This is a genomic window from Streptomyces sp. V3I8 (assembly GCF_030817535.1).
Taxonomy (GTDB): domain Bacteria; phylum Actinomycetota; class Actinomycetes; order Streptomycetales; family Streptomycetaceae; genus Streptomyces.
This window is the reverse complement of sequence record NZ_JAUSZL010000002.1, coordinates 4,167,460-4,222,755: the sequence shown is the minus strand read 5'-3', so window position 1 is coordinate 4,222,755 and position 55,296 is coordinate 4,167,460. Positions and strand designations below refer to the sequence as shown.

The window sequence follows — 55,296 nt, the reverse complement described above, 5'->3', positions numbered from 1 at the left end:
CCAACACCGGCGGCATGGGCGCGTACTCGCCCCTCCCGTGGGCCGATCCGAAGCTGGTCGAGGAGGTCGTGCAGACCGTCCTGCAGCCGACCGTCGACGAGCTGCGCCGCCGCGGCACCCCGTTCTCCGGGCTGCTCTACGCCGGTCTCGCGATCACCTCGCGCGGAGTCCGGGTCATCGAGTTCAACGCCCGGTTCGGCGACCCCGAGACCCAGGTCGTCCTCGCCCGGCTGAAGACCCCGCTCGCCGGTGTCCTCCTCGCGGCGGCGAACGGCACCCTCGCCGACCTCGAACCGCTGCGCTGGAGCGACGACGCGGCCGTGACCGTGGTCATCGCCTCGCACAACTACCCCGGCACCCCCCGCACCGGCGACCCCGTCGAAGGGCTCGACGAGGTGGCGGCCCAGGACGCCCCGCACACGTACGTCCTGCACGCCGGTACGAAGCGGGACGGCGACGCGGTCCTCAGCGCGGGCGGCCGGGTGCTCTCCGTCACCGCGAGCGGCACGGACCTCACCGAGGCCCGCGCCCGCGCCTACGCGGCGGTCGGCCGGATCCGCCTCGACGGCTCCCAGCACCGTACGGACATCGCGGCGAAGGTGGCGGAGGCCGCCGCCGAGTAACCGGAGTAACCCTGGGTTACGGGCTGTCACCTGCGCCGCCACCCTACGCACGGCACCTTCGGGCCCCGGATCCGGCACAGGATCCGGGGCCCGTTCGTCAGCTACCTCTAGCCAAAGCCATTCCATCGAGTGACCGTTCCGCCATCCGGCTGACGACGGCCGGGGCCCCAACTATGGTGCGGCGCAAGCGTTCCGGCACTTGGCCCACCGGCATTGCGATGTCTGTCGTGGGTGCCACAGTGGGGGAGTGAGCAACGCCATGGACGTCCGCCGGCGGTGGCTGGGTAGGCACACGCCGGACGGGCAGTAGGGGGTGACACCGGTCGTGTCCGGTATGGGAGTGGAGTCGGGTGCGCAGGCCGCGCGCTCACGGGCTCTCGCCGTGCTGCGCATCCGCAGCAGGGCGTCGGCCGTCGCCCTGCTGCCCGCGGCCGTCGCCGTCGTCCTGCTCGCCGGCGGGTCGACCGGGCACATCGACGGCCCCGGCTGGGGTGTGGCGCGCGCGGCCGTGACGGGGTTCGCCGCCTTCGTGCTGCTCTGCGCGGCGGGTGTCGCGCTGCTCGTCGCCCGTTCGCGGCCCGCGGTGAGCCCCACGGTCGCGGTCGCCGAGGAGTCGGCGCCGGACCTGTACCGCATGGTGCGGGACCTGGCCGACCGCCTCGAGGTGCCCGCCCCCTCCGCGATAGCGCTCACCCCCGACTGCGACAGCTGGCTGGAGGACCGCACCCACCCCTCCCACGGACCGTCCCGCACGCGCTCCGGGGACGAGACGGAGGGCGGCCGGGGCCTGCCGTCGGCCCACCGGCGCACGCCCGACGCGCCCGTCCTGGTCATCGGTTCACCCTTCATGTGGTGGATGCGGGTCGGCGAACTGCGCGCCGTCCTCGCACCGGTCGTCGCCGGTACGGGACCGTCGGCGCACCCCGACATAGCCGCGGCCCGGCGCTTCGTACGCGGTCTGGACGCGGCCGTGGCCGTGACGTCGGCGTCCGGACGCAACCCCCTGGCCCGGCTGGTGCTCGGCGGGGCCGGCTGGATCACCAGGATCCTGCTGCGCGGCTGCCGCGGGCACGCGGCCGAGATGGAGCGGGGGGTGGCCGCGGCGGCGGCGGAGCGCGCCCAGGCGGTGGACTACGGCCTGCGGATCGTCGCCCAGGAGCAGGTGGGCCTGGCGTACGCGGGCTGGGACCGGCTGCTGACCAGGGTCGCGCTGCCCGCCTGGCGCATGGGGCGGTGGCCGTCCCGGCTGGACGCCGGTGTCGTCGCGGCGCTCACCGAGCTCTCCCGGCGCGACCGGCTCGCCGAGGGCTTCGCCTCCCGGCTCGGCGAACGTCCCGCCTGCGACCTGCTGGAGGAGCCGGGCGCGATCGACGAGGCGACGTCCCTGCTAGCCGCCCGCCTCTTCCACGGCGGACCCGCCGGGGCCGGCCCCGACTGGGCGCCGGTCGACTGGGCCGAGTACCCGGACGAGGTGGTCGACCGCAAGTGGCGTACGGACGCGGCGCGGCTGCACCGGGTGCTGGACACGCTGGGCGTGTCCCGCACGGCGCAGCCGGGCGCCCCGGACCCGGCGGGCCCGACCCTGTCCCGGGTCCTGGACCACCTGACCACGAAGCCGCCACCACCGCCGGACCCGCGGACCGGTGGTGACGCGCGGACCGGTGACGCACAGCCCGATGAACTGCGGCCCGGTGACGCGCGGACCGATGACCTGCGGACCGATGACCTGTGGATCGGTGAACTGCGGACCGGTGACCCGCGGACCGGTGACCCGTCCCACGCCGCGGTCGCCCCCGCCCCCGCTCCCGCTCCGGACAGCCACAGAGCCGGCCCCGACCCAGACCCCAGCCCCGACCCCAGCCCCGACCCCGACCCCGGTTCCGGTTACAGCGACGAGGACGGCGGTCCGGCCACCGAGCGGAGCGCGGCGCTGGCGGCCGGCCTGAGCGCCGCGCTGGCGCGCGAGGAGGCCGCCGTGGCCGCCGAGCCCGCGGCGCCGTCCGCGGGCGCCGCCGGGCAGGGCGGACCCGACCTGGGGCTCTGGGACGACGGCGCGCTGCCGCTCTTCCCCCTGCAACCGCCGCGCACGGGCCGCGACCTGCTGGGCGACCACGTGACGGCGATGGTCTGCTGCGCGGCCATGGACACGGCCGGGGCGACACCGGGCCTCGACTGGCTGGACGGCCCGTCCCTCCTCGTCGGCGGCGAGCGCTCGGCCGACCTGGGCCCCCGGGTCCTCAGCCTCATCGAGGAGGGCGATCCGGCCCCCCTGCGGGCCTGGCTCCTGAACGTGGGCGTCCGCCCCGAGAAACCGGTCCGCCTGGTCTGACCCCCCTGCCCCCCCCCGGCTCCCCGGCCCCCCGGCTCCCCGGCCCCCCGGGCCACCGGCAGAGGCGCCCCAGCCCCCATCTCCCCACGCACCGAAGGAAATTCGCGACGAACGGTGACGGTGTGCATGCGTAATGTGATGTGCTGAGGCCGGCATTCGCACAGTACGGACGTGCGAGGCCCGCCGGGGCAGACGGTGTACGAGGGAGGGAACGCCGCATGGGGACCGAGCAGATCCGCCGCTGGGAGTCGGGAGCGCTGGCACACGCCGTCACGGACCCCTTCGGCCAGGGCCCCGTCCCCTGGCTGCGCGGCAGCGAGAACTACTTCGACGACACGGGCCACGTCGTCCCCTGGTACGTGGACCACACCCCGCACCCCGGCGCGGCGGACGGCGACCGGTACCGCAGCACCGGCCCGCGCGTCCCCACGCCCCGCACGGCCGCCGGAGGCCCCCGCACGGCCGACGACGTCCACCGCCAGATCAAGGGCTTCACCTCCGCCGGCGCGGTCGCCCCCGGCGAGGCCCTCGACTTCCACATCACGGTGGACCCGCCCCAGCAGTTCGGCGTCGACATCTACCGCATCGGGCACTACGGGGGCGACGGAGCCAGCAAGATCACCACCAGTCCGCGGCTCTCCGGGATCGTCCAGCCGCCCCCGCTCACCGCGGAGCGCACGGTCTCCTGCCACCACTGGTGGCTCTCCTGGCGGCTGCAGGTCCCGTCGTACTGGAGCGTCGGCGCGTACGTGGCCGTCCTCACCACCGACGACGGGCACCGCTCCCACATCCCGTTCACGGTCCGCGACGACAGCCCCGCCGACCTGCTGCTGGTCCTGCCGGACATCACCTGGCAGGCGTACAACCTCTACCCGGAGGACGGCCGCACGGGCGCGAGCCTCTACCACGCGTGGGACGAGGAGGGCAGGCTGCTCGGCGAGGCCGACGCCGCGACGACGGTCTCCTTCGACCGCCCGTACGCGGGCGCGGGCCTGCCGCTGCACGTGGGCCACGCCTACGACTTCATCCGCTGGGCCGAGCGCTACGGCTACGACCTCGCGTACGCCGACGCCCGCGACCTGCACGCCGGCCGCGTCGACCCCACGCGCTACCGGGGCCTGGTCTTTCCGGGCCACGACGAGTACTGGTCCATCGCCATGCGCCGCACCGTGGACGTCGCCCGCGAGCAGGGCACCTCCCTCGTCTTCCTCTCCGCCAACACCATGTACTGGCAGGTCGAGCTGGCGCCCTCCGCGTCCGGCGTCCCCGACCGGCTGCTCACCTGCCGCAAGCGCCGCGGACCCGGGAAGTCCGCACTGTGGCGCGAGATCGACCGCCCGGAGCAGGAACTCCTCGGCATCCAGTACGCGGGCCGGGTCCCGGAGGCCCACCCGCTCGTCGTCCGCAACGCCGACCACTGGATGTGGGAGGCGACCGGCGCCCACGAGGGCGACGAACTGGAGGGCATGGTGGCGGGCGAGGCCGACCGCTACTTCCCCCGTACCGTGCTTCCCGAGCACCAGGGACGCATCCTGCTCTCCCACTCCCCGTACCGGGACACGGAGGGCGCCGTCCGCCACCAGGAGACGTCCCTGTACCGCGCGCACTCCGGAGCCCTCGTCTTCGCCTCCGGCACCTTCGCCTGGTCCCCGGCCCTGGACCGTCCGGGCCACGTCGACACCCGGGTCCAGCGGGCCACCGCCAACCTCCTGGACCGCATCTGCAAACGCGACTGAGGCCACCCGGCGGGCCCTCGTACGGACTTCACACCCACCCCTGGCCGGGTACGGGCCTCCCGTACGGGAGAATCGAGGCATTCAGCCAGAACCACGGGGAGGAACCGTGTCCGGATTCGTCGAAAAGCCCGAGGCCCCAGAGGTCCCGGGTCTGGTGCACCTGCACACCGGCAAGGTGCGCGACCTGTACCAGAACGAGGCGGGCGACCTCGTGATGGTCGCCAGCGACCGCATCTCCGCGTACGACTGGGTGCTGCCCACGGAGATCCCCGACAAGGGCCGCGTCCTGACGCAGCTCTCGCTCTGGTGGTTCGACAAGATCGCCGATCTGCTGCCGAACCACGTCCTGGGCACCGAACCGCCGCCCGGCGCGCCCGCCGAGTGGCAGGGCCGCACCCTGATCTGCAAGTCCCTGCGGATGGTCCCGGTCGAGTGCGTCGCCCGCGGCTATCTCACCGGCTCGGGTCTCGCCGAGTACGAGGAGACCCGTACCGTCTGCGGTCTCGCCCTGCCCGAGGGGCTGAGCGACGGCTCGGAGCTGCCCGGCCCGATCTTCACCCCGGCCACCAAGGCCGCCGTCGGCGAGCACGACGAGAACGTCGCGTACGAGGAGGTCGCCCGCCAGGTCGGCGCGGAGACCGCGGCCAGGCTGCGGCAGGCGACACTCGCCGTCTACAGCCGCGGCCGTGACATCGCGCGCGACCGGGGGATCATCCTCGCGGACACGAAGTTCGAGTTCGGCCTGGACGGCGACGGTGAGACGCTCGTCATCGCCGACGAGGTGCTGACCCCGGACTCGTCCCGCTTCTGGCCCGCCGACACCTGGGAGCCGGGCCACGCGCAGCCCTCGTTCGACAAGCAGTACGTCCGCGACTGGCTGACCTCCGCCGAGTCCGGATGGGACCGCCGCGGCGAGCAGCCGCCGCCCGCCCTGCCCCAGGAGGTCGTGGACGCGACCCGCGCCAAGTACGTGGAGGCGTACGAGCGCCTGACGGGTACGACCTGGACCTGAGCGCGGACGGTCACCAAAGAACCCCCGGTCGGTGACCGGGGGTTCTTGGCTCTGAGCGGACGACCAGGTTCGAACTGGCGACCTCAACCTTGGCAAGGTTGCGCTCTACCAACTGAGCTACGTCCGCGCTGCGCCGTGGCGCGAGAGCAACTATACCCAACCTCGCTCCCGTGCGAGACGCACCGCCGAGTGACGGTTCTCGACCCCGAGTTTGGACACGGCCGACGACAGGTAGTTGCGCACGGTCCCCTGGGAGAGCGCGGCCCGTTCCGCGATCTCCGCGACGGGCGCGCCGTCGGCGGCCAGTTCCAGCACCTCGGCCTCGCGCGCGGTGAGCGGCGAGTCCCCGGCCGAGATCGCGTCGGCGGCCAACTCCGGGTCGACGTAGCGGTTTCCCGCGTGCACGGTACGGATGATCTCCGCGAGCCGTCGCGCGCTCACCGTCTTCGGGACGAACCCCCGCACTCCCGCCGTCAGCGCCCGCTTGAGGTGCCCGGGGCGGCCGTGGCTCGTCACGATCAGCACCCGGCAGGCGGGCAGTTCGGTCCGCAGCGATGTGGCCACCCTCACACCGTCGGCGCCGGGCATCTGCAGGTCCAGCACGGCCACGTCGGGTTCGTGCGCGCGGGCCATCGCCAGTGCCTCGGGCCCGTCGGCCGCCTCCGCCACCACGAGCAGGTCCTCCTCGAGACCCAGCAGCGCGGCGAGCGCCCCCCGGATGAGGTGCTCGTCGTCGGCGAGCAGCAGCCGGATGGGCCGTACGGACGTCATGAGGTGACCTCTTCGCTCTCTTCACTCACGGAACGCGGAACGGAGGATGCCGCCGAGGACGCGGCCGAGGACGCCGCCGAGGACGCGGCCGAGGACGACGTGCGCGCGGAGGCGGGAGGCAGCGGCACCTCGGCCACGACCCGGAACAGGTCGCCGTCGACGGGACCCGCCTCCAGCGTCCCGGCCACCGCGGCCAGCCGCTCCCGCAGCCCGGCCAGACCGGACCCGCCGCCGGGCCCGGCGGCGCCCCGGGGCGGGGAGGCACCGGACGGGTCCTGCGCGGGCCGCTCCACCCCGTCGTTCTCGACCGTGAGGACCACGCGGTCGCCGGCCGGCTCCAGGGACACCCGGCACCGCCGGGCGTCCCCGTGCCGCAGCACGTTCGTGGTGGCCTCCCGTACGACCCAGCCGAGCGCCGACTGGACCGCCGGGGGCAGCCCCGCCGCGGAGCCGGTCACCGCGCAGTCGACGCCGGCCGCGGTCAGCACGCCCTGCGCGCCCGCGAGTTCGGCTCCCAGGTCGGCCTCGCGGTAGCCGCGTACGACCTCGCGGACCTCACGCTGCGACTCGTGGGCGATCCGCTGCACCTCGATCATCTGGTCCACGGCCTCGGGGCGTTCGCGGCGCGCGAGCTGCACGGCCAGCTCGCTCTTCAGCGCGATCACCGCGAGGTTGCGGCCCATCACGTCGTGCAGGTCGCGTCCGAAACGCAGCCGCTCCTCGGCGACGGCGAGCCTGGTACGGGTCTCGCGGGCCGCGTCGAGCTCGAACACGGCGTCGAGCAGCCAGACGGAGAAGACGGAGGTGAAGGCGAGGAAACCGCCGCCCAGCAGGACGGCCGTCGCCGTGCCCAGCGCGGCGGGTCCGGCGAGACCCAGCGCCAGCGCCAGCAGGCCGGAACCCCCGGCGAACCCGGCCACGACCACCGGCACCCGCCGCCGGTCGCGCATGCCGAGCACGATGGTGCCCGCCCCGAAGGACAGCATGCCCACATGGAGCGTGACCGACGCCGAGAGGACGTCGTCGCCCCCGGGCCCGTACTCCGCGAGGGCGAGCACGGCGGCCCCGAGCAGCCAGGAGACCGCGCCGAGCACGACGAGCAGGCGCATCGGCTGCTCCCGGCTGCCGCGCGTCCAGTCGAGCGCCCGGGACGCGGTCACCGAGCACAGCACGGCGTGCCCGCACAGCAGCAGGAACAGCAGGAGCCCCGGGCGGACGCCCACGGGCTGGAACACCGGCAGCCCGATCGCGGTGACCTCCACCACCCCGAAGAAGTGGAAGGACCACCGGGTGTACGTCTCGACCTTCGCCGGCGTGCTCTTGCGGCGCCACCAGACGCCCGGCCTGCGCATTCCCGGACTCCTCATGCCGGCCCCAGTCCTGTTTCCGCTCAGCGCCTCGGCTCCCAGCGGAACCACTTCCGTACAGCAAACACCGCGAGCACGGTCCAGGCCAGCGCCGTCGCGACCGCGCCCAGGGCCTCGTAGGCGGAGAGGCTGCCCTCCCAGCCGCCGCGGACCAGCGTGATCACGGGGGACAGCGGCAGCAGCTCGCAGACGGCGGCGACCCGGTCGGGCATGACCTCGAAGGGCACGACGGTGCCGGAGGCCATCATCGACAGGAGCAGCAGCGGCATCGCGGCCACCTGGGCGCCCTCCACGCTCCGGCTGAAGCTCGCGGTCACCGCCGCGAGCGCCGGCCACATCACGAGCCCCAGCAGCAGCCCCAGCACGGCGAGGAGGGGTGCCTCGGGCGCCCCCACGTCGAGCAGCGCCGCACAGACGCCCACCAGCACCAGGCACTGCACCAGGCCGATGAGGACCGACGGGACGGCGGCACCCGTCAGGATCTCCGCGTCCCGCAGCTCCCCGGTGCGCAGCCGCTTGAGAACGAGCTCCTCGCGGCGGGCGGCGTAGACGCTGACCAGTGAGCTGTAGACGGCGAACAGGAGGGAGAAGCCGACGGCGGAGGGCAGGATGACCGAGCCGACCGAGAGGCCGGCCCCCGCCAGGTCCATGTCCTCGACCGTCGAACGCACGCTGAGCGGCAGGACCAGCGGCACGAAGACGGCCGCGAAGAAGGTGGCCCTGCTGCGCGCGAGCAGGGTGAGTTCGGCGCGCGCGAGGGAGGCCATGCGCCCGGCCGCGGTCACGGCCGGGGCCGGGGGTGCGGTCCTGTTCACGGTGTCCGTGCTCATGCGGCGTGCTCCTTGTCCGGGCGGGTGGGGTTCTTCGTGTCCACGGCGGTCCGCGCGGGGGATGCCGCGAGGGTGTCCCGCTCGGACACGTCCCGCGCGATCCGCAGGAACGCCTCCTCCAGGGACCCGGAGCGCACGTCGAGCCCCCGCAGCTCGACGCCGGCCCGTTCGGCCCACACCAGCAGTCCGGTGGCGGCCCGCTGCAGCTCGTTCGTACGCAGCCGCAGGACCCGTCCCACGGTCTCGTGCCCGGTGACGCCGAGGGAGTCGAGGGGCGGAAGGTCGCCGGGGAAGTAGCCGGCGGGCAGTTCGAAGGAGATCCGCGACGGCTGGGAGGCGGTGACCTCGGCCGGGGTGCCGGAGACGGCGATCCGCCCGGCGTGCAGGATCGCGAGCCGGTCGGCGAGCCCCTCGGCCTCCTCCAGGTAGTGCGTGGTGAGCAGCACGGTGGTGCCCGTCGCGCGCAGTTCGCGCACCAACTCCCAGGTCTCCTGGCGCCCTTCGGCGTCGAGGCCGGTGGTCGGCTCGTCCAGGAAGAGCACCTCGGGCCGTCCGAGGAGGGCGAGCGCCAGGTCCAGGCGCCGCTTCTCGCCGCCGGACAGCTGCTTGACGCGTACGCCGGCCCGGCGGGTGAGACCGACCAGTGACAGGGCCTCGCTCTCGGGCCGGGCGCCGCTCGTGCAGCCCGCCCACATGCGGACCGTCTCCGAGACGGTCAGCTCGGACGGGAAGCCGCCCTCCTGGAGCATGAGGCCGATGCGGGGGCGCACCGCGGAGCGCTCGGTGTACGGGTCGTGGCCCAGGACACGTACGCGTCCCGACGCCGGGCGCGCGAGGCCCTCGACCAGTTCGACGGTGGAGGTCTTGCCGGCGCCGTTGGTCCCGAGCAGGGCGAAGAGTTCGCCGCGGCCGACCTCGAAGGACACCCCTCGGACCGCTTCGTACCCTCCGTCGTAGACGCGCCGCAGGTCGGTGACCTCGATCACGGGCTCGTTGGTAGTCATGACCCAAGCGTGGCGGCGGCCGGCGGCCGGCGGCAGTGCGGACTGTCACCGCTGCACATGACAAATGTCAGTCGCCCGCGAAGTCGCTCGCGCAGGCGTCCGCAGGTGGACGCAGGCGGGCGAAGGCGGGCGAAGGCGGGCGCACGAGAAAGACCCCGGTCGATTGACCGGGGTCTTTCTTCTTCAGCGGAGCGGACGACCAGGTTCGAACTGGCGACCTCAACCTTGGCAAGGTTGCGCTCTACCAACTGAGCTACGTCCGCATTGCCTCCGACCGGCTTTCACCGATCGGCGCGCTCGTCAGCCTACCCGATCCGAAGATCGGCCGTACTGGCGATGCAGAGCGGGTGACAGGAATTGCACACTGCGCCTTCCCCCTGGAAGGGGGATGTTCTGCTACTGAACTACACCCGCGTGACTCCGGTGAGCCGGGCCTTTCGGCCTTGCCCCTCGGCGTGCTCCGAACTGTAGCCGATGGTCAGGGGTGCAACGCAAGTCGACGCCTCCCAGGCCCCGATGCCCCCCACGGGCGACCCCCGCCAGGGTCGCGAGGAACCCGCCCACGAAGGCGCGGCCCCCGCTTTCAGGGGCGCGGGGAACGGCGCGCTCAGCCCCCGCCACCCGCACCCGACGAACAACCGCCCCTACCCGCCCCATGGGGCCGCCCGCCCCGGCGGGCAAGGGCCCAGGCCCGACCCCCGCTCACTGCGCCGCGGCGAACGCCTCATAGACCCGCTTCGGAATCCGCCCCCGCGCGGGCACCTCGAACCGGTTGGACTGCGCCCACGCCCGCACGGCGGCCGGATCGGGGGCCACGGCGGTCTCCCGGTACGCCTTGCCGGACCGCGACCGCTTCCGCCCGGCCTCCACGTACGGCTCCAGCGCCGCGCGCAACCGCTCGGCATTCGCCGGATTCAAGTCGATCTCGTACGACTTGCCGTCCAGGCCGAAGGCGATCGTCTCCGCCGCTTCCGAGCCGTCGATGTCGTCGAAAAGAGTGACTACGACACGCTGCGCCACGAATATCGGTCCCTTCGTGCGGCACCTCTCCGGCGACGCCCGACGGCGTGCACAGGTGCCGACTGTCCGGCTGCTTTTATGGGTGATTGAGCAAAGTATCTGGTATTGCCAATTCATTTGTACAGTGCTCGGCAATCCAATGTGAAGCTCGACTAAATCCCTTGGCGTGTCCGCAGGGCAATAGGAAGCCCGGTCCTGATCCGGATCTTTCCCAGGATTTTTCGCGAAGGCGCCCGACGATAGCCCCTCGATGCGGAATCGTGATGACCGTCACGTACTTTCCTACGAATCTACCCGCGTAGAAATTTTGTACGGGTAGTCTGAAGGAACCTGCTCAGCACCACACACCGGGAGTGCCAGTGGCACGCGTCGTAGTCGACGTCATGCTCAAGCCGGAGATCCTCGACCCCCAGGGCCAGGCGGTGCAGCGTGCACTGCCGCGTCTCGGTTTCGAAGGCATCTCCGACGTACGTCAGGGAAAGCGATTCGAACTGGAAGTTGACGGGCCGGTGGACGACGCCGCGCTCGCCCGCATCCACGAACTCGCCGAATCCTTCCTCGCCAACACCGTGATCGAGGACTTCGTCGTCAAGGTCGAGGAAGTCGTGGAGGCCGGAAAGTGACCGCTCGTATCGGCGTCGTCACTTTCCCTGGAAGCCTCGACGACCGGGACACCCAGCGCGCGATCAAGCTCGCCGGCGCCGAACCCGTCGCCCTCTGGCACAAGGACAAGGACCTCAAGCAGGTCGACGCGGTGGTGCTGTGCGGCGGTTTCTCGTACGGCGACTATCTGCGCGCCGGTGCCATCGCGCGGTTCTCGCCGGTGATGGAGACCGTCATTGAGCAGGCGAAGGCGGAAATGCCGGTGCTCGGCATCTGCAACGGCTTCCAGATCCTCACCGAGGCGCATCTCCTGCCCGGCGGGATGCTCGGCAACGACCACCTCCACTTCATCTGCCGCGACCAGAAGCTGCGGGTGGAGAACGCGTCGACCGCCTGGACCGCCGACTACGAGTCCGGCCAGGAGATCCACATCCCTCTGAAGAACATGGACGGGCGGTACGTCGCCGACGAGCGCACCCTCGACATGCTCGAGGCGGAGGGCCGGGTCACCTTCCGTTACGTGACCGGCGGTGACGCGGCCGACGGCTACGGCAACCCCAACGGCTCGCTGCGGGACATCGCCGGCATCGCGAACGCGGCGGGCAACGTCGTGGGTCTCATGCCGCACCCGGAGCACGCCGTGGAGCCCCTGGTCGGCTCCGGCCGCACCGACGGCCTGCCCTTCTTCACCTCGATCCTCAAGAAGCTGGTCAACGCATGAGCCGGACGCCTCTGGACACGGTCGAGCACGCGGCCGAGACCCCTGACGTCGACCTTCCCTGGGCCGAACTGGGCCTGAAGAAGGACGAGTACGAGCGGGTCGTGGAGATCCTCGGCCGCCGGCCCACCGGCGCCGAGCTCGCCATGTACTCCGTCATGTGGTCCGAGCACTGCTCGTACAAGTCCTCCAAGGTGCACCTGCGCCAGTTCGGCGAGAAGGCCCCGCAGAGCGACGCCCTGCTGGTCGGCATCGGCGAGAACGCCGGTGTCGTGGACGTCGGCCAGGGCTACGCGGTCACCTTCAAGGTCGAGTCGCACAACCACCCGTCGTACGTCGAGCCCTACCAGGGCGCGGCCACCGGCGTCGGCGGCATCGTGCGCGACATCATCGCCATGGGCGCCCGCCCGGTCGCGGTCGTGGACCCGCTGCGCTTCGGCGCGGCCGACCACCCCGACACCAAGCGCGTGCTGCCCGGCGTCGTCGCCGGCATCGGCGGCTACGGCAACTGCCTGGGCCTGCCGAACATCGGCGGCGAGGTCGTCTTCGACGCCTGCTACCAGGGCAACCCGCTGGTCAACGCCGGTGCCATCGGCGTCATGCGGCACGAGGACATCCACCTCGCGAAGGCGTCCGGCGCCGGCAACAAGGTCATCCTGTACGGGGCCCGCACGGGCGGCGACGGCATCGGCGGCGCCTCCATCCTGGCCTCCGAGACCTTTGACGACGCCAAGCCGTCGAAGCGCCCGGCCGTGCAGGTCGGCGACCCCTTCCAGGAGAAGCTCCTCATCGAGTGCACCCTGGAGGCCTTCGCCGAGAAGCTGGTCGTCGGCATCCAGGACCTGGGCGCGGCCGGCCTGTCCTGTGCCACCAGCGAGCTCGCCTCCAACGGCTCCGGCGGTATGCGCGTCACCCTCGACGACGTACCGCTGCGCGACTCCACGCTCTCGCCCGAGGAGATCCTCATGAGCGAGTCGCAGGAACGGATGTGCGCGGTCGTCGAGCCGTCGAAGGTCGACCGCTTCCTGGAGATCTGCGACAAGTGGGACGTCATCGCCACCGTCATCGGTGAGGTGACCGACGGCGACCGCCTGGAGATCTACTGGCACGGCGGCAAGATCGTCGACGTCGACCCGCGCACGGTCGCGCACGACGGCCCGGTCTACGAGCGCCCGTACGCCCGCCCCGAGTGGCAGGACGCGCTCCAGGCGGACGACGCGAACAAGCTGCCCCGGCCGACCACTTCGCAGGAGCTGCGCAGTCAGGTCCTGCGGCTGGTCTCCTCGCCGAACCAGGCCTCCAAGTCCTGGATCACCTCCCAGTACGACCGCTTCGTGCAGGGCAACACGGTGCTGGCCCAGCCCGAGGACTCGGGCATGATCCGCATCGACGAGGAGTCCGGGCTCGGCGTCGCCATCGCCACGGACGGCAACGGCCGCTACACCAAGCTGGACCCGTACCACGGCGCCCAGCTGGCCCTGGCCGAGGCGTACCGGAACGTCGCGACGACCGGCGCCAAGCCGCTCGCCGTCTCCGACTGCCTGAACTTCGGCTCGCCCGAGGACCCGGCCGTCATGTGGCAGTTCGCGGAGGCCATCCGCGGGCTGGCCGACGGCTGCCTGCAGTTGGGCACCCCGGTGACCGGCGGCAACGTCTCGCTCTACAACCAGACGGGCGAGGCGGCCATCCACCCGACCCCGGTCGTCGCGGTCCTCGGCGTCATCGACGACGTCGCCCGCCGCACCCCGGCCGCCTTCCGGGAAGAGGGTCAGCTCCTCTACCTGCTCGGTGACACCCGCGAGGAGTTCGGCGGTTCGGCCTGGTCGCAGGTCGTCCACGACCACCTGGGCGGACTGCCGCCGGCCGTGGACCTGGAGCGGGAACGCCTGCTCGGCGAGATCCTGATCTCCGCCTCCCGCGACGGCATGATCGACGCCGCGCACGACCTGTCCGACGGCGGTCTGATCCAGGCCGTGGTCGAGTCGGCGCTGCTCGGCGGCAAGGGCGCCCGGCTCGTCGTACCCGACGGGCTCGACGCCTTCACGTTCCTCTTCTCCGAGTCCGCGGGCCGCGCCGTCGTCGCGATCCCGCGCTCCGAGGAACTCCGCTTCAACGACATGTGTGGGGCGCGGGGGCTGCCCGTCGCCCGCATCGGTGTCGTCGACGGTGACGCGGTGGAGGTCCAGGGCGAGTTCAGCCTCCCCCTGACCGAACTCCGCACGGCCCACGAGGCCACGATTCCGGCGCTCCTGGCGTAGTCGCGCGCGCCCCCACCGGGCGGTGGTTCGTCCTCCGCCCGGTGGGGGTCGATCGCGCAGTTCCCCGCGCCCCTGACGGGGCGCCGGCGGACGCGCCGTACCGACTCGCCCGGCCCCGTGGCTCTCAGGGGCGCGGGGAACTGCGCGGCCGGCCCCCACCGGGCCGCACCCGACGCTCTCCCGAGGCCCCCCAAGGCCTCGCTAGGCTCATGGCATGCCCCCGGCCAAGAAACGCCTCCGTACCTACGACCCGGCGAAGACCCGCGCCGCGGTGCTCGCCCAGTTCGGGAGCGTACGGGCGGCCGTACGCGGCCTGACCCCGGAGCAGCTCGCCGCGCCGACCGCCCTCGGCGACTGGACCGTGCGGGAGCTGGCCGCGCACCTCACCATGGCGCTGGAGGCCGTGAGCCGCGGCTTGGACGGGGACGAGCCGGCCGGCCCCCCGCTCGCCCTGCTCGACTGGCCGTCCGCGACGGCCCCGCGGGCGGCGGAGGTCGACGACGACGTGCACGCGCTCGCCGCCGCCGAGCCGGACCTCGACGCGCTGTACGAGCGCACCGGGACCAGGTTCACCGAGCGCCTGCCGGCCGCCCCCGGCGACCGGCTGCTCGCCACGCGCGTGGGGGCGATGACCCTGGCCGACTACCTGGTCACCCGCACCGTGGAGCTGGTCGTCCACACCGACGACCTGAACGCCGCCGTCCCGGGCCTCGGCATCCCGTACGACCGCCAGGCCCTCGCCGCCTGCACCCGCCTGCTGGCCGACACGCTCGCCGTGAGGGTGCCCGGCGCCTCCACCGAGGTGCGCGTACCGCCGTACGCGGTCGTGCAGTGCGTGCCGGGGCCTCGCCACACCCGCGGCACCCCGCCGAACGTCGTCGAGACGGATCCCCTCACCTGGATCCGCCTCGCGACCGGGCGCACGCGGTGGAGGACGGCCCTCGACGACGCGAAGGTCCGCGCGAGCGGAGAACGCGCCGACCTGGGCGGACTGCTTCCCCTGATGGGCTGACCCCGCACGCCGGCCGGGGCGGCGCACCCGGGCCCGCCGTTGTGCGGCCGTTACGCGGCGAGGGAACCAGACACCCCACCCGCCCCGTCGAAGCGACATGCACACGCAGCGATTCAACCTCAGCGCCCTCGGCACCCGGGCCGGTATCGGCGCCCTGGCGGTCACCGGACTCCTCGCCACGGCCGCCTGCGGCACGGAAAGCGGTGGCAAGGAATCCGGTTCCAGCTCCGTCGGCACCCGGCAGGCCGCCGGGATCACCGGCAAGCAGTGGAACGTGCGGAGCGTGACCGTCGACGGCAAGGAGCACGCCGCCCCCTCCGGCGCCCACATCGAGTTCGCGAAGGACGGCACGGTCGGCGGCAACTACGGCTGCAACCACTTCGGGGCGAGCGCCGAGATCAAGGGCGACACGATCACGGTCGGCGACGACACCGTGAAGACGAAGATGGCCTGCACGGCCAAGGGCACGATGGACTTCGAGTCGCAGCTCGGCGAGGCCATCTCCGACAGCACGATCAAGGCCGAGGTCGACGACGACGAGCTGACGCTCACCACCGCGGACGGATACACCGTGAACCTCACCGCCGACAAGCCCGCCGACCTGTACGGCACGAAGTGGAACGTCACCGGCACGGTGAAGAGCGACGCGAAGGACGGCACGGAGGGCGGCTCCGCCGTCGCCCTGTCCGACGAGGCCGAGGGCCGGGTCCATCTGACCTTCGACAAGGCGAAGGGCACCGTCAGCGGCGAGCTCGGCTGCAACAGGGTGACGGCGAAGGCCACGGTCGGCGACGGCACTATCACTTTGGGCACGCCGGGCACCACCCGGAAGATGTGCTCCGACTCACTCATGGACACCGAGAGGTCCCTGCTGAAGCTCTTCGGCGGCACGGTGAAATACCGGCTGGAGGGCGGCGATCTCACGCTGACCAGCGCGAACGGCGCGGGCCTGGAAGCCGTCGCCGCGAAGTGACCCCCGGCGGGCGGCGCCCCGCGGCGCCGTCCGGGCACTTCCCCAATTCGGACCAGTGGTCGATCTCGCCTACACTCGGTGGCGTGCCACGTGGTGACGGACGACTCAGTCATGATCTGCTCCCCGGCGAGAAAGGCCCCCAGGACGCTTGCGGCGTCTTCGGAGTCTGGGCTCCCGGTGAAGAGGTCGCCAAGCTCACTTACTTCGGGCTCTACGCCCTCCAGCATCGAGGCCAGGAATCCGCGGGAATCGCGGTCAGCAACGGCTCCCAGATCCTCGTCTTCAGAGACATGGGCCTCGTGTCCCAGGTCTTCGACGAGGCATCCCTGGGCTCCCTGCTCGGTCACATCGCGGTCGGTCACGCCCGCTACTCGACCACCGGTGCCTCCACCTGGGAGAACGCCCAGCCGACCTTCCGTGCCACCGGGCACGGCTCGATCGCGCTCGGCCACAACGGCAACCTCGTCAACACGGCGGAGCTGGCCGGGATGGTCGCCGACCTCCCCAAGCAGGAGGGCCGCACCCCCCGGGTCGCGGCGACCAACGACACCGACCTGCTCACGGCCCTGCTGGCCGCCCAGGTCGACGACGACGGCAGGCCGCTGACCGTCGAAGAGGCCTCCGCCACGATCCTCCCGCAGGTCCAGGGCGCCTTCTCGCTCGTCTTCATGGACGAGCACACCCTCTACGCCGCGCGTGACCCGCAGGGCATCCGCCCGCTGGTCCTCGGCCGCCTGGAGCGCGGCTGGGTCGTCGCCTCCGAGTCCGCCGCCCTCGACATCTGCGGCGCCGCCTACGTCCGCGAGATCGAGCCGGGCGAGTTCATCGCCATCGACGAGAACGGCCTGCGAAGCTCCCGGTTCGCGGAAGCGAAGCCCAAGGGCTGTGTCTTCGAGTACGTGTACCTGGCCCGCCCGGACACCGACATCGCCGGCCGGAACGTCTACCTCTCGCGGGTCGAGATGGGCCGCCGGCTGGCGAAGGAAGCCCCGGTCGAGGCCGACCTGGTCATAGCGACCCCGGAGTCCGGGACGCCCGCCGCGATCGGTTACGCAGAGGCCTCCGGCATCCCGTTCGGCGCCGGCCTGGTGAAGAACGCGTATGTGGGCCGGACCTTCATCCAGCCTTCACAGACCATCCGCCAGCTGGGCATCAGGCTGAAGCTGAACCCGCTCAAGGAAGTCATCAAGGGCAAGCGCCTGGTCGTCGTGGACGACTCGATCGTGCGCGGCAACACCCAGCGCGCCCTGGTCCGCATGCTCCGCGAGGCGGGCGCGGCCGAGATCCACATCCGGATCTCCTCGCCGCCCGTGAAGTGGCCCTGCTTCTTCGGCATCGACTTCGCCACCCGCGCGGAGCTGATCGCCAACGGCATGACCATCGAGGAGATCGGTACCTCCCTCGGCGCCGACTCCCTCTCGTACATCTCCATCGACGGCATGATCGAGGCCACCACCATCGACAAGCCGAACCTCTGCCGTGCCTGCTTCGACGGCGAGTACCCGATGGACCTCCCGGACCCCGAGCTGCTCGGCAAGCAGCTGCTGGAGACCGAGCTGGCCGCGGGCCCCGCCGCCACGGCCGCGGCCGACGCGATCCGTCGTCCGTAAGACCGCGCAGCAACCTCGCAGCGACACCGCTGTACGACACGAAAGTCCTCACCCTCATGTCTGAGACAACTGGTGCCAGCTACGCAGCGGCGGGCGTCGACATCGAAGCGGGCGACCGCGCGGTCGAACTGATGAAGGAGTGGGTGAAGAAGACGCAGCGCCCCGAAGTCGCGGGCCTTGGCGGCCTGGGCGGCTTCGCCGGCCTCTTCGACGCCTCCGCCCTCAAGCGGTACGAGCGCCCGCTGCTCGCCTCCGCCACGGACGGCGTGGGCACGAAGGTCGACCTCGCCCGGCAGCTCGGCGTGTACGACACCATCGGCCACGACCTGGTCGCGATGGTCATGGACGACATCGTGGTGTGCGGCGCGGAGCCGCTCTTCATGACCGACTACATCTGCGTCGGCAAGGTCCACCCGGAGCGCGTGGCGGCCATCGTGAAGGGCATCGCCGAGGGCTGTGTCCTCGCGGGCTGCGCCCTGGTGGGCGGCGAGACGGCCGAGCACCCCGGTCTGCTGGGCCCGGACGACTTCGACGTCGCAGGCGCCGGTACCGGGGTCGTGGAGGCCGACCGGCTGCTGGGCGCGGATCGTATCCGTACGGGTGACGCGGTGATCGCCATGGCGTCCTCCGGCCTTCACTCGAACGGGTACTCGCTCGTCCGGCACGTGCTCTTCGACCGCGCGGACCTGAAGCTCGACAGCCACGTCGCGGAGTTCGGCCGCACGCTCGGCGAGGAGCTCCTGGAGCCCACCAAGATCTACTCGCTGGACTGTCTGGCGCTGACCCGCACGACGGACGTGCACGCGTACTCGCACATCACGGGCGGCGGCCTCGCGGCCAACCTGGCCCGGGTGATCCCGGACGGCCTGCACGCGATCGTCGACCGCGCCACCTGGACCCCGGCCCCTGTCTTCGACCTCGTCGGCACCACCGGCCGGGTGGAGCGCCTGGAGCTGGAGAAGACGCTGAACATGGGCGTGGGCATGATCGCGATCGTCCCGCAGGACTCCGCGGACGCGGCCCTGACCACCCTCGCCGACCGGGGCGTGGAGGCCTGGGTGGCGGGCGAGATCACCGACCGCGGCGCCCACGAGACGGGCGCGGCCCTGATCAACGACTACGCATCCCGCTGACGACCCCGCGCCCCGTCAGGGGCGCGGGGAACGGCGCGACCGGCCCCCACCGACCCGCAGCTGGCCGGCCGACAGAAAGTCACCCCGCTCCCTGCGGAGCGGCATGCACAAAACCCGGTCCGGTGAGAAACCCCGGACCGGGTGAAGCGCAGCTAGAACGACGAGCGCAGCTGGTGCGTCAAGCCCCGCGGCGTTGCGACGCAGGACCGGACTCATCGTCCTCGTCCTCGTCGTCGTTGTAGAGATCCGCGTACTGGGCGTACGGGTCGTCTTCCTCGTCGTCGTCCTCGAACGGCTCGCCATTCGGCGGCTGTTGCGAAGTCGAAGCGCCCAGCTCATTGGCCAGACGCGACAGATCAGTCCCGCCGCTGCTGTACTTCAGCTGGCGGGCGACCTTCGTCTGCTTGGCCTTTGCCCGGCCGCGCCCCATGGCTCGACCCCCTTGGATATGAGGCTCGACGGCCCCAGAGTCTTGACACGCGTTCATGATCTGGAACGGACTCTCCGTGGAGAGACCGGTCCGTAGGGCTTCCACGGTACCTGAGCCCACGCCCATACGGTACGTCGCCCACAGGACGCGCCTGCGCCCAGGACCTGCGAAGGCCCTGTCCTCGCTGGTCAACCGCGATTTTAACCTCTTCTCGGCGAGCGACCCGCCGACGAACGTGAGAGTTCTCTCCCGCACTCGCCGACGGGCGCCCCCGAGGGGCTTCCGCAGGGCCCGGGACCGTCAGGGACGGCGGGCCTCCGCCATGCGGTTCTCGGCGATCCGGTCGGCCGCGGCGGCCGGCGGAATCCCGTCCTCCTTCGCACGAGCGAATATGGCCAGCGTGGTGTCGAAGATCTTCGCGGCCTTCTCCTTGCACCGGTCGAAGTCGAAGCCGTGGAGCTCGTCGGCCACCTGGATGACACCGCCGGCGTTCACCACGTAGTCCGGCGCGTAGAGGATCCCGCGGTCGGAGAGGTCCTTCTCCACGCCCGGGTGCGCCAGTTGGTTGTTGGCGGCGCCGCACACGATCTTCGCGGTGAGGGCCGGCACGGACTCGTCGTCCAGGGCGCCGCCGAGCGCGCACGGGGCGTAGATGTCGAGCCCCTCGGTCCGGATCAGCCGCTCGGTGTCCACGGCGACCTCCACGGAGGGGTGCCTGTCGGCGATGCGGCCCACGGCGTCCTGCCGCACGTCCGCGATCACGACCCGGGCGCCGTCCTCCAGCAGGTGCTCCACCAGGTGCCGTCCCACCTTGCCGACGCCCGCGACGCCGACGGTGCGGCCGCGCAGCGACGGGCCGCCCCACAGGTGCTGCGCGGAGGCCCGCATGCCCTGGAAGACCCCGAAGGCCGTCAGGACCGACGAGTCGCCCGCACCGCCGTTCTCGGGGGAACGCCCGGTCGTCCAGCGGCACTCGCGCGCCACGACGTCCATGTCGGCCACGTAGGTGCCGACGTCGCAGGCGGTCACGTACCGCCCGCCGAGGGAGGACACGAAGCGGCCGTACGCGAGGAGCAGGTCCTCGGTCTTGATCTGCTCGGGGTCACCGATGATCACGGCCTTGCCGCCGCCGTGGTCGAGACCGGCCATGGCGTTCTTGTACGACATCCCGCGCGCGAGGTTCAGCGCGTCCGCGACGGCCGCCTCCTCGCTCGCGTACGGGTAGAAGCGGGTGCCGCCGAGGGCGGGGCCCAGGGCGGTCGAGTGGATGGCGATGACGGCCTTGAGGCCGGTGGCGCGGTCCTGGCAGAGCACGACCTGCTCATGGCCGCCCTGATCCGTCCGGAACAGGGTGTGCAGTACGTCGTCGGGGCTGCCGGTTACGTCGGTCACTGTGGTGACTCCCAGGTAAAGAGCGGCGGGCGGAGCGGCCCTCGTACGGGTGGCGGGGGTCCGTGTGGCACGAGATTAGAGCCTGCGCCGGACCGCCATCGGCGCAGTGGTCGGGATCACCCCCTCCCGGAGTACGGACCCGGGCGGGCGTGGGACGATTTGCAGTGGTTTCCCGCGCGCCCCGCGTGGGCCGCACGGTTTTCCGCCGGGCCGGATGGGGAGGGAGCAAGCGTGCCCAAGGTGTCCTCGTTGATCGTCCCGTACGCGTCCTACCTCCGCGTCTACGAACCCCTCGCGGCCTTCCCCGAACCGGAGCGAGGCCACTGGGCACGCTACGCGCGCCGGCCCGCGCGCCCCTCGTACCAGGACGAGCTGCGCCGCTCGCTGGCCGACCTGCTGCCGGTGCCGCCGGTCGCGGTGCCGGTCCACGAGAGCGGGGACGCGTTCGTGGCGGACGTGGACGGCGTGCTGTGCGTGTGCCCCTGGCGGACCCGGCTGCGCGGCTGGGAGGCGCTGGGCGACCTGGGGGAGGAACTGCCCGCGGTCGTCCTGGACGCCGCGCTGCCCGAACTCGTACGCAGGCAGGCGGCCCAGGACCACGAACGCTGGCTGAGCCGCAACCCCGACGCCCGGCCCTGGATCCGCATGTCGACCTGGCAGGTCCCGCTGCACTGGTTCGTGCTCGTCTCGGACGAGGAGCGCGAGTACGACAAGGGGGCCGGTTCCGGGGGCGGTTCGGAGCCGGAGGAGGACGCGCCCGTGCTCCGCTACCGCACGCCGATGGTGCAGGCGCGGCGGCGGGTGGCGCGGGCTCTGCGGACGCTGCGGGACACCCTCGACGAGGGGCCGCTGATCGACGGCCTGGTGGACGTGGGGCGCTGGCTGGAGGAGTTCCACCCCCGCTCGCTCGTGGAGCTGGACTACGGCGGCCTCGTACACGTCCTGCCCGCCGGGGAGTTGGACGGCGACCACTCGGCCGCGGACGTCGCCGGGGGCATCGAGGCGCTGCGCACAGGCGACGGTGCCGCGGCCGGGGAGGCGTACGGCCGGCTGATCGAACGGTGGCGGTCGGTCCGGGACCGCCGCTCGGCGAACTGAGGCGGCGCGGCGAACTGGGGCCGCTCGTACGCCTCTTCGGAACCTTCTTTTTGAATCAGCGGTCGCTGTGCGTCATGCTGTCCGCAGGACGTTAGTCCCGATCCGGGTCTAACGGGGTAAGCGTGACGGACGGCACTTACGCGGACCTTGCGCCTAACGCCCCTCCTCATGCCAAAATAGGACAAGGAGTCCGGGGAGGGCTCCTTCTGCCCGCGTATGGGTGGAATCTTGGTATTGCGCGCTATGGGGGTTTCTTGTGACTCCTGATCGTCCTGTGACTGATCGTCACAGTGGTGTGACTGTCCGCTATGGCATGGTCCATCGGCTTCCGTCGCTGATGAACACCTGGGAGGGCAATTCCATCGGTTTGGCCGACGTGGCTGGACGGATGGTGTAGTTGTAGTGCCGAGGACAAGCCGTTCGTCCTATAACCGACTCGACCCGCATCCGCCATTTCGGGCAACGCGGGTCAAGGTGCAGAATTTAGAGGAAAGAACCGAGAACGATCGGTTCTCCCGAGGAGGCCGCTCATGACCGCTCGCACCCCTGATGCCGAGCCGCTGCTGACCCCGGCTGAGGTCGCCACGATGTTCCGCGTGGACCCGAAGACGGTCACGCGGTGGGCGAAGGCCGGCAAGCTCACGTCGATCCGTACGCTCGGCGGGCATCGCCGTTACCGCGAAGCAGAGGTCCGCGCTCTGCTGGCGGGCATTCCGCAGCAGCGCAGCGAAGCCTGAACAACAACTGCATAGCTGCATAGCAGGGCATTTCGGCAGTTCCCCCGACTTGTCGAAGGGCCCTTGACCCAAGCTCCAAGCGACGCGGATCCCGCCCCAACGGGGTCCACGCCCGAGCAAGAACCACCAGCAGTGTGGGTGCGTCGTAGATCGCGCTGGACTCCGCCGAGTCCAGCGCGATCTTTTTTGTGCGCTGGTCATCGGGTGTGCGCGCTCGCCGGGTGTGTCTGTGAGTGGCCTTGTCGTGGTCTGGGCGAGGCTGTCGGATCAGCTGTGGACCGCCTCCGGGGTGGAGTGCAATTGCACATATTAAATTGACCTGTTGTAGGTGAGGGGTAAATTTCGCATGTTTGAAAACTTATGCGGTGACACCCGTCACACCGCCCGCTCCTTGTTGTGCGTGGCGTACCTGCGCTAAAGGAGGCCCTGTTCATCTGGGCCCGCGCGAGGGGCAGTTGGCACGGACCCCTCAGGCCGGGGAGGAGGCCTGGTCCTCCGTGGCGCTCTCCGCGGTGCTCTCCGGGTCCGGGTCCGAGGCCGAGGCGAGACGCAGGAGGCGATGGCAGACGGGACAGTGCTTCGTCCTGTGGGGGTGGCCGGAGGCGGCCGACAGGTGGGCGCGGAGGAGGGCTCGTGTCTCATGCCGGACTGTCGCCGCCATGGTCACCTCCGGTGGTGGCTCAGGACTCGGGGTCTGACCCCTGAGTACTTGCGGAATGTGACGGCGTCAAGACCGTGGGCCGGCGGGCGGGGCCGGGGAGGATCGTGGGGCGGATGTGGTGCGGACACCGGCGCCGCGGCATGCGGAAGGCCCCGCATCCACGAGGATGCGGGGCCTTCTTTTCTTCTTCTGCGGTCCTGACGGGATTTGAACCCGCGGCCTCCACCTTGACAGGGTGGCGAGCACTCCAAACTGCTCCACAGGACCAGGTTTCGCAGTGCGATCTTGCGTTGCGCTGCGAGACAGGACTCTACAGGAGGGTTGGCCTCCCTAGCGAACTCACCCGGTGTGCGGGCACCGTTACGGTGCGGCCGCGTCGATCGCCTTCACGATCCGCTTGTCGGAGACGGGGTACGCCGTGCCCAGCGCGTGCGCGAAGTAGCTGACCCGCAGCTCCTCGATCATCCAGCGGATGTCCAGCACGGAGGACGGGACGGGCCGGCCCGGCGGCAGCTGCTCGAGCAGCCAGGCGTATTCGTCCTGCATCTCGTGGACCTTCTCCATCCGGCTGGTGTCCCGCTGGACGTTGGTCGGCATCTGCTGGAGCCGGCGGTCCGCCGCGACCAGGTAGCGCATCAGGTCCGGCAGCCGCCGCAGGCCCGTCGCCGTGATGAAGCCGGGCCGCACGAGGGCGTCCAGCTGCGTCCGTACGTCCGCCAGGTTCGCCAGGAGCACAGGGCTCCGTACGCCCTTCAGGCGGCGCTCACAGGCCTGCCAGGCGGCCAGCACCTGCTCGACCTGCCCGACCGTGCGGACCGTCGTGTCGACGATCTCCGCGCGCACCTTCTCGTACAGCTTCCGGTACGACTCCTCGTCCCACGCCGGGCCCCCGAAGTCCCCGATGAGCTTGTCGGCGGCGGCCGTGGCGCAGTCGTCGAACAGGGCCTGCACCGATCCGTGGGGGTTCGCGGACAGGGCGAGCTTCTGCGCGTTGGTCAGCTTGTCCGAGGCGAACTTCCCCGGGTTGACCGGGATGTTGCGCAGGATGAGCCGCCGTGTGCCCCTCCACATCGCCTGCTGCTGCTCGGCCTCGGTGTCGAAGAGGCGTACGGAGACGGTGTCCGCCTTCGGACCGTCGTCCACCAGCGCCGGGTACGCCTTCACCGGCTGGCCGGCCCGGCGCGTCTCGAAGAGGCGGGTGAGGGAGCCGATGGTCCAGTCGGTCAGCCCCGAGCGCTCCAGGGACTCCCCGCCCTGCCGTTCGGCGGTCGCCGCCGCGGCCTGCGAGATCGCCTGGCGCGCCTTCGGCTTCAGCCGCAGCTTCAGGACCTCCAGGTCCTTGTCCTCGGCCAGCTTGCGGCGCCGCTCGTCGACGATCCGAAAAGTGATCTTCAGGTGGTCGTCGAGCCGGGACCAGTCGAAGTCGTCGGCCGTGAGCGGTACGCCGACCATGCGCCGGAGGTCGCGTGCCAGCGTCACCGTCAGAGGTTCCTGCAGCGGCACCGCCCGCTCCAGGAACCGGCGGGCGAAGTCGGGCGCGGGCACGTAGTTGCGGCGGATCGGCTTCGGCAGGGAGCGGATCAGCTCGGTGACGACCTGCTCGCGCAGCCCCGGGATCTGCCACTCGAAGCCCTCGTCCGTGACCTGGTTCAGCACCTGGAGCGGGATGTGGACGGTCACGCCGTCCGCATCGGCACCCGGCTCGAACTGGTACGTGACCCGGAACTTCAGCCGCCCCTGCCACCACGCGTCCGGATAGTCGTCCTTCGTGACCGCCCCCGCCGACTCCCGGATGAGCATCGAACGCTCGAAGTCGAGGAGCTCGGGCTCCTCCTTGTGCTTGTGCTTCCACCAGGAGTCGAAGTGGGCGCCGGACACGACGTGTTCGGGCACCCGCTCCTCGTAGAAGTCGAAGAGCGTGTCGTCGTCGACCAGGATGTCCCGGCGCCGGGCCCGGTGCTCCAGCTCCTCGACCTCGGTCAGGAGCCGGCGGTTGTCGGCGAAGAACTTGTGGTGCGTACGCCAGTCGCCCTCGACGAGCGCGTTGCGGATGAACAGCTCACGACTGGTCTCCGGGTCGATGCGCCCGTAGTTGACCTTCCGCTGGGCGACGATCGGCACGCCGTACAGCGTGACCTTCTCGTACGCCATCACCGCGGCCTGGTCCTTCTCCCAGTGCGGCTCGCTGTAGGTGCGCTTCAGCAGGTGCTCCGCGAGCGGTTCGATCCACTCGGGCTCGATCCGCGCGTTGACGCGGGCCCACAGCCGGGACGTCTCGACGAGCTCGGCGGACATCACGAAGCGCGGGGGCTTCTTGAAGAGTGCCGAACCGGGGAAGATCGCGAACTTGGCGTTGCGGGCGCCCACGTACTCGTTCCTCGTGGTGCTCCTGCCGCCCTCGCGCCCGCCGTCCTTCCCGGTCCCCGTCCCGGTCGCGCTCTCCTTCACGTCCTTCATGCCGATGTGGGAGAGCAGTCCGGCGAGGAGGGACAGATGGACCTGCTGCTCGGGCGCGTCGTCCTCGTTGGGATGGATGCCCAGCTGTTTGGCGACGGTCCGCAGCTGTGTGTAGATGTCCTGCCACTCGCGGATCCGCAGGAAGTTCAGGTACTCCTGCTTGCACATGCGGCGGAACGACGACGAGCCGCGCTCCTTCTGCTGCTCGCGCACGTACCGCCAGAGGTTGAGGTACGCCAGGAAGTCGGACGTCTCGTCCTTGAAGCGGGCGTGCTGCTGGTCCGCCTGCGCCTGCTTCTCGGCCGGCCGCTCGCGCGGGTCCTGGATGGAGAGCGCGGCGGCGATCACCATGACCTCGCGCACACAGCCGTTCTTGTCGGCCTCCAGGACCATCCGGGCCAGCCGCGGGTCGACGGGCAGCTGGGAGAGCTTGCGGCCGGTGTCGGTGAGGCGCCTGCGCGGGTCCTTCTCCGCCGGGTCGAGGGCGTTGAGCTCCTGGAGGAGCTGGACGCCGTCGCGGATGTTGCGGTGGTCCGGAGGGTCGATGAACGGGAACTTCTCGATCTCGCCGAGCCCGGCCGCGGTCATCTGCAGGATGACGGACGCCAGGTTCGTCCGCAGGATCTCGGCGTCGGTGAACTCCGGCCGGGCGAGGAAGTCGTCCTCGGAGTACAGCCGGATGCAGATGCCGTCGCTGGTACGGCCGCAGCGGCCCTTGCGCTGGTTGGCGCTGGCCTGCGAGACCGCCTCGATGGGCAGACGCTGCACCTTCGTGCGGTGGCTGTACCGGGAGATGCGGGCGTTGCCCGGGTCGATCACGTACTTGATGCCGGGGACGGTGAGGGAGGTCTCGGCGACGTTGGTCGCCAGAACGATCCTGCGTCCGGTGTGCTGCTGGAAGACGCGGTGCTGCTCGGCGTGCGAGAGCCGCGCGTAGAGGGGCAGCACCTCCGTGAACCGGTACTTCTTCTTCTCCAGCGCGTCGGCGGTGTCCCGGATCTCCCGCTCCCCGGACAGGAAGACGAGGATGTCGCCCTTGCCCTCGCCCTGCAGCTCCTCGACGGCGTCGCAGATCGCGGTGATCTGGTCGCGGTCGGCGTCGTCGCCCTCCTCCTCCAGGAGCGGGCGGTAGCGGACCTCGACGGGGTACGTGCGGCCGCTGACCTCGACGATCGGCGCGTCCCCGAAGTGCCGGGAGAAGCGCTCGGGGTCGATGGTCGCGGAGGTGATGACGACCTTGAGGTCCGGCCGCTTCGGCAGCAGCTGGGCCAGGTAGCCGAGCAGGAAGTCGATGTTCAGGGACCGCTCGTGCGCCTCGTCGATGATGATCGTGTCGTAGGCGCGCAGCTCGCGGTCGGTCTGGACCTCGGCGAGCAGGATGCCGTCCGTCATCAGCTTCACGAAGGTGCCGTCCGGGTTCACCTGGTCGGTGAAGCGGACCTTCCAGCCGACGGCCTCGCCGAGCGGGACGTCCAGCTCCTCGGCGACCCGCTCGGCGACGGTACGGGCGGCGATCCGGCGGGGCTGGGTGTGCCCGATCATGCCGCGGACGCCGCGACCCAGTTCGAGGCAGATCTTCGGGATCTGGGTCGTCTTGCCGGAGCCGGTCTCGCCCGCGACGATCACGACCTGGTGATCACGGATGGCGGCCGCGATCTCGTCCTTCTTCTGGCTGACGGGCAGCTGCTCGGGGTACGTGACGGCGGGCACACGGGTGCGCCGCTCGGCCATGCGGGTCTCGGCCTTCGCCACCTCCGCCCCGATCTCGGCGGTGACGGCGGCGCGGGCCTCGGGCTTGCGGATCCGGCGCGCGCCCTCGAGCCTGCGCCCGAGCCGGTGCGCGTCGCGCAGGGACAGCTCGGCCAGACGGGAGGCGAGATCGCCGAGGGCGGGGACAGGGTGCGTAGACATACGCGGTCCAGGATCTCACCTCGGGGAAACTTGGGGCGAACGCTTTTGCGCCCGAGGCGGGCGTCGCGGAGAAATATCCGTTACGCCCCTTTAGCGTGGGCTCATGTCCGAAATGCCGCACGGTGCCCATGGCAGGCCGCCCACGCGACGTGAACGCTGGGGCTTCTTCAAGGAGTCCCCCTTCCTCCCCGCGTCGGTGCTGGTGCTGATCCTCGCCGCCGCCGCGGGCCTCTTCGCGGGCTCGTACACGTACTCCATGGCGAACCCGACCCCGCGTCATGTGCCGACCGCGACGGTGGGCGCGTACGACGAGGGACGGGGCAAGGCCTTCGTCGCGGGGATGGAGAAGGCGCTCGACGCCTCTCTGAAGCTCCACGCGTACGACAGCAGGGCGGCGGCCCTCGAAGCGGTAAACGACCAGAAGGTCTTCGCGATCCTCGACGTGCGGGACTCGGGCGGCGCGGTGGTCCTCGACGTGTCCGCGGCGTCCGGGGCCTCGGTCGCGGAACTGCTGGAGCAGGCCGCGCCGGCCGTCGGCAGGGCCACGGGGGTGGCGGTCACGGTCCGGGACATCAAACCGCTGCAGGAGGGCGACCCGCGCGGCCTGGCGATCTTCTACATCTCGCTGGCGGCCGTGATCATCGGCTTCGTCGGGGCCATCCAGCTCAGCGTGCACGCACGGGCGCTGAACCCGCTGGAGCGCATCGCGTTCACGGCCGCGTACGCGCTGCTCGGCGGGTTCGTGATCGCGGCGGTGGTCGACTGGGCGCTCGGCGCGCTCGATCTGCCGTTCGTCGAGTCCTGGCTGATCCTCGCGCTGACCATGTTCACGTCCGGCATGGTCTTCACGATGTTCAACACGCTGTTCGGGCGCTGGGCGATGCTCCCCACCTGGGGGCTGATGGTCCTGCTCGGCAACCCGTCCTCGGGCGGCGCGGTCTCCTGGCCGCTGCTCCCGTCGCCCCTGGGCGTCATCGGCCGCTGGCTCCCGCCCGGGGGCTCGGTCAACGCCCAGCACACGGCGGTGTACTTCCCCGGCCACCAGCACGTGTTCCCGTTCCTGGTCCTGGCCGGCTGGGCCCTGGTGTCCTGCGCGGTCTTCTGGACCTGGCGCCACCGCCACCCGGGCGGCAGGGGGGAGGGCCCGGCCCACGCGGCGGGCGGCCCGCCCCCGGAGGCCTCCGCGGGCGGGGCGGCGGCCTGAGCCCGCCCGTACCGGGCGCACGACGAAGGCCCCGTCCTGGTGGACGGGGCCTTCGGGTGGTGGCTGGGGCCGGGATCGAACCGGCGACCTATCGCTTTTCAGGCGATCGCTCGTACCAACTGAGCTACCCAGCCACGCAGTTCACCGAAGTGATCTGCAAGCGGTCCTGACGGGATTTGAACCCGCGGCCTCCACCTTGACAGGGTGGCGAGCACTCCAAACTGCTCCACAGGACCCAGCTTTTGTGCGCGGACGAGCGGACTCAGTGTCGCACGTCGCACACGGTGTTGCGTGCCCCCAACGGGATTCGAACCCGTGCTACCGCCTTGAAAGGGCGGCGTCCTAGGCCGCTAGACGATGAGGGCTATCGGCCCGCCTGGGCGCTTCGCAGCGCGTCGGGGACGTGAGAAGCATATGGGATGTCGGGAGGGATCGCCAAAACGGTTTAGGGGGTGGGGGCGGACGGGGTGACGGTGGACGGCGCACCGGGCCGGTTCTCCTCGGGGAGATGCCGGCTGACCTCGGCCGTGGTGAGTCCGAGACCCCCGAGCCTGATCTCGTCCCAGGCCTGCAGACGGCGGGTGTCGCGGTCCAGGTAGAGGATCGACGTCTCGATCGGGTCGGGGTTCCTGCCCTCCACCGCGCGCAGTCCGCTGCCTCCCGTGGAGCCCTCGATGCGCAGCCGCGTGCCGTATTTCATGACCTCCATCTCCTGGTGGTGGACATGGCCCGCCAGGACCAGGGGCACGTCGCCGTCCGTCTCGCGCGCGGCCGTCGGGTTGTGCGCCACGGCGATGTCGACCGGCGTGCCGGCCGTCTCCTGGTCGCGCAGGGAGGAGGCGAGGCGGGCCCCCGCGAGCTCCTCCGACCGGTCGCCGCCCACCGCGGCCGAGCGGTCGGGGGTGAACTGCGGGTCCCCGACGCCCGCGAACCGCAGCCCCGCGACCGACACGGCCCGGCCGTCGTCGAGCACGTGCACGTTCTTCATGCGCTTCAGGTGGTCCTGCGTGGTCCGCGAGTCGTGGTTGCCGCGCACCCAGACGTACGGGGCGCCGAGGTCGGCCACCGGGTCCAGGAAGCCGTTCTCGGCCGCCGTCCCGTGGTCCATCGTGTCCCCGGAGTCGACGACGACGTCGATCCTGTACTGCTTCACCAGCGAGGCGATGATCTTCCAGCTCGCCGGGTTGAGGTGGATGTCGGAGACGTGCAGGACCCGGATGGTGGAGGGGTCCGGCGCGTACGCGGGCAGCGTGGACGTGGCGTCGTACAGCTTCGTCACGTTCGTCACCAGGCGGGCCAGCTCCTTCTGGTAGACGTCGAACTCGCTGACGATGCTGCGGGCGTTGCCGACGACCGAGGGGGCCGAGGAGAGCAGACCGGAGAACTTCGGCTCCAGGACCGACTTGGGGTTCCAGGTCGCGAAGGCCGTCGCCCCGCACGCGGCCAGCAGGGCCAGCGCCAGGCCGCCCGCAGCGAGGGCCCGGCGCGGGCGGCGGTAGACCGCGAGCCCCAGCGCGGTCGCGCCGGAGACGACGGCGACACAGGACCGTACGGCCAGGTCGAGCGTGCCGGCGCCGACGTCCTCGGCGACCTCGTCCTGGAGGCCGGAGAGCCGTTCCGGGTGGTCGACGAGGGCCTGCGAGCGGACCGGGTCGAGCTGGTCCACGTCCACGTCGAGACGCAGGGGCGCGGTGTGGCTGCGCAGTTCGAGGGCGCCGAGCGGGGAGACGTTGATCTTCGTGCCACCGGTGAGGGAGGGCCGCAGGGTCATCGTGGTGTCCATGGGGCCGACCGGGGCGCGCACGTTCCCGACGATCAGCAGGCCCAGCCACGCACCGAGCAGGACGACGGCGACGAGACCGAGCGCGCGGGTGTACGGGTGCGGCTGGGAGACGAGTTCGACGACGGGGCGGGGACGGCGGGCGCGGTAGTGGCGTACGAGGATGCGGGGAGCCTTTCGCACGCGGAGCAGAGCGGCGGCAGCGGGGACGCGGGCCATTCGGGCCGTATGCCCAGAGTGCGGAGCCGGTATGCGGTGGGGGCCCGTCGCCTTGCCGCCGCCCCTCCCGCCGCCCTCCCGCCGCCCCTCCCGCCGCCCCGCCCGGCCCCGGGGACCGGCCGGGCCCGCGGTTCCGTACGGGACGGCCCTGGCGTCCGGGCGCCGGTACCGGACAATGGTGGGGTGCTGGAGATGACGCGCGAGGAGTTCGAGGAACTGGTCGCCGAGGCGCTGGACCGGATCCCGCCGGAGCTGACGCGGCTGATGGACAACGTGGCGGTGTTCGTCGAGGACGAGCCGCCCGCCGACGATCCCGAACTGCTCGGGCTCTACGAGGGGACGCCGCTGACCGACCGCGGTGAGTGGTACGCGGGGGTGCTGCCGGACCGGATCACCATCTACCGGGAGCCCACGCTGCGGATGTGCGCCACGCGCGAGGAGGTGGTGGCCGAGACCGAGGTGACGGTGGTGCACGAGATCGCCCACCACTTCGGCATCGACGACGCCCGGCTGCACGCCCTCGGGTACGGCTGAGGTCCGGCCGCGCGCCCTCGGGTCCGGCCGGGGTCCGGTCGTACGCCTTCAGGCGCGGCCGGGGTCCGGCCGTGCGTGTGTCGTCGGCGGAGGGTCGCGTGTCCTCCTGCGGGCGGCGGGAGTTGGGCAGGGGGACCCCTCGTTCCCTTCCCCGCGCCGTCCGGGCCCGTCCGGGCACCGGGGGGACCCCATCCGGAGGTAGCTGCCCGTGCGCGCCAAGTACGTACCCGTCCGTCTGGCCGCCGCGGCCCTGGCCGTCGCCGCCTCCGCGGGCTGCATGAGCGTCGGTGACGACGAGGGGAACCGGGCCACTCCCTCCCACTCGGCGCAGCGGCGGGGCGACGGGGCATCCGACGGCGGGACGGCGGTGAACGGCGTGGGCCCCGGCCGCCGCGGGACGAGTGACGGAAAACACGCCCGGGTCAAGCCGGGCAGGTCCGCCTCCGGGTCGGCGTCACCGTCGGCCGGTGAGAGCGGTTCGGCCGCGCCGGAGAAGCCGGGCAAGGACGGTTCCACCGGGAAGCAGCCCGGGCCCGGGAAGCCGTCGCCGACGAAGGAGCAGCCCACGCCGACCCGCCCGGCACCCGAGCCGACGCCCACCCGGGAGACGCCGCCGCCGTCACCGGAGCCGAGCACCGCCGAGCCGTCGTCCTCGGCGCATCCGGAGCCCGAACCGCAGCTCGTCGAGCGCCGCGAGCCGGCGCCGCGGGCCGGCATCGCGGCCTGAGCCCATGAGGCCAGCGCACGCCTCTGACCTGCGGATTCGGGTCCGGTTTGCCTGAAACGGCAGAGGGTGCGTATGGTAGTAGATCGTTTGATCCTAATGCCCGGCGCCATCATAGAGCGCCGCGTGGCGCGTACTCTCCCCTTACCGTGGCTGACCGCATTGAGGCGGTCGTTTGCGAAATCACGGAGTTGACGGGCGCGTGCCGACGAGACTCCGGAAGGTTTCGCATTCGCATGTCCATTTCCAGTACTGATCACATCGTCGTGCCCGAGAACGAGGCGCCCGACGAGACCGCGGCCCCGGTGGCCCCCGCCGCCGACGCGGCCCCCGCGACCGTCGAGGCCGCTGCGGCGCCCGAGGTCACCTTCACCGACCTCGGTCTCCCCGAGGGCGTCGTCCGCAAGCTCGCGCAGAACGGCGTGACCAGCCCCTTCCCGATCCAGGTCGCGACCATCCCGGACGCCCTGGCCGGCAAGGACATCCTCGGCCGAGGCCGCACCGGCTCCGGCAAGACCCTCTCCTTCGGTCTGCCGCTGCTGACGCAGCTCTCCGGCGGTCACACCGAGAAGAAGAAGCCCCGCGGCATCATCCTCACGCCGACGCGTGAGCTCGCGATGCAGGTCGCGGACGCCCTCCAGCCGTACGGCGACGTCCTCGGCCTGAAGATGAAGGTCGTCTGCGGCGGTACGTCGATGAGCAACCAGATCTACGCCCTGGAGCGCGGCGTCGACGTCCTCGTCGCCACCCCGGGCCGCCTGCGCGACATCATCAACCGCGGCGCCTGCTCGCTGGAGAACGTCCAGGTCGCCGTGCTCGACGAGGCCGACCAGATGTCCGACCTGGGCTTCCTGCCCGAGGTCACCGAGCTGCTCGACCAGATCCCCGGCGGCGGCCAGCGCATGCTGTTCTCGGCCACCATGGAGAACGAGATCTCCACGCTGGTCAAGCGCTACCTGACCAACCCGGTGACGCACGAGGTCGACAGCGCCCAGGGCAACGTCACGACCATGTCGCACCACATCCTCATCGTGAAGCCCAAGGACAAGGCGCCGGTCACCGCCGCGATCGCCTCCCGCAAGGGCCGCACGATCATCTTCGTCCGCACCCAGCTGGGCGCCGACCGCATCGCCGAGCAGCTCTGCGACTCGGGCGTGAAGGCCGACGCGCTGCACGGCGGCATGACGCAGGGCGCCCGCACCCGCGTCCTCGAGGACTTCAAGAAGGGCTACGTCAACGCGCTCGTCGCGACCGACGTCGCCGCCCGCGGCATCCACGTCGACGGCATCGACCTGGTCCTGAACGTGGACCCGGCCGGTGACCACAAGGACTACCTGCACCGCTCCGGCCGTACGGCCCGTGCGGGGCGCAGCGGCACGGTCGTGTCGCTCTCCCTGCCGCACCAGCGCCGGCAGCTCTTCCGCCAGATGGAGGACGCGGGCGTCGACGCCACGCGCCACATCATCCAGGGCGGCGCCGCCTTCGACCCGGAGGTCGCGGAGATCACGGGTGCCCGGTCGATGACCGAGGTCCAGGCCGAGTCCGCGGGCAACGCGGCGCAGCAGGCCGAGCGCGAGGTGTCGCAGCTCACCAAGGAGCTGGAGCGCGCGCAGCGGCGTGCCGCCGAGCTGCGCGAGGAGGCCGACCGGCTGATCGCGCGGTCCGCGCGTGAGCGTGGCGAGGACCCGGAGACCGCGCTGGCCGAGGCCGCCGCCGTCGTCGAGGCCGCCGCGGCGGCCGTGGCGCAGGAGCCGGCGGCGCAGGCCGCCGGCAGCGCCGAGCCGGTGCGCGACGAGCCGCGCCAGCGTCGTGACGACCGTGGCAACTACGAGCGTCGTGACAACCGTCGCGACGACCGCCCGTCCGGTGGTTTCCGCCGTGACGACCGCGGTGGCGACCGTGGCGGCTTCCGCCGCGACGACCGTCCCTCGGGCGGCTCCGGTGGCGGCTTCAACCGCGACCGCCGCGACAACGACCGTCCGTCGGGCGGTTTCAACCGTGACCGCCGTGACGACCGTTCGTCCGGTGGCTTCAACCGTGACCGCCGTGACGAGCGTCCCTCGGGCGGCTTCCGCCGGGACGACGAGCGTGGCGCCGGCCGTTCCTTCGAGCGTCGTGACGACCGTCCGTCCGGTGGCTTCCGCCGCGACGACCGCCGCGACGACCGTCCCTCGGGCGGCTCCGGTGGCGGCTTCAACCGCGACCGCCGCGACGACCGCCCCTCGGGCGGCTTCAACCGTGACCGCCGCGAGGGCGACCGTCCGGCGAGCGGCTTCCGCCGTGACGACCGTCCGGCCGGCCACCGGGGCAGCGACCGTCCGTTCAACCGTGACCGCCAGGGCGACCGTCCCACCGGTGGTGGCTTCCGCTCCGGCGGCCACGACCGTCCGTACGGCCGTCGTGACGACCACCGCGGCACCGGCTCGGGCTCCGGCACCGGCTCCGGCACCGGCACCGGTTCGGGCTCCGGCTCGTCCTTCCGCCGCGACGACAAGCCCCGCTGGAAGCGCAACGGCTGACGGCCGCTGACGACGTAGTGCGCGAAGGGCCCGGACGACCTCGGTCGTCCGGGCCCTTCGCGCTGCGTTCCGCCGGACCTTTCGCGCCGGCACATTCCCTTGAAGAAAATCGCGGGTCGCTGTCGATCCGGCCACGTCCCGTTCGACGCCCTGGTGTGAGGCACTTCGCCGCACAAGCACGCGACCGGACCCGACGAGGAGACACGTGGACCAGCTGTTGAGAGTCATGAACTTCAGCGTCTCGAGCGACGGCATCGGTGCCGGTGAGCACCAGAGCCTCGAAAGCCCGTTCGGCGACGTGGACCCCGGGAGGCTGTTCGCCTGGGCCGGCGCCACGGCGAGCTGGCCCATGCGCACCGACCCCGGAGGCAGCCGCGGCCTCGACGACTACTTCACACGGGACTTCGCACGCAACATCGGCGCCGAGATCATGGGCCGCAACAAGTTCGGTCCCCAGCGCGGGCCCTGGCACGACCACGACTGGTGCGGCTGGTGGGGTGACGAGCCCCCCTTCCACACGCCGGTGTTCGTCATGACCCACCACGAACGTCCTCCGGTCACGCTCTCGGACACCACGTTCCACTTCGTCGACGCCGACCCCGCCACGGTCCTCGGACAGGCGCGGGAGGCGGCGCGGGGCCAGGACGTCCGACTCGGCGGCGGGGTCACCACCATCCGGCAGTTCCTCGACGCCGGCCTCGTCGACACCCTGCACGTGGCCGTCTCACCGGTGGAACTCGGTTCCGGGCTCCGGCTCTGGGAGTCCCCCGACGAGTTGACGGACCGATTCCACCTCGAGGTCGTGCCCAGCGCCAGTGGTGTCACGCACCACCTGTTCTGGCGGAAGTGACACGAGGCGCCCACCACCGGAGCGCCATGGTTCGAGCCGTGCTTCCCGAACCGCCTTCCCGAACCGCGTTTCCGAACCGCGTTTCCCGGGCCGTGCTTCCCGGGCCGTGTTTCGGCCAGATCAACCACACTGTGGCGCATGTCATACCCCCGGCGAGGGAATTGCTGGGGGCATGACAGATGACGCCAGAGTGAGTGGGCTGTCGGACGAAGAGCGGCTGGCCCAGCTCGGCTACACCCAGGTTCTCGCCCGCCGCATGTCGGCGTTCTCCAACTACGCGGTCTCCTTCACGATCATCTCGGTCCTGTCGGGCTGCCTGACGCTGTACCTGTTCGGCATGAACACCGGCGGGCCCGCCGTGATCACCTGGGGCTGGGTCGCGGTCGGGCTCATGACCCTGTTCGTCGGGCTCGCGATGGCCGAGATCTGTTCGGCGTATCCCACCTCCGCGGGCCTGTACTTCTGGGCCCACCGCCTCGCCCCGCCCCGGACGGCGGCGGCCTGGGCGTGGTTCACGGGGTGGTTCAACGTCCTCGGCCAGGTCGCGGTGACGGCGGGCATCGACTTCGGCGCGGCCTCGTTCCTGGGCGCGTACCTGAACCTGCAGTTCGACTTCGAGGTCACCCCCGGCCGCACGATCCTGCTCTTCGCGGGCATCCTCGTCCTGCACGGCCTGCTGAACACCTTCGGCGTACGCATCGTCGGCCTCCTCAACAGCGTCAGCGTGTGGTGGCACGTCGTGGGTGTCGCGGTCATCGTGGGCGCGCTGACCTTCGCGCCGGACCACCACCGGTCGGCGTCGTTCGTCTTCACCGAGTTCGTGAACAACACGGGCTGGGGCAGCAGCTTCTACGTCGTGCTGCTCGGCCTGCTGATGGCGCAGTACACCTTCACCGGGTACGACGCCTCGGCGCACATGACGGAGGAGACGCACGACGCGGCCACGGCCGGCCCCAAGGGCATCGTCCAGTCCATCTGGACGTCGTGGATAGCGGGCTTCGTGCTCCTGCTCGGCTTCACCTTCGCCATCCAGTCGTACGAAGGCGCCCTCGACTCGCCGACGGGTGTGCCGCCGGCCCAGATCCTGCTGGACGCGCTCGGCGCGACGGCGGGCAAGCTCCTGCTCCTCGTCGTCATCGGCGCACAGCTCTTCTGCGGCATGGCGTCGGTGACCGCCAACTCCCGCATGATCTACGCCTTCTCGCGCGACGGAGCGCTGCCGTACTCGCACCTGTGGCACTCGGTGAGTCCGCGCACCCGCACACCCGTCGCGGCGGTGTGGCTCGCGGCGCTGGCCGCGCTGGTCCTCGGCCTGCCGTACCTGATCAACGTGACCGCGTACGCGGCGGTGACGTCGATCGCGGTGATCGGCCTCTACATCGCGTACGTCATCCCGACGCTGCTGCGGCTGCGCAAGGGCGAGGACTTCCAGCGGGGCCCGTGGCACCTGGGCCGCTGGTCCCGTCCGATCGGCATCGTGGCGGTCGTCTGGGTCGGCGTGATCACGGTCCTCTTCATGCTCCCCCAGGTCTCACCGGTCACCTGGGACACCTTCAACTACGCCCCCGTCGCCGTCCTGGTGGTCCTCGGCTTCGCCGCGGCGTGGTGGTTCGCCTCGGCCCGCCACTGGTTCCTCAACCCGGACCACGAGCGCACCCGCGCCCGCCTGGCGGCCCGCGCCGGCGTCCCGGAGCCACTCGATCCGTGACACCGCGCACGTGGTTCCGCACCTCGTGCGGCTCCTCCGACACGGCCGTGACACCGATACCCGATCGGAGTCCCGGCCGCGTCCGGCTATGCTCGTTCCTGCACCGGCGCCGGTCGGTGCGTGCACCGGCGTCGGCCGACGCACGGACCCTTAGCTCAATTGGCAGAGCAGTGGACTTTTAATCCATTGGTTGTGGGTTCGAGTCCCACAGGGTCTACGTAAGAGTCCCCAGCTCACAGGTACTTGGAGCTGGGGACTCAGTCGTTTTCGTACCGTCTCGTGTCGCCCTGCTGGCCCGCTGCTGGCCCGAAAGTCCGGGAACGAGCAAGGGCGGCCACCTGGTAGGTGGCCGCCCTGCTCCTGCCTCGGCGCCCTCTCCGGGGCTCTGGGGTGGAGAGCGGGCCCCTGAGCCCCAACGCGTCGGCAGGTCTATCCGCCCATGATCGCCAAATGCTGAACGCATTCAGCAGACTTGTGATCATCGTCGCCTGAGCGTGGGGCGAGTGCAAGAGCTGCCCGACGATGACACCTGGATCACCGACCACCGCCGAACCATCGGCGCCCGTATCCGTGCTGAGCGAGAGCGGCAGAAGCTCACCCAGGAACAGGTCATCCTCGCCGGACGTATCGACCGCGTGACCATCTGGCGTGTCGAGACCGGGGAAGACGTGAAGCTCTCCACGCTGATGAAGATCGCCCGCGTCCTCGACGTTCCACTCGCTGACCTCGTGCGGTGAGCGGCCCCGGTCGGGGCACAGTTCCCGGCCGGGGCCTTCATCCCGTCCACCCCAGAACCACGGGGACGGGGCGGGCGGGAGTCTCAGTGGCGCGGCGGGCGGCGCTGCTGCGTCGTCTGGAACGGGGCCTTCGGGCACGGGGCCACGTGCAGGAACACAGTGGTGCCGGGGCCCGTCGGTGAAGGGATGTCGTACGCCGTGTGCGCCTGGGTCGGACGGATCGGCTTGTCGCAGCGCCCGCAGATCCTCACCTGGCCTCCCTCATTCCGTGAGCGGTAGACGCCAGCGCGTGCAGCGCCCGGGCGTCCGGGCAGTAGGTCATCCGCGTGCATTCCTGACAGATGCCGACGTGTATCTGGAGTACGCGATTCGCATGGAGGTGTATGCATACGCTGCACGCCTGCGGTGTCCACCTGGTCAGGAGGCCGTGGTCGGCGCTGAGGCGGGGGCCGAGCGGCGCCAGCGTGGCCTGCCGGTGGCCGCACCACACGCAGGCCCGTCCCTCGCGCTGGTCCTCGCGGCGGGTGTGGATCTTCGGTACGGGCAGCATGCCGGCCGCGTCGACGAAGCCGGGGTGCATTACAGCCGGTCCGCGAGCGGGATCAGACCGTGCTTCATCTGGCAGTCGTGGCAGGCGAACAGGTTGCCAGCCGTGCCCGGCCCGGCCGGCGCCTCAAGAACGAGGATCAGGCGGACGCCTCTGCAATGCCCCTTGTGCCACGCGCAGTACCCGTACGCGATGGGGCTGGTCGGGCTGCCTCCGGGCTCGGTACGCTCATGCATGTCGACCGCTCCTCCAAGCGTCGGCCGTCCCCCGGGCCTGGCAGGGCCGCGGGGGTTTCTCGTGCCTCCGGACGATACGCCAACTTGGTACGTCTTGGTACGTCCTCGGACGGCCTAGGCAGATCTATGCCCACACGAGTGGTCCTCTTACGGTCGAAGCATGATCAGCCTCGACCGGGACGCCATGACGCCGATGTACGTGCAGCTCGCCAACGTGCTGCGCGACCGCATCCGGCGCGGCGAAATCCCGGTAGGCCGGCGCCTGCCGTCCCAGTCCGAGCTCGAGGAAGAGACCGGCGGCACCGTGTCGAGGCGAACCATCAAGAGCGCGATCGAGGTCCTCGTCGACGAAGGCCTCGTCCAGGGCGTGCAGGGGAAGGGCGTGTTCGTGATCGCCCTGCCCAGCAAGAGCACCGACTGACCCTGGACGCACAAAAGCGGCCCCGCCCTCCCCACGAAGGGGAGAACGGGGCCGCGATCAGTCGAAGCTGTACGGGACCAGCTCCCGGGGGATCTCCTCGGGAGCTTCCTGGTGGACGGCCAGGCGCCGGTTCGCCCGGCGGATGATGCGCATCGCCATCCGCAGCAACCGCTCAAGATGGGTGACCTTCTCCTTCTGCTGTTCCACGATCGCCGTGAGATGGTCGACCTTCTCCTCGAGAACCGAGAAGCGCCGCCAGATCTCCGGCGACACCCGCAGTTCCCCCTCCTCCGGCTCGTCCGTCATCCGCTCGAGCGCGGTCCGCTCGCGCGGCGTCGAGATCTTCGCCACCAGTACCGACCCGATCAGGCCGAGCACGGCAATGATCACGCCCTGGACCGTGCTTTCACCCATGCGTCCGCCCCCTCGAGAGCACGGCGACGATCGCGATGAGCAGGACGATCGCCGCATAGATGGGCACTGCCGCCCACGCCACCTCGTAGGCGCCAGTGGCCGCGGTCGCCGTGAACGACAGCGCCCAGTACGCCGGCGGCAGACAGACCGCGGCGAACCCCCACATGTCGCGGCCCGGCCGGAGCGTCCCGGCGATGATGCCGAGGACGCCGGCCGCAATCCACACCCCGCCCCACGCCTGAATGCACATGATGCGGATCAGGGGCGCGGTGCCTGAGGTGATGGAGCCGCGGGTGGTGAGGATCAAGCCGAGCCCGTAGACGATCCAGCAGCTGCCGATGCCTGCGAGCGCGAGGCCGCGCCAGCCCAGGTGGCGCCAGGCCCGAGCCGACGCGGCCCGCATCAGACGTCCGTGCGCGGCGTATGCGGCGCCGCCCACCCGGCGATCCAGGTTGCGGCGGCCGGGACCAGGGCGAGGACGAACGGCTCCAGCGCGTCCGGCATACCGCCGATGAGCGACGGGTCGTTGGTGACGCCGCCGAGGACGGCGAGCCCGGCGAGGCTGGCCAGGTAGGCGACCGCGCTGCCGGCCTTGACCTTCGTCTCGATGGGAGCGGATGCAGATGCCATGGTGTACCTCACTTCTTGGGGAGCTTGAGGACCTGGCCGACGCTGAGCGTGTCGCCCTTGAGTCCGTTGAGGGTCTTGATCTCGGCGAAGCGGGAGCCCGCGCCGAGCTTGGCCGCGGCGATCGACCAGAGCGTGTCCCCCTCGCGGACCGTGTACGTCACGGCCGGGGCGAGGCGGGCCTTCACCCGGGCCCGCATGCCGGCCATGGTGAAGCCGCGCGGGTCGCTCTTCCCGGGCTGCCACTCCAGGTGCCCGATCACCGACTCCTCGGACCAACCGTGGTGCCGGCAGATCGCGGCCGCCACGCGCTCGATCGCGAGTAGCTGCTCGGCGGGCCACGGGTCGCGGCCGTCGCCGAGGTTCTCGCACTCGAAGCCGTAGAAGTGCCGGTTCCCGTCGGTGTTCGCCTCGTTGGCGGCGGGCAGCGCCTTCTCCGCGATGACGGCCTGGAGGACGTCGTCGTCGCCGAGGCCCGCGTGGTTCGCGCGCCCGTACCCGATCAGGTGGACGCGGCCGTCCTTGGTGATGACGCCGTGGCACAGCGGGCCCGGCAGGCCGCTGTAGCCGTCGCGGCAGATGGCGACGGTCTTCGCCGAGCCGGAGGTGACGGTGTGGTGGATCATCACGCCGTGGACCGGGCCGAACGGGCCCTTGTGGTTGCGGTTGTGCTGCTCCCACTCGCCGACCTCGACGACGGTGCAGCCCTCGGCGCGCAGCAGCGCGGCGAACGTGTGCGCGGTGGGTGCCGAGGCCATCAGATCTCCTCATACGTCTTGGCGAAGATGTCTGGCTTGCAGGGGTAGAACGTGCCGGGCTTCCCGTCGGGGATCACCCAGTCGTCCGCCCGCGCGGGAGCCTCGTCGCCGTGCACGGTGGTGAGGATCAGGTGGTCCGGGTTCTTCTCGGTAGGGCCGTAGATCCCTTCGGCACCGAAGGCGTCCCAAATCTCCTGGACGTTGCTGCCGGTGAACTGGATGGCTTCGATCTCGACGGGGAGCTTGCGGTAACGGGTCACGGGCGGTTCCAGACATGAGGAAAGCCCCGGCCGGGCGGCGCGAGGCGGAAGGGAAGAGGGGCGGTCAGTCCTCGGGAGGACCGAAGTACATCGGCCGCATCACGACCGTGACGTTCCGGTTCGACGAGTCGTGATGCCCGGCAAGCTCGACAAGCACCCCGTTCAGCGCCGGCGGCTCCGTCGGCCACGCCTCCAGCTCGGCCAGGACGAACGCGCGCACCGCCTCGAACTGCGTCTCGTCCCCCTGGTTGTCGGCCGCCGTGACCTGCTCGACGACGTCCGCGAGCAGGCCTTCGGCGCGCAGGGTGAAGCTCATGATTCCTCCGGGTCAGGTGGAGAGGTCGGTGGCCGTGGTGGAGTCGCCGGTCACGCCCGTCTCGATGTTGACGCCGATGCCGGCGGCGCCGTCCGGGGCCGCGGCGCCGGTCCAGGGGCCGCGCCAGTCGTTGCCGTACCGCTGGATCAGCGAGCACGTGCCGGAGATCGACAGGCCGTGCCTGGCTTCGTTGCCCGACCCGTTGCCCCTGACTTTGTTCCCGGAGAAGGACAGCGAGGTCGCGCTGGTCGACGCCCTGATCCCGTAGTACGTGGCGTTGGCGGCCCGGCCGGGCGAGCGCACGTAGTTGTTGCGCATGTGCAGGTCGTTGCCGCCCTGGAGGAGCAGGCCGTTGTTGCCGGTGTCGCGCGTCTGATTGCCGATCACCGTGGAGTGTGAGGTGTTGATGAGGGTGATCCCGTGGGCGGCGGGCGTCCACACCACGTTGCTGCTCACGACGAGGTTGTTGCAGTCCTCCGTACTGATGCCGGTCCCGTTGACGTTGGCGACCACGTTGTCGCCGACCGTCGCCCGGGAGACGTTCTGCATGCGGATGCCGTTCTGGCCGCCGCTGCTCCCGTCGATGGTGTTGCCGGTGACCGACAGGTTGAGGACCGTTCCCGACGTCTCGCCGAGCGCGATGATCGGCTCGTCGTAGCTGCCGCCGCCCCGGAAGCTGTTGCCGGTGACGGTGATGTTCCGCATGTTCTGCGAGGCGCCCGTGGACGCGCCGGTGGTGTCCTTCGTGTCCTCCGGGTCGGACAGGATCACGGTCCGGATCCTCACCCCGGAGCCGCAGGACACGAACGTGTTGTTCGCGATCACCACGTCCTCCCAGTTGTACGCGGACACCGCGTACTGGAGGATCCCCTCGAAACTGCAGTCGGTGACACGGATCCGGCGGTGCCAGCGCGTGATCGTCGCCGAGTGGGAGCCGACTCCGCGCGGCCACGCGGTGGTCCCCGCCGTGCCGGACGCGCCGAAGTGGCAGCCAGAGATGCTGACGTCCTCGCACGGCGTGTGGTCGTAGGGTCCGAAGCCTCCGAAGACCCCGACGCTCTTGGCGAGGTCGACCTGCACGGCCTCGCTGAAATCCCTGCCACCGGGGTCGACGTAGCCGCGGAACTGGCAGCCGGAGATGCTGCCGTGCGTCGTCGAGTTGAGCTCGATCCCGTGGAAGCCGGGCGTGTCCCGGATCTCCAGATCCCTGATGACGACGTCCGTGGCGTGCCCGATGGAGATGCACATCGCGCTGCCCGTCAGACCGACCGTGGTCCCCCTCATGTTCCACAGGCCGCCCTCGATGACGATCCGCGAGTGCCCGGTGTACCCGCCGAAACTCTGCCCCGGGTCGCCGTTGAGGAGCATCGTCCCGGCGACGTTTCGCCGGAACTCGGCCCCAGCCATGAGCGTGAGGCGCGTGTTGCCGTAGATCCGCAGCGTGGCGCCGATCAGGTACACCCCGGGGGGCACGACGACCTGCGCGCCGCCCAAGTCCCGGGCGGCGTTCAGGGCGAGCTGGATCCCCGGGGAGGCGCTGGCCGTCCCCGAGGAGTCCGCGCCGAAATTCGTGACCATGTACGAGGCGCGGCCTGCGTTCATCGCCTCCAGCCGCGCGGCGGTGATGTCCATACCGGGCTGCCATCTTTCGAACGGCGTCGTCACAGACAGGCCCTCCTTACAGGGGTGCGATGGCGGGGCGGGCCAGCCGGATGCCGGCCCCGGCGGCGTGCGGCTTTACGACGCCGTTGACGCTGCGCAGGACGGTCATCTGCTGCAGGCCCACCACCTCGAAGTTGTCGAAGCGCAAGATCGGGTTGACGTTCGTGCTGCCGGCGAACGCGGACGCGGTCAGGCCCACAGCCCCGGTCTCGATCGGGTTCGTGACGACCGTCGAGTCGAGGTGCCACACCGCGGGCTCGGGTGTGGCCACGGGCCACACCCGCATGCGGATGCGGTGGCCGTCGATCCGGGCCCTCACCTCGATCTCGGCTCCGGCCGTGTACGTGTAGGGCACGGACAGGGCGGAGGCCTCGATCTGCGTGGTGTCGCGGGTGGAGGACACGAACAGGGCGCCGCCGGTGGCGAAGTGCAGGCGGGCCCGGTAGTAGTTGCTCGTGCTCGTGTAGCGCAGCAGGACGCTGGGAACGAGGGAGGCGCCGGTGGCGACCTGTGAGGACGACATGCGGCACCGCACCTCGCAGTCCCCGACGCCCGGCACCAGGTGCTGGAAGCGGACCGTGGAGACGGCCGAGGGCAGGGTGACGGTGCCGCGGGCGCCGTCCACCGCCCGCTCCGAGGCTGACCCGCCGGGTGCCGTCCACACCTGCCCGCCGGAGGAGGTGCCCCATCCGTTGGCCACGCTGCGGGTGAACGTGTCGGCGACGTAGGCGATGGCGCTGGCGGTGACCTCCTCGCCGCCGACCTCCAGGAGAATTGGCATCTCGCCCGGGTCGGTGGTCCACGGCAGGCCGGCCGTGGTCTGCACGTCCAGCACGGTCGCTGTCGCCGTAGCGCCCGTGGCGAGCTGTGAGGCCGAGCCGCCGGCCTTGCCGTAGACAGGGTGCTCGACCCGGGCGGTGTTCCACGGCGCGCCCGGCGAGCAGTTGAACGTCACCCGCCACTCGTGCAGGTCCAGCCGTTCCTTGACCCCTTCGACGATGAGGTCCAGGTCGCCGAACTCGACGAACCCCGGCAGGCCGGTGACGCGGATGAGGTCGCCCTCGCGCAGGGCCAGGACGGCGGGGATGAGGGCCTGGGCGCCCGGCTTGTGGAGCATCACCGACACCGCCGGGTAGACGGCGCCCTCGTGCGTGCGCAGGTGCAGGCGCCAGTACGCGATCGGCTCCGCCTGGACGTCGTCGTCCAGCGACAGATCCAGCGACTCGTCGTACAGGCCGATGCCCAGGGGCGGGTCCTGCACCGACAGGCGTCCCTCCTCGAGGACGGCACGGGCCTCGGATCCGCCGATGCGCTTGACGGTGACGTCGTTGCGCACGGAGTCGGAACGGGCGGCGGGCCGCAGGTCGTCGGCGGCCAGGCCCGGCAGGCCGGCGTCCAGGACGAGGGCGGGTTCCTGGGTGTAGAGGCTGGATCGGTCGCGGTAGATCAGGCCGAGCCGGTCGCGGTCCTCCAGCAGCATCCCGCCGTCCGCGGCCGCCGCGGCCTGCAGCAGGTCGACCAGCTTCTCAGGAAGCTGCGGGCCGACCCGCTGCGGTGTGAGCGGTCCCGAGATGCGGGCCATCGGGAGGTTCTCCTCCGCGGCGAGGCGCCGCATCCGCTCCCACGCCGTCTCCCCGGAGTACGCGGAGTCGCTGCCGTCGTAGATCGTGGACGCGGCGGTCGGCATCACCGACAGGTGACCGATCGACCAGCCCTCCGTCAGCGCGCCCCAGGTCGCGGTGACGGCCTGGACGTACCCGGGCGTGCCCGTGATGGTCTTCGCCAACTGCAAGGTGGAGCCGTTGACGTTGGCGAACCCGAAGACCCATTCCAGCGTGCCGCCGCCGAGATCCTGCACGTAGAACCGCAGCCGGTACCAGCCGTGGAAGACGTCATCGGCGAGGTTGACGGACGTGAACACGACATCGGTGCCGGCCGCGTCAAAACCGTAGATGCGGGCCGAGCCGTCCCGCATGGTGATGACCCAGCGGCGGACCGTGCCCGTGGTGGAGACGGACAGCACCTCGGCCCACGGGCCCGCAGCCGGCGGCCGCTTGTCGTCCGCGTTGTACACCATCTCGACCTGCCAGGCCCCGGCCGCAGCCGGCGGGACGATCGCGGACAGGGTGGCCGCGGCGGTGAGACGGGGCAACGCGCGGGACGAGGGCAGCGTGTCGACGGCTGCCCATTCCACGCCGGTGACGGCCGCCGGCTGCACGCCCGTGATGGGCGAGTAGGCGCGCGACGCCTGGTTGTCCTCCTCCATCGGCCAGTACGCGATCGGCGCGCCGCTCGGGATGCGGCGGCGCAGGGTGGAGTGCAGGGCCTTGGTGCCCTGCTCGTAGCGGCGCAGCACGCCGGACGCCTCCACCGACGACCACACGTCGGAGCCGTCGCTCTGCCACTCCTTGGGCCACTCCGAGACCTCGCCGATGAAGCGGAACGCGCGGTCGCTGATGTGCGCGCCGCCGCTGTAGGACCAGGTGCGGCCCGCGGAGTCGGCGAAGGCGGCCGTTCCGAGGGGCTGCGCCTCGAAGTTGGGGCTGGCCACGACGGTGCCCGCGATGCCGTTGCGGACCTCTGCGGCGTAGACGCGGCCCTCCAGCGGGCGGCGCGGCGGGGTCGTGGTCAGGTCGCTGGGGGTGATCGTGAGCGGCGCGGTGGACGCGTAGATCGTGACGGGGTTGGCGGCCGTGTAGTCGCCGGCGAGCTGGGTCCACGGCCCGGCCAGGGACGGCGCCCAGTAGTGCCGCACCGTGTAGCCGCCGCTGCCGTTGTCGGCGTCGAGGACCGCACGGAGAGCGGCGCGCCGCGGCAGCGCAGGCAGCGACTTCCACACGATCGGACCGCTGCTGCCGTCACGTGCGACGTGCAGGTAGAGCGCGCCGTCCTGGAGGCGCAGCTGGTACGACCGGTCGCCCGCCAGCCCCCACTTCCCGATGAGAACCCTCGCGCCGGGCCCGTACCAGTTGGCCTCGCCCTCCCACCGCAGATCCAGGTCGCCGGTGATGTCGAGCGCCGCGGCGTCGGGGGTGGAGGCGAAACTGTCCGCGGCGCCGGGCAGTTCGAGGTGGTGAGCCCAGCCGGGCACGGACAGGCGGATGGGAGTGTTCTGCCCGATCTGCCCCCACAGTGGGGACATGGGGTTGCCCGGGCTGTACTTCCCGTCGCGGTTGTTGAACGTCAGCGTCAGGTGCCCGGGGTCGGTGCGGGCGCCCCGGTCGCGGCGCCCGTGGTCGATCTCCTTGGGGTCGCGCACGTACACCTCCGCGCTGACGTCGCTCCACACCCCGTTCAGCTGCAGCTCGGTACGGATGTCCAGCGGGGTGCTCGGGAACGCCACAGCGGTCCTCTCCTTACTGGCCGAAGGCCTTCTGCACGTCGCCGCCGGCGTCGCGGACGACGATGGCGCGGATGATCTGCTTGACGGCCTCGGGCCCGGCGACCTCGACGAGGATCCGGGCGGCCGCGGGCGGGCCGGCGCCCGCGGCTCCGGCCCGGTAGGCGCCGCTCATGCCGGGCACGTCGACCAGGCCGTCCAGGGCGGACTGCACGCCCGGGGCGCCGTTGGTGATGCCCTGTCCGAACGCGTCGGCGAGCGCCATGCCGGAGTAGAGGGTGTAGCCCCGGCCGGAGAACGGGCCCTCCTTGGCGGGGCTGAAGGGGAAGTAGTCCCTCGCCGCCGAGACCACGCTGGAGGCGGCGTTCTTCACGGAGCCGAGCATGTTCTTGATGCCGTTGATGAAGCCCTGGATCAGGGCCCGGCCGGCGCCGGTGAGGACGGAGCCGAGGTTGCCCAGGGCGGAGCGGACCCGGCCCGGGATGCCCTTCACCCAGTTGATCAGCTCGGTCGCCTTGTTCACGGTGGCCGACTTCATGGCCGACCAGTGCTTGATCAGCAGGCCGAGCGCCGTCCAGTTCAGGAACGCCTGGTAGATCCAGCCGGGGATCTTCCGCACCCACGCGACCACGGCGTTCCAGGCGCTGACCGTGGCGTTCTTGATGTCGGACCAGTGCTTGATGATCAGGCCGAGGATCGTCCAGTTGAGGAACAGGTCCCAGATCTTCTGTGCGACGCCCTGGATCCAGCTCCAGACCGCGTTCCAGACGGCGATGGTGAAGGCCTTGATCTGGTCCCAGTAGGCGATGATCAGGGCGACCAGGGCGATGACGGCGAGGATGATCCAGCCGACCGGGCCCATGGCGATCAGCCACTGCGCGGCCATCGTGGCCGCCCAGATGACCGCGCGGGCGGCCATCATCACGAACTGGGCGACGGTGACGAGGGCAACGCGGATGATCTGCACGAGCCACGTCGCAGCCATCCGGGCCGCCGAGGCTGCCCACACCGCGGCGGTGCGCGCGGCGCTCACCACGGCGGCTGCCGCGATGCGGACGTAGGCCATGATGCCGACGGCCATCATCCGGGTCCATCCGGCGATTGCGGTCCATGCCGAGGACGCCATGATGACGTTCGCGGTCCGGACCGCCACGGCGCCGGCGCGGTACAACTTCATGCCGATGACGACCGAGGCGATCGCCACCGCCAGGACGTTCAGCACGCTGGGCGGCATCGCGTTGATGACCTGTGCCAGGACCAGCGCCAGCTGCGTCGTGATGCCGATCAGCGGGCCGAGGGCCACCAGCAGGTTCCCCACGGCGACGGCCAGTGTGCCGAGCGTCTTGGCGCCCTGCTTGGCCAGCGCGACGAACTCGGCGAACCCCTCGCTCTTGGACAGGCCCTGTCCCCAGCGCGCGAACGACGCGGTGGCGGACTCGAACCCCCCACTCATCTCGTCCGACATGGGCAGGAAGGCTTTGATCACACCGCCGATCCCGACCGCGATGTTCTTCAGCCCGGTCAGCAGCGCCTTGAGGTTCTGACCTGCGACTTTCGCCATGGACTGTGCGAATGCCTCCAGGCCCTTGCCGCGGGTCGAGCGGTCGATCTCGTCGATGAACTCGCCGAAGGCCTTCGAGGCCGCCTTCACGAACGGGGTGAGCAGCGGCAGGAGGCGGCGCACCACCTGCAGGCCCTTGGTGAAGACCGGCATGGTCGAGGACGACAGTGAGTCGGACCACTGGGAGTAGTCCTTTTTCAGGCCGATGAACTCCTTGGCCATCGCGCGGGTTGCCGGAGGAAGATCCTTGAGGGCGTCGGTGTACGCCTTCTGCTTCTCGGCGGCGTCCTCCGCGCCGGAGGCTGCGGCCTTCTCCGCCTCCTCGGCGAGGGTGGCCACCTCGGCGACGGCCTGCATCTGCGGGCCGACCGCCATCTGGAACGCCTTCGCCGCGATGCCCGCGGAGGCGAACGCGGCTGCCATGCCGCCCACGCCGGCCGCCACCGCGGCGGCCACCGGCACGCCCACGCCGAGACCCAGCACGCCCTTGCCGAGGCCGGTCAGGATCTTCTTGGCCTTGGCGGCGCCGGCGTTCATCTGGTCGGTGTCGATCCCCAGGCGCACGGACATCGAGGCGAGGGTGGTCACGGGCCATCACCCCCTCGCGTGTCGTGTTCAGTTGTCGGTGTTCACCTGCACGCGTCCGCCCAGGGCGGCGTTGGCGGCCATGGCCTGCTTGAACAGCTCTTCGGGGGTCTTTTTGATGCGGGTGCCGTCCCAGCGCGGCATGAAGTCCGCGATGGTGGGGGGCCGTTTGCCCTTGCCGGTGTTCACGGCGACGATCGCTGCGGCGATGGTGGCGGCGTTCACGTCCCCGCGCGCGCCCCCGAGGGGCCCGAACGTCAGCTCGTAGGCCCGCCATTCGGCGAGCTCCGCGGAGCCGATGTCGGCGAGGAGGTGGCGCACGGAGCGGGCGCCGAGGTGGGCGGCCAGGCGGAAGTAGAAGGCCCGCGCTGGCCGCCTTTTCAGTTTCCCGCGAGCTCCTTGACGTCGGCCTCGTCCATCTTCGACAGCCGCATCGCGACGTCGCACACCCGCTGCAGCGCCGCCGCGGACTTCTCGCCCAGCCGCTTCGCCTCGGCCGCCGAGCGGAACTGCTGCTTGCCGTTCTCGTCGACGATCGTCGCCGCGGCGAGCCGGGCCCGAAATCCCTCCAGGCCCTCCATCCGTACCGAGGCGCCGTCCTTGCCGACGAACTGCGACTCGAACTTGTCGCGCTCGGTGCCGGGCATCTCCCGCACGCGCACGGTGCCGCCCCACTCGGGGACCTCGACGTCCTCGAAAGCGAGGTCGTCGGCGCTCAGGATCTGGTCTGCGGACAGGTACTGCGTCATCGGTCGTTCTCCTTTTCCCGCCGTTGCGGCGGAGGATCGACGACGAGAGGAACGATGCGTTCCTCGCGGGCGGCATCGCCCGTGGCCTCGTCGAGGTACAAGCGCCCGGCTGCGTTGCGCAGGTAGGCGGTGAAGCGGATTACGCGGCCCGTGCCGTCGAGCGTGAGCGGCTCGACGGTGATGTCCTCGTGCACGGGCACGTCACTGGGATCGACGCCGTTGGCGCGCAGCCAGTCCCGCAGCTCCGGCAGGCGGCCGCTGCAGGCGACGACCGGCCACGTGTCGGCGTCGTAGACCGTCTCGCCCGGCATCAGACGCCGGTGGTGATGACCGGTTTGCCGGACACCTTGAACTTGGCGCTCGCGGCCAGCTTGTCATCGTGCGGGGCCTCGGGCTCGAAGCCGGTCAGGATCGCCTTGAAGCCCCACTCTCCGAGCGTGCCGGGCCACACGCACTTGTAGCTGCGGGGCACCGCGTCGTTGAAGTCGGAGACCAGCGAGTCGTGTTCGCGGGGGTCGTAGTTGATCTCGATCTCGACTTCCCCGCCGTCCTTCAGGCCGCCGATGAACTCGCGCCATCCGTCCTCGCTGTCGTGCGCGGTGACGTCGTAGGTCTCGCGCTCGATGCCCGGCGGGGTGATCTCCGTGACGTTGGCGAGCGGCGAGAACGTCTCGGTCGGGGTGGCACCGTCGCCGCGCAGCAGCTGGGTGCCGAAAGCGTCCAGACCAGCCATGGGTCTGCCTCCTTACGCTTTGGTCAGCCACACGCGATAGCTGACGTTGATGTGCCTGATGTCGGGGTCCGGGTCGCGGACCTGGGTGTGCTGGTCGTGGGCGATCGAGATGTCCTTGAAGCCGGCTACCGCCAGCGGGACGCGGTCCAGGGCGGCGTCCAGCTGCACGAGGATCCCGGCGGCCTCCTTGAAGCCCCTGTACTTCGACCAGATGTGCAGCACCACGGAGGCGGACAGACCGCGCTGGTTGTGGGCGTCGTCGACGTTCTCCGTGATGGAGCCGATCGACACGTAGGGGTGGGCGACGGCCTCCGGGACCTCGTCGTAGACGCCCCTCACGAGGGCCATCAGCGGGGCGTGCCCGGTGAGCTTGCCGTACACCGCCTGCTGCAGAGGCCACAGGCCGGACGTCACGGGCCCCTCCGCTGCTCACGCTTCTCCGCCTTCGCGATCTTTTCCTTCAGGCGGGCGATGGCCCTGGTGAGGTCGGCCAGCTTGGCCTCGTCGCGGGCGAGCTGGCGCCGCCAGGTGTCGATCAGTGGCATCAGGCGCCTCCCATGTGCCGGCGGAACGCGGCCCGGTAGGTGCGGGTGACCTGGGCGCGGTGTTCGTTGAACGCGGGCAGGAGGTAGGGCTGATCGTTCATGGAGCTGGTGCCCTTCTCCACGTAGTAGGCGTACTCCATCTGGTCGGGGTCCCACACGCCGACATCCGCGCGCCCGTAGCCCTCATTCACGCGCTGGTCCAGGGCCTGCCACAGGTTGCCCTTGTCGCGCGGCACCCGGTCCTCGGCGGTGCCCTGGACGGCGTCGGCCCACTCGCGCAGGGTGTCGGCGCGGGCCTGCTTCATCGCCTCGGGCACGCGCGCGACGGCGCGCAGCGCGTTGCCGAGGCCGTCGATGCGGATGCCCCGGGCCATGGGTCAGGGCAGCTGGACGACGGCGACCGTGACCGAGGTGACAGCGCTGTAGGTGATGGCGGCCCGCCCGGTCAGCGGGTCGCGGAACAGGGACGACTTCAGGGCGATGACGGCGACTCCGGCGGCCGGGATGACCTGCACGGCGTCGGCCACGGCGAGGTCGCCGACGGTACCCGGGGTGGCGACGGTGACGGTCTTGGAGGTCGCGTCGCCGTTGCGGACGAGCAGTGCCAGTTTCTCCCCGACGGGGGCTTGGTCGCCTCCGCCGGCCGCGGCGGCATAGACGGGCTGCAGCCCCCCGGCGGGGACCTTCTGTGCGGACAGGATGGCCATGAGTTCCTCAGCTTCCGGTGGTGGGCTGGCGGACCGTGCAGTCCGCGCGCAGATAGGTGCCGGGCTCGGACGGCTCGAACACGGCGAACACCTCGACGACGCGCCCGGGCGGGCGCAGTTCGTCGCCGCGGCGCACGTCGGCGTCCGGGGCGAAGTACCAGGTCTCATCGAGCTGCGACTCGGACTGGTCAGCGGCCTGGCGCTCGCGCGCGGTCGGCTGCGACATACGCGCGCGCGGGGTGCCGACCTGCGCCCAGGCGGTTTCCTGGCCGCCGCCCCCGTCGTCGCTGGTCGTGGCCCGCCAGACGGGCACCTTGCGGTTGAGCAGGCGCCCGATGCGGCTCATCGGGCCCTCAGCAGGGAGACGCCGCCGCCGAAGCGGGCGGCCAGCTGCTCGCGCAGGTACTCGGGCAGCTCGATCTCGGTGATGCGGCCGCCGTCGCCGTACTGCACGGCGTAGTCCCCGATCCGCTCGGAGCGAATGTCCGCAGCGGCCAGGCCCTCGCCGTCGGGCTGCGCCCGGTGGGCGATCAGGACCGCGGCAGCGATCCGGCAGACGAGGCCCACAAGGTCGTCGGGGACGGTGGGCAGGCCGTGTGTCTGGGTGACGGTCACCTCGGTCGGCCCGGAGGGGGACGACCAGCCGGAGGACCGCCACAGCCGGTGGGAGCGCAGCCGCCAGTCGGTGACGGCCTGGCCGTCGACCTCGACGGCGGCCACGGACTGGATGGGCGGCCCCGGCAGCGTCAGCCACTGCGAGTTGTCCGGGCCTTCCAGGCCGACGGTGGATGTGGTCTGGCTGATCGGCACGCCGGCGGCCTCCCGGACGGCGGCCGAGGCCTCTGCCAGGAAGACGCCGACGATGTCCGTCTCGGCGGGGTCGACCGTGAGCCCGCGGGCCTCGAGGTCGGCCACCGTCGCCAGGGGGTCAAGTGCCACGGTGACCTCCCTGTCAGTTCGCCAGGTCGATCAGGTCGGCCTTGGTGTAGTTCACGGCGTCCTCGGCGGACAGCTTGCCGAGGCGCACGACGTAGCCGACCCACGCCGACTTCTCGGCGTCCTCCGACGGCCGTCCGTCGGCGGCCGGCGGTACTTCCCGGGGCTGGTCGGGGAGTTCCGCCAGGGCGGCCTTGGTCATGCCCTCGGCCTCGGCTCGCTCCAGGCCGTGCACGGCAACCGCCCAGTCGACCCATTCCGGCTTCGCCGCGGTCTTGCCCGGGCGCTCGCTCGCAGCGGTCGGCCTGACGCCCTCGCCCTCCGCTGTGTAGTACGGGGAGCCGTCCGCATTCACGCGGCGCAGCGCCCCGCGTTCGAGGCGCTGCTCGATCGGCTCCGGGAGCGGGAGATCGAAGGCGTGGACGGCTCCGCCCTCGCCCTTGAGGTGAATGGTCTCGGCCATGTCAGGTGTTCCTCGGGACTCGGAAGGCCGTGATCGTGCCCGCGACGAACGCCGTGGCGATGTCGACGAGGATCGTGCCGTCGCCCTGCAGGAAGCGGCCCGACTCGAAGGGGCCGATCCACCGGGTGGCGCTGTTGGCGACGGCGACGACGAGGTTGCCCTGCCCGGCGGCGATCGCGGGCGGGTTCGTCCCGGCGAGGACCGTGACGTTCCCGCCGGTGGCTCCGGCGGTGACCCGCAGCACGGTCAGCTCGGGGACGGACTTGGCGTTCGGGCCGGCCGTCGGGATGACGTGCCCGTTGCCGACGCCCGCGTTCGTGGCGGTGCCGGCCGGATCGGCGATGTCCCCGTTGGGGACGAGGTTGCTGTACGCAACGGGAGTGCGTGCCATGGTGGCGAGGTCCTCTCAGGTCTTGGACGCGAGGAGCGTCGCGAGGTAGGTCGGGCGGATGACCTTGGCGCCGTACAGGTGCAGGCCCTTGATGGCGTCCGAGAACGAGGACTCCGGCCGGTACGCCTCGGTCTTGTTGATCTGCTCCGCGTAGGAGATGGCCTCGGACACGCCGGCCTGCACGACGAAGTCGTCTCCGGTCGGGTTCGGGGCCTGGTTGGACTGCGCCAGGTTGAAGCCGAGCGCACGGCCGATGAAGCCGTTGCGCAGCGGCTCCGTGCTGCCGCTCGCGGAGGCGTCCAGGAACTTGTTGTTCTCCAGCAGCAGCGAGAAGAACCACGGCGGCCCCACGACGTACCGGTTCTCTTCCGGGACGTCCGTCTCGTCCAGCTTGAGCTTGAGCATCCGCAGCTGGGTGTACGCCAGGTCCGCCGTGGTGACGGACACCGTGCCGAGCTGGTTGGCCACGGCGACCTGCGTGTACAGGTTCGCCACGACGGAGTCAGCGATCTTGGCCAGCCCGTAGGCCGCGCGGTTCATCGCCTCGGGCATCACGGAGCCCTTGGCCTGCCGCTTGTCGACGTCGTCGACCTTGAAGGCGAAGTACTTCGACTGGTCGATGAGCAGCGTGCGCTGCGCGTCGGTGAGCTCCTCGGGCGTGATGACCGTGGTGTTCGGGTTGTAGGTGCCGATCGTCGGGTCGGAGATCGACGTGATGCGGACGGTGTCGCCGGCCTCGGCGATCTCGCCCTCGTAGTTGCGGTTGACGACGCCGGGCTGGGCGTAGACGAGCCGGGTCCGGTTGGCGACCAGCAGTCGCGCGCTCCAGACTTCCGGCTTGAAGCGGGTGATGGCCATCGGTGTCCCTCCTGGGGTCAGCCGGCGCTGAGGTAGTCATCGAGCTGGCCCGTTTCCTGGGCCTTCACGATCGCCTCGGCGCTCATGTTCTTGAGGTCTTTCTCTCCGAGCTGCTTGGGTCGGGACGCCTTGCGCGCTGCTCCGCCGTCGCCAGTGCCCTGGAACCTCGTGGCCTTTGCGGCTGCCAGGTAGGGCTTGTTCTTGATGAGATCCTCGATCGCGTCGGTGATCTCGGTCTCATCGACCGCACCGTCCTCGTCCACCTCGAATGTCGAGAGGTCGAGGAAGGTCAGTGCGTCCTTGGGGTCCGCCAGGCGGCCCTTGGCCGCGGCACGGACTTCGGCCTTGAGGATGCGGGTGTTGGCCGTGGCCGTTGCGGCCGCGGTCGCCTTGGACACCGCATCGTCCGTGCCGTCGGTGGTCTGCTTCGCGAGCTTCTGCTCGAGGTCGCGGCGCTTGTCGCGCTCGCTGCGCCACTTGCCCTTCATGGAGGCAAGGGCCCGCTTGCCGGGGTCGCCGAGCTTGTCGGCGCCCGCAGGGTCCGGATCGCTGTCGTCGCCGGCGTCGTCGTTGCCGGTGCCCGCGTCGTCGTCCTGGTCGTCGTCGGAGTCATCCGTGCCGTCGTCGTCCTGGTCGTCGCCGGTGTCGTCGTCCTTGCCGTCGTCGTCTCCGTCCGCGTAGAAGACCGGCGACCAGGGGCCGGTGCCATACGGGCGGGACCAGCCGGGGACGCCAGGGCGGACGCGGCGGGGCAGGGTGCTGCTGTTCATCGTGATCTCTCCCATTGCGGGGTGAAGGGGACCGGGCGTTGCGCGCGGTCAGAACAGATAGCCGTTGCGGCGCAGGAGCCGGATGGCGTGCTCGCGGTCGTCGGCCAGCCGATAAATCTCCTCCGGCATCAGCCGCGGCGTCTGCGCGGTGGAGTAGCGGTTGCCCGCGATCTTCTGGAACTTCGCCGACTTCTGTCCGTACAGGCCGCGGCGGGTGACGCCTTCGGTGGTGGCCTTCACGGTGCGGCCGTAGCGGGTGACGGTCGTCATGCCGCGGCGGGCGTTGACGACCTGCCCGATGTCTGCGCCGTCGGCGAGCGCCTTCACCGCGGCCGCGCCGAACGCGCGCCGCTGCTGGCCCTCGTCCATCTGCGCGAACAGGGCCTCGGGCATGACCGGCTTGAAGCTGTCGCCGGGCCGCTTGGGGGCGAGCGTGCAGTCACAGCGCGGGTGCCGC

Annotated in this window: 56 protein-coding genes, 8 tRNA genes and 1 pseudogene (2 of these 65 cut by a window edge); 22 read left to right on the top strand and 43 right to left on the bottom strand. The window is 71.0% G+C overall.

What is annotated here, in order from left to right:
* The 4 genes from purD to QFZ75_RS18685 all read left to right on the top strand — a co-directional run.
* A protein-coding gene (purD, locus tag QFZ75_RS18700; protein WP_307538379.1) for a phosphoribosylamine--glycine ligase crosses the window boundary here: on the top strand, positions 1–623 show its 3' portion. 637 nt of this gene lie to the left of the window's left edge; the window shows 623 of its 1,260 coding nt (coding positions 638–1,260); the start codon falls outside the window, past its left edge; it ends in the stop codon at positions 621–623.
* 334 nt (positions 624–957) lie between these two features.
* Positions 958–2,952 (top strand): hypothetical protein, encoded by a 1,995-nt coding sequence (locus QFZ75_RS18695; RefSeq protein WP_373466050.1) that lies wholly within the window; start codon positions 958–960, stop codon positions 2,950–2,952.
* 218 nt (positions 2,953–3,170) lie between these two features.
* Entirely contained in the window at positions 3,171–4,688 is a 1,518-nt protein-coding gene (locus tag QFZ75_RS18690; protein WP_307538375.1) for a N,N-dimethylformamidase beta subunit family domain-containing protein, read from the top strand.
* Positions 4,689–4,794: 106 nt separating this feature from the next.
* Positions 4,795–5,700: a phosphoribosylaminoimidazolesuccinocarboxamide synthase gene (locus QFZ75_RS18685; protein ID WP_307538373.1), complete on the top strand. Its 906-nt coding sequence runs from the start codon at positions 4,795–4,797 to the stop codon at positions 5,698–5,700.
* 54 nt (positions 5,701–5,754) lie between these two features.
* Here the strand turns inward: QFZ75_RS18685 and QFZ75_RS18680 are convergent.
* The 8 genes from QFZ75_RS18680 to QFZ75_RS18645 all read right to left on the bottom strand — a co-directional run bounded on the left by QFZ75_RS18680 (position 5,755) and on the right by QFZ75_RS18645 (position 10,692).
* A tRNA-Gly gene (locus QFZ75_RS18680) sits at positions 5,755–5,827 on the bottom strand.
* A gap of 23 nt (positions 5,828–5,850) precedes the next feature.
* Positions 5,851–6,471 carry a response regulator transcription factor gene (locus tag QFZ75_RS18675; RefSeq protein WP_307538371.1) on the bottom strand — a complete coding sequence of 207 codons (621 nt, stop codon included), beginning with the start codon at positions 6,469–6,471 and terminating at the stop codon, positions 5,851–5,853.
* Positions 6,468–7,823 carry a sensor histidine kinase gene (locus QFZ75_RS18670; RefSeq protein ID WP_307538369.1) on the bottom strand — a complete coding sequence of 452 codons (1,356 nt, stop codon included), beginning with the start codon at positions 7,821–7,823 and terminating at the stop codon, positions 6,468–6,470. Before QFZ75_RS18670 ends, QFZ75_RS18675 begins: the two co-directional genes overlap by 4 nt.
* Positions 7,824–7,861: 38 nt before the next feature.
* Positions 7,862–8,668, bottom strand: a complete 807-nt coding sequence (locus QFZ75_RS18665) for an ABC transporter permease (protein ID WP_307538367.1) — start codon at positions 8,666–8,668, stop codon at positions 7,862–7,864.
* Positions 8,665–9,672, bottom strand: a complete 1,008-nt coding sequence (locus QFZ75_RS18660; protein WP_307538365.1) for an ABC transporter ATP-binding protein — start codon at positions 9,670–9,672, stop codon at positions 8,665–8,667. Before QFZ75_RS18660 ends, QFZ75_RS18665 begins: the two co-directional genes overlap by 4 nt.
* A 190-nt stretch (positions 9,673–9,862) precedes the next feature.
* Positions 9,863–9,935: transfer RNA gene (locus QFZ75_RS18655), tRNA-Gly, on the bottom strand.
* A gap of 79 nt (positions 9,936–10,014) precedes the next feature.
* Positions 10,015–10,086 (bottom strand) — tRNA-Gly (locus tag QFZ75_RS18650).
* Positions 10,087–10,374: 288 nt separating this feature from the next.
* Complete coding sequence (locus QFZ75_RS18645; RefSeq protein ID WP_307538363.1) at positions 10,375–10,692, bottom strand: Lsr2 family protein; 318 nt, start codon at positions 10,690–10,692, stop codon at positions 10,375–10,377.
* A gap of 359 nt (positions 10,693–11,051) precedes the next feature.
* Between QFZ75_RS18645 and purS the strand changes: the two genes are divergently transcribed.
* From purS to purM, 7 genes are all read left to right on the top strand, one after another.
* Positions 11,052–11,315: a phosphoribosylformylglycinamidine synthase subunit PurS gene (gene purS, locus QFZ75_RS18640; RefSeq protein WP_307538361.1), complete on the top strand. Its 264-nt coding sequence runs from the start codon at positions 11,052–11,054 to the stop codon at positions 11,313–11,315.
* Positions 11,312–12,016, top strand: coding sequence for a phosphoribosylformylglycinamidine synthase subunit PurQ (gene purQ, locus QFZ75_RS18635; RefSeq protein WP_307538359.1), 705 nt, complete (start codon positions 11,312–11,314; stop codon positions 12,014–12,016). Before purS ends, purQ begins: the two co-directional genes overlap by 4 nt.
* Positions 12,013–14,271, top strand: a complete 2,259-nt coding sequence (gene purL / locus QFZ75_RS18630; protein ID WP_307538357.1) for a phosphoribosylformylglycinamidine synthase subunit PurL — start codon at positions 12,013–12,015, stop codon at positions 14,269–14,271. Before purQ ends, purL begins: the two co-directional genes overlap by 4 nt.
* Before the next feature lie 214 nt (positions 14,272–14,485).
* Positions 14,486–15,283, top strand: a complete 798-nt coding sequence (locus tag QFZ75_RS18625; protein WP_307538355.1) for a maleylpyruvate isomerase family mycothiol-dependent enzyme — start codon at positions 14,486–14,488, stop codon at positions 15,281–15,283.
* A gap of 97 nt (positions 15,284–15,380) precedes the next feature.
* Positions 15,381–16,256, top strand: a complete 876-nt coding sequence (locus QFZ75_RS18620) for an META domain-containing protein (protein ID WP_307538353.1) — start codon at positions 15,381–15,383, stop codon at positions 16,254–16,256.
* Between the two features lie 83 nt (positions 16,257–16,339).
* Positions 16,340–17,866, top strand: a complete 1,527-nt coding sequence (gene purF, locus QFZ75_RS18615; protein WP_307538352.1) for an amidophosphoribosyltransferase — start codon at positions 16,340–16,342, stop codon at positions 17,864–17,866.
* A gap of 56 nt (positions 17,867–17,922) precedes the next feature.
* Positions 17,923–18,999 carry a phosphoribosylformylglycinamidine cyclo-ligase gene (gene purM, locus QFZ75_RS18610; RefSeq protein WP_307538351.1) on the top strand — a complete coding sequence of 359 codons (1,077 nt, stop codon included), beginning with the start codon at positions 17,923–17,925 and terminating at the stop codon, positions 18,997–18,999.
* A gap of 178 nt (positions 19,000–19,177) precedes the next feature.
* Here purM and QFZ75_RS18605 read toward each other — a convergent pair whose 3' ends face one another.
* Complete coding sequence (locus tag QFZ75_RS18605; RefSeq protein WP_149512621.1) at positions 19,178–19,429, bottom strand: DUF3073 domain-containing protein; 252 nt, start codon at positions 19,427–19,429, stop codon at positions 19,178–19,180.
* A gap of 300 nt (positions 19,430–19,729) precedes the next feature.
* The gene (locus tag QFZ75_RS18600; protein ID WP_307538349.1) at positions 19,730–20,821 is read right to left on the bottom strand and encodes a Glu/Leu/Phe/Val dehydrogenase dimerization domain-containing protein; all 1,092 of its coding nucleotides are present in this window, start codon (positions 20,819–20,821) and stop codon (positions 19,730–19,732) included.
* 231 nt (positions 20,822–21,052) lie between these two features.
* Here QFZ75_RS18600 and QFZ75_RS18595 point away from each other — a divergent pair, with 231 nt between their 5' ends.
* Both QFZ75_RS18595 and bldC read left to right on the top strand, forming a co-directional pair.
* Positions 21,053–21,919 (top strand): hypothetical protein, encoded by an 867-nt coding sequence (locus QFZ75_RS18595; protein WP_307538347.1) that lies wholly within the window; start codon positions 21,053–21,055, stop codon positions 21,917–21,919.
* Positions 21,920–22,449: 530 nt separating this feature from the next.
* Complete coding sequence (bldC, locus tag QFZ75_RS18590) at positions 22,450–22,656, top strand: developmental transcriptional regulator BldC (RefSeq protein WP_003949541.1); 207 nt, start codon at positions 22,450–22,452, stop codon at positions 22,654–22,656.
* 469 nt (positions 22,657–23,125) lie between these two features.
* Here bldC and QFZ75_RS18585 read toward each other — a convergent pair whose 3' ends face one another.
* The 3 genes from QFZ75_RS18585 to hrpA form a co-directional block, all read right to left on the bottom strand.
* Complete coding sequence (locus QFZ75_RS18585; RefSeq protein WP_307538345.1) at positions 23,126–23,317, bottom strand: DUF6274 family protein; 192 nt, start codon at positions 23,315–23,317, stop codon at positions 23,126–23,128.
* Between the two features lie 192 nt (positions 23,318–23,509).
* Positions 23,510–23,584: transfer RNA gene (locus tag QFZ75_RS18580), tRNA-Asp, on the bottom strand.
* 93 nt (positions 23,585–23,677) lie between these two features.
* Positions 23,678–27,685 (bottom strand): ATP-dependent RNA helicase HrpA, encoded by a 4,008-nt coding sequence (gene hrpA / locus QFZ75_RS18575; protein WP_307538344.1) that lies wholly within the window; start codon positions 27,683–27,685, stop codon positions 23,678–23,680.
* A gap of 112 nt (positions 27,686–27,797) precedes the next feature.
* Here hrpA and QFZ75_RS18570 point away from each other — a divergent pair, with 112 nt between their 5' ends.
* A complete protein-coding gene (locus QFZ75_RS18570) occupies positions 27,798–28,889 on the top strand; it encodes an ABC transporter permease (RefSeq protein ID WP_307544588.1) in 1,092 nt (363 codons plus the stop codon).
* 57 nt (positions 28,890–28,946) lie between these two features.
* Here QFZ75_RS18570 and QFZ75_RS18565 read toward each other — a convergent pair.
* The 4 genes from QFZ75_RS18565 to QFZ75_RS18550 form a co-directional block, all read right to left on the bottom strand.
* Positions 28,947–29,023 (bottom strand) — tRNA-Phe (locus QFZ75_RS18565).
* Between the two features lie 27 nt (positions 29,024–29,050).
* Positions 29,051–29,125: transfer RNA gene (locus QFZ75_RS18560), tRNA-Asp, on the bottom strand.
* 56 nt (positions 29,126–29,181) lie between these two features.
* Positions 29,182–29,254: transfer RNA gene (locus tag QFZ75_RS18555), tRNA-Glu, on the bottom strand.
* 80 nt (positions 29,255–29,334) lie between these two features.
* Positions 29,335–30,888, bottom strand: a complete 1,554-nt coding sequence (locus tag QFZ75_RS18550) for a metallophosphoesterase (protein ID WP_307538343.1) — start codon at positions 30,886–30,888, stop codon at positions 29,335–29,337.
* A gap of 183 nt (positions 30,889–31,071) precedes the next feature.
* Between QFZ75_RS18550 and QFZ75_RS18545 the strand changes: the two genes are divergently transcribed.
* From QFZ75_RS18545 to QFZ75_RS18515, 7 genes are all read left to right on the top strand, one after another.
* Positions 31,072–31,422: a metallopeptidase family protein gene (locus QFZ75_RS18545; protein WP_307538341.1), complete on the top strand. Its 351-nt coding sequence runs from the start codon at positions 31,072–31,074 to the stop codon at positions 31,420–31,422.
* Between the two features lie 208 nt (positions 31,423–31,630).
* Positions 31,631–32,149 carry a hypothetical protein gene (locus QFZ75_RS18540; RefSeq protein WP_307538339.1) on the top strand — a complete coding sequence of 173 codons (519 nt, stop codon included), beginning with the start codon at positions 31,631–31,633 and terminating at the stop codon, positions 32,147–32,149.
* A gap of 233 nt (positions 32,150–32,382) precedes the next feature.
* Complete coding sequence (locus tag QFZ75_RS18535; RefSeq protein ID WP_307538337.1) at positions 32,383–34,665, top strand: DEAD/DEAH box helicase; 2,283 nt, start codon at positions 32,383–32,385, stop codon at positions 34,663–34,665.
* A gap of 205 nt (positions 34,666–34,870) precedes the next feature.
* Positions 34,871–35,515 carry a dihydrofolate reductase family protein gene (locus QFZ75_RS18530; protein WP_307538335.1) on the top strand — a complete coding sequence of 215 codons (645 nt, stop codon included), beginning with the start codon at positions 34,871–34,873 and terminating at the stop codon, positions 35,513–35,515.
* Positions 35,516–35,687: 172 nt separating this feature from the next.
* On the top strand, positions 35,688–37,223 hold the full coding sequence (locus tag QFZ75_RS18525) for an amino acid permease (protein ID WP_307538332.1): 1,536 nt from the start codon (positions 35,688–35,690) through the stop codon (positions 37,221–37,223).
* A gap of 144 nt (positions 37,224–37,367) precedes the next feature.
* Positions 37,368–37,440, top strand: a tRNA-Lys gene (locus QFZ75_RS18520).
* A gap of 277 nt (positions 37,441–37,717) precedes the next feature.
* Positions 37,718–37,960 carry a helix-turn-helix domain-containing protein gene (locus QFZ75_RS18515; RefSeq protein WP_307538330.1) on the top strand — a complete coding sequence of 81 codons (243 nt, stop codon included), beginning with the start codon at positions 37,718–37,720 and terminating at the stop codon, positions 37,958–37,960.
* A gap of 579 nt (positions 37,961–38,539) precedes the next feature.
* On the opposite strand, the gene QFZ75_RS18510 is transcribed toward QFZ75_RS18515, so the two are convergent.
* Entirely contained in the window at positions 38,540–38,743 is a 204-nt protein-coding gene (locus QFZ75_RS18510) for a hypothetical protein (protein WP_307538329.1), read from the bottom strand.
* A gap of 160 nt (positions 38,744–38,903) precedes the next feature.
* Between QFZ75_RS18510 and QFZ75_RS18505 the strand changes: the two genes are divergently transcribed.
* Positions 38,904–39,164, top strand: coding sequence for a GntR family transcriptional regulator (locus QFZ75_RS18505; RefSeq protein WP_307538328.1), 261 nt, complete (start codon positions 38,904–38,906; stop codon positions 39,162–39,164).
* A gap of 57 nt (positions 39,165–39,221) precedes the next feature.
* Here the strand turns inward: QFZ75_RS18505 and QFZ75_RS18500 are convergent, their stop codons facing one another.
* From QFZ75_RS18500 to QFZ75_RS18380, 25 genes and pseudogenes are all read right to left on the bottom strand, one after another.
* A complete protein-coding gene (locus QFZ75_RS18500; RefSeq protein ID WP_307538326.1) occupies positions 39,222–39,578 on the bottom strand; it encodes a hypothetical protein in 357 nt (118 codons plus the stop codon).
* Positions 39,571–39,981, bottom strand: coding sequence for a hypothetical protein (locus tag QFZ75_RS18495; RefSeq protein ID WP_307538324.1), 411 nt, complete (start codon positions 39,979–39,981; stop codon positions 39,571–39,573). The genes QFZ75_RS18500 and QFZ75_RS18495 overlap by 8 nt, the downstream gene beginning before the upstream one ends.
* Complete coding sequence (locus QFZ75_RS18490) at positions 39,981–40,208, bottom strand: holin (protein ID WP_307538322.1); 228 nt, start codon at positions 40,206–40,208, stop codon at positions 39,981–39,983. The genes QFZ75_RS18495 and QFZ75_RS18490 overlap by 1 nt, the downstream gene beginning before the upstream one ends.
* Positions 40,209–40,216: 8 nt before the next feature.
* On the bottom strand, positions 40,217–40,405 hold the full coding sequence (locus tag QFZ75_RS18485) for a LysM peptidoglycan-binding domain-containing protein (protein WP_307544586.1): 189 nt from the start codon (positions 40,403–40,405) through the stop codon (positions 40,217–40,219).
* Positions 40,379–40,963 (bottom strand): annotated as a pseudogene (locus QFZ75_RS18480) (N-acetylmuramoyl-L-alanine amidase); the annotation flags it as partial. The gene QFZ75_RS18485 and the pseudogene QFZ75_RS18480, both read right to left, overlap by 27 nt.
* Positions 40,963–41,223, bottom strand: a complete 261-nt coding sequence (locus QFZ75_RS18475; RefSeq protein ID WP_307538320.1) for a hypothetical protein — start codon at positions 41,221–41,223, stop codon at positions 40,963–40,965. The gene QFZ75_RS18475 and the pseudogene QFZ75_RS18480, both read right to left, overlap by 1 nt.
* A 64-nt stretch (positions 41,224–41,287) precedes the next feature.
* Positions 41,288–41,539 (bottom strand): hypothetical protein, encoded by a 252-nt coding sequence (locus tag QFZ75_RS18470; protein ID WP_307538318.1) that lies wholly within the window; start codon positions 41,537–41,539, stop codon positions 41,288–41,290.
* A 12-nt stretch (positions 41,540–41,551) separates the two neighbouring features.
* Positions 41,552–43,204, bottom strand: a complete 1,653-nt coding sequence (locus QFZ75_RS18465) for a right-handed parallel beta-helix repeat-containing protein (RefSeq protein ID WP_307538317.1) — start codon at positions 43,202–43,204, stop codon at positions 41,552–41,554.
* 13 nt (positions 43,205–43,217) lie between these two features.
* Positions 43,218–46,544: a hypothetical protein gene (locus tag QFZ75_RS18460; protein ID WP_307538316.1), complete on the bottom strand. Its 3,327-nt coding sequence runs from the start codon at positions 46,542–46,544 to the stop codon at positions 43,218–43,220.
* 13 nt (positions 46,545–46,557) lie between these two features.
* Positions 46,558–48,690: a hypothetical protein gene (locus QFZ75_RS18455; RefSeq protein WP_307538315.1), complete on the bottom strand. Its 2,133-nt coding sequence runs from the start codon at positions 48,688–48,690 to the stop codon at positions 46,558–46,560.
* A 27-nt stretch (positions 48,691–48,717) separates the two neighbouring features.
* The gene (locus QFZ75_RS18450; protein WP_307538314.1) at positions 48,718–49,008 is read right to left on the bottom strand and encodes a DUF4035 domain-containing protein; all 291 of its coding nucleotides are present in this window, start codon (positions 49,006–49,008) and stop codon (positions 48,718–48,720) included.
* 59 nt (positions 49,009–49,067) lie between these two features.
* Entirely contained in the window at positions 49,068–49,436 is a 369-nt protein-coding gene (locus tag QFZ75_RS18445) for a hypothetical protein (protein WP_307538313.1), read from the bottom strand.
* A complete protein-coding gene (locus QFZ75_RS18440; protein ID WP_307538312.1) occupies positions 49,433–49,747 on the bottom strand; it encodes a hypothetical protein in 315 nt (104 codons plus the stop codon). Before QFZ75_RS18440 ends, QFZ75_RS18445 begins: the two co-directional genes overlap by 4 nt.
* Positions 49,747–50,169, bottom strand: coding sequence for a phage tail tube protein (locus QFZ75_RS18435; protein WP_307538310.1), 423 nt, complete (start codon positions 50,167–50,169; stop codon positions 49,747–49,749). The genes QFZ75_RS18440 and QFZ75_RS18435 overlap by 1 nt, the downstream gene beginning before the upstream one ends.
* A 12-nt stretch (positions 50,170–50,181) precedes the next feature.
* The gene (locus QFZ75_RS18430) at positions 50,182–50,583 is read right to left on the bottom strand and encodes a DUF3168 domain-containing protein (protein WP_307538309.1); all 402 of its coding nucleotides are present in this window, start codon (positions 50,581–50,583) and stop codon (positions 50,182–50,184) included.
* A complete protein-coding gene (locus tag QFZ75_RS18425) occupies positions 50,580–50,714 on the bottom strand; it encodes a hypothetical protein (RefSeq protein WP_307538307.1) in 135 nt (44 codons plus the stop codon). The genes QFZ75_RS18430 and QFZ75_RS18425 overlap by 4 nt, the downstream gene beginning before the upstream one ends.
* Entirely contained in the window at positions 50,714–51,088 is a 375-nt protein-coding gene (locus tag QFZ75_RS18420; RefSeq protein WP_307538306.1) for an HK97-gp10 family putative phage morphogenesis protein, read from the bottom strand. The genes QFZ75_RS18425 and QFZ75_RS18420 overlap by 1 nt, the downstream gene beginning before the upstream one ends.
* Positions 51,089–51,091: 3 nt before the next feature.
* The gene (locus tag QFZ75_RS18415) at positions 51,092–51,421 is read right to left on the bottom strand and encodes a hypothetical protein (RefSeq protein WP_307538304.1); all 330 of its coding nucleotides are present in this window, start codon (positions 51,419–51,421) and stop codon (positions 51,092–51,094) included.
* Between the two features lie 7 nt (positions 51,422–51,428).
* Positions 51,429–51,767: a head-tail adaptor protein gene (locus QFZ75_RS18410; RefSeq protein WP_307538302.1), complete on the bottom strand. Its 339-nt coding sequence runs from the start codon at positions 51,765–51,767 to the stop codon at positions 51,429–51,431.
* Positions 51,764–52,360 carry a hypothetical protein gene (locus QFZ75_RS18405; protein WP_307538301.1) on the bottom strand — a complete coding sequence of 199 codons (597 nt, stop codon included), beginning with the start codon at positions 52,358–52,360 and terminating at the stop codon, positions 51,764–51,766. The genes QFZ75_RS18410 and QFZ75_RS18405 overlap by 4 nt, the downstream gene beginning before the upstream one ends.
* A gap of 13 nt (positions 52,361–52,373) precedes the next feature.
* Entirely contained in the window at positions 52,374–52,820 is a 447-nt protein-coding gene (locus QFZ75_RS18400; RefSeq protein ID WP_307538299.1) for a hypothetical protein, read from the bottom strand.
* Position 52,821: 1 nt separating this feature from the next.
* Positions 52,822–53,211, bottom strand: coding sequence for a hypothetical protein (locus QFZ75_RS18395; protein WP_307538297.1), 390 nt, complete (start codon positions 53,209–53,211; stop codon positions 52,822–52,824).
* A gap of 15 nt (positions 53,212–53,226) precedes the next feature.
* The gene (locus tag QFZ75_RS18390) at positions 53,227–54,069 is read right to left on the bottom strand and encodes a P22 phage major capsid protein family protein (protein WP_307538296.1); all 843 of its coding nucleotides are present in this window, start codon (positions 54,067–54,069) and stop codon (positions 53,227–53,229) included.
* A 17-nt stretch (positions 54,070–54,086) separates the two neighbouring features.
* Positions 54,087–54,839, bottom strand: a complete 753-nt coding sequence (locus QFZ75_RS18385; protein ID WP_307538294.1) for a hypothetical protein — start codon at positions 54,837–54,839, stop codon at positions 54,087–54,089.
* Between the two features lie 48 nt (positions 54,840–54,887).
* Positions 54,888–55,296, bottom strand: partial view of a hypothetical protein gene (locus tag QFZ75_RS18380; protein WP_307538292.1) — the end only. 533 nt of this gene lie beyond the right edge of the window; 409 of the gene's 942 nt are visible here — the last part of the coding sequence; the start codon falls outside the window, past its right edge; it ends in the stop codon at positions 54,888–54,890.

Excerpts from the sequence above, each read along its gene's own strand:
- QFZ75_RS18420 (WP_307538306.1), bottom strand. The coding sequence starts at position 51,088 with ATGGCCCGGGGCATCCGCATCGACGGCCTCGGCAACGCGCTGCGCGCC.
- QFZ75_RS18385 (WP_307538294.1), bottom strand. The coding sequence starts at position 54,839 with ATGAACAGCAGCACCCTGCCCCGCCGCGTCCGCCCTGGCGTCCCCGGC.
- QFZ75_RS18440 (WP_307538312.1), bottom strand. The coding sequence starts at position 49,747 with ATGCCGGGCGAGACGGTCTACGACGCCGACACGTGGCCGGTCGTCGCC.
- QFZ75_RS18505 (WP_307538328.1), top strand. The coding sequence starts at position 38,904 with ATGATCAGCCTCGACCGGGACGCCATGACGCCGATGTACGTGCAGCTC.
- QFZ75_RS18605 (WP_149512621.1), bottom strand. The coding sequence starts at position 19,429 with ATGGGGCGCGGCCGGGCAAAGGCCAAGCAGACGAAGGTCGCCCGCCAG.
- QFZ75_RS18490 (WP_307538322.1), bottom strand. The coding sequence starts at position 40,208 with ATGGCATCTGCATCCGCTCCCATCGAGACGAAGGTCAAGGCCGGCAGC.
- QFZ75_RS18535 (WP_307538337.1), top strand. The coding sequence starts at position 32,383 with ATGTCCATTTCCAGTACTGATCACATCGTCGTGCCCGAGAACGAGGCG.
- QFZ75_RS18400 (WP_307538299.1), bottom strand. The coding sequence starts at position 52,820 with ATGGCCGAGACCATTCACCTCAAGGGCGAGGGCGGAGCCGTCCACGCC.
- QFZ75_RS18445 (WP_307538313.1), bottom strand. The coding sequence starts at position 49,436 with ATGACGCAGTACCTGTCCGCAGACCAGATCCTGAGCGCCGACGACCTC.
- QFZ75_RS18415 (WP_307538304.1), bottom strand. The coding sequence starts at position 51,421 with ATGGCCATCCTGTCCGCACAGAAGGTCCCCGCCGGGGGGCTGCAGCCC.
- bldC (WP_003949541.1), top strand. The coding sequence starts at position 22,450 with ATGACCGCTCGCACCCCTGATGCCGAGCCGCTGCTGACCCCGGCTGAG.
- QFZ75_RS18435 (WP_307538310.1), bottom strand. The coding sequence starts at position 50,169 with ATGGCTGGTCTGGACGCTTTCGGCACCCAGCTGCTGCGCGGCGACGGT.
- QFZ75_RS18690 (WP_307538375.1), top strand. The coding sequence starts at position 3,171 with ATGGGGACCGAGCAGATCCGCCGCTGGGAGTCGGGAGCGCTGGCACAC.
- QFZ75_RS18510 (WP_307538329.1), bottom strand. The coding sequence starts at position 38,743 with ATGCATGAGCGTACCGAGCCCGGAGGCAGCCCGACCAGCCCCATCGCG.
- QFZ75_RS18585 (WP_307538345.1), bottom strand. The coding sequence starts at position 23,317 with ATGGCGGCGACAGTCCGGCATGAGACACGAGCCCTCCTCCGCGCCCAC.
- QFZ75_RS18485 (WP_307544586.1), bottom strand. The coding sequence starts at position 40,405 with ATGCGGGCCCGGGTGAAGGCCCGCCTCGCCCCGGCCGTGACGTACACG.
- QFZ75_RS18695 (WP_373466050.1), top strand. The coding sequence starts at position 958 with ATGGGAGTGGAGTCGGGTGCGCAGGCCGCGCGCTCACGGGCTCTCGCC.
- QFZ75_RS18500 (WP_307538326.1), bottom strand. The coding sequence starts at position 39,578 with ATGGGTGAAAGCACGGTCCAGGGCGTGATCATTGCCGTGCTCGGCCTG.
- QFZ75_RS18665 (WP_307538367.1), bottom strand. The coding sequence starts at position 8,668 with ATGAGCACGGACACCGTGAACAGGACCGCACCCCCGGCCCCGGCCGTG.
- QFZ75_RS18395 (WP_307538297.1), bottom strand. The coding sequence starts at position 53,211 with ATGGCACGCACTCCCGTTGCGTACAGCAACCTCGTCCCCAACGGGGAC.
- QFZ75_RS18675 (WP_307538371.1), bottom strand. The coding sequence starts at position 6,471 with ATGACGTCCGTACGGCCCATCCGGCTGCTGCTCGCCGACGACGAGCAC.
- QFZ75_RS18570 (WP_307544588.1), top strand. The coding sequence starts at position 27,798 with ATGCCGCACGGTGCCCATGGCAGGCCGCCCACGCGACGTGAACGCTGG.
- QFZ75_RS18660 (WP_307538365.1), bottom strand. The coding sequence starts at position 9,672 with ATGACTACCAACGAGCCCGTGATCGAGGTCACCGACCTGCGGCGCGTC.
- purM (WP_307538351.1), top strand. The coding sequence starts at position 17,923 with ATGTCTGAGACAACTGGTGCCAGCTACGCAGCGGCGGGCGTCGACATC.
- QFZ75_RS18425 (WP_307538307.1), bottom strand. The coding sequence starts at position 50,714 with ATGCCACTGATCGACACCTGGCGGCGCCAGCTCGCCCGCGACGAGGCC.
- QFZ75_RS18550 (WP_307538343.1), bottom strand. The coding sequence starts at position 30,888 with ATGGCCCGCGTCCCCGCTGCCGCCGCTCTGCTCCGCGTGCGAAAGGCT.
- QFZ75_RS18625 (WP_307538355.1), top strand. The coding sequence starts at position 14,486 with ATGCCCCCGGCCAAGAAACGCCTCCGTACCTACGACCCGGCGAAGACC.
- hrpA (WP_307538344.1), bottom strand. The coding sequence starts at position 27,685 with ATGTCTACGCACCCTGTCCCCGCCCTCGGCGATCTCGCCTCCCGTCTG.
- QFZ75_RS18670 (WP_307538369.1), bottom strand. The coding sequence starts at position 7,823 with ATGCGCAGGCCGGGCGTCTGGTGGCGCCGCAAGAGCACGCCGGCGAAG.
- purL (WP_307538357.1), top strand. The coding sequence starts at position 12,013 with ATGAGCCGGACGCCTCTGGACACGGTCGAGCACGCGGCCGAGACCCCT.
- QFZ75_RS18525 (WP_307538332.1), top strand. The coding sequence starts at position 35,688 with ATGACAGATGACGCCAGAGTGAGTGGGCTGTCGGACGAAGAGCGGCTG.
- QFZ75_RS18620 (WP_307538353.1), top strand. The coding sequence starts at position 15,381 with ATGCACACGCAGCGATTCAACCTCAGCGCCCTCGGCACCCGGGCCGGT.
- QFZ75_RS18410 (WP_307538302.1), bottom strand. The coding sequence starts at position 51,767 with ATGAGCCGCATCGGGCGCCTGCTCAACCGCAAGGTGCCCGTCTGGCGG.
- QFZ75_RS18470 (WP_307538318.1), bottom strand. The coding sequence starts at position 41,539 with ATGAGCTTCACCCTGCGCGCCGAAGGCCTGCTCGCGGACGTCGTCGAG.
- QFZ75_RS18495 (WP_307538324.1), bottom strand. The coding sequence starts at position 39,981 with ATGCGGGCCGCGTCGGCTCGGGCCTGGCGCCACCTGGGCTGGCGCGGC.
- QFZ75_RS18390 (WP_307538296.1), bottom strand. The coding sequence starts at position 54,069 with ATGGCCATCACCCGCTTCAAGCCGGAAGTCTGGAGCGCGCGACTGCTG.